This window comes from Nostoc sp. (assembly GCF_036918015.1).
In the GTDB taxonomy this organism is placed as follows: domain Bacteria; phylum Cyanobacteriota; class Cyanobacteriia; order Cyanobacteriales; family Nostocaceae; genus Nostoc.
Window position 1 is genome coordinate 1 of sequence record NZ_JBALEO010000060.1, and the last position, 57,671, is coordinate 57,671.

46 protein-coding genes (1 of these 46 running past the window's edge) are annotated in these 57,671 nt (G+C 42.6%); 28 read left to right on the top strand and 18 right to left on the bottom strand.

Annotated features, from left to right (window positions below; all coding sequences use genetic code 11):
* Positions 1 to 116: 116 nt before the first annotated feature.
* Entirely contained in the window at positions 117 to 251 is a 135-nt protein-coding gene (locus tag V7K61_RS13780) for a hypothetical protein (RefSeq protein ID WP_334900288.1), read from the bottom strand.
* Positions 252 to 322: 71 nt separating this feature from the next.
* Here V7K61_RS13780 and V7K61_RS13785 point away from each other — a divergent pair, with 71 nt between their 5' ends.
* The 5 genes from V7K61_RS13785 to V7K61_RS13805 all read left to right on the top strand — a co-directional run bounded on the left by V7K61_RS13785 (position 323) and on the right by V7K61_RS13805 (position 6,609).
* Entirely contained in the window at positions 323 to 820 is a 498-nt protein-coding gene (locus V7K61_RS13785) for a PAAR domain-containing protein (RefSeq protein WP_335053834.1), read from the top strand.
* A gap of 504 nt (positions 821 to 1,324) precedes the next feature.
* Positions 1,325 to 1,738, top strand: a complete 414-nt coding sequence (locus tag V7K61_RS13790) for a GPW/gp25 family protein (RefSeq protein WP_292723217.1) — start codon at positions 1,325 to 1,327, stop codon at positions 1,736 to 1,738.
* A 93-nt stretch (positions 1,739 to 1,831) separates the two neighbouring features.
* Positions 1,832 to 4,027, top strand: coding sequence for a putative baseplate assembly protein (locus tag V7K61_RS13795; protein WP_335053835.1), 2,196 nt, complete (start codon positions 1,832 to 1,834; stop codon positions 4,025 to 4,027).
* Between the two features lie 140 nt (positions 4,028 to 4,167).
* A complete protein-coding gene (locus V7K61_RS13800; protein WP_335053836.1) occupies positions 4,168 to 5,199 on the top strand; it encodes a phage tail protein in 1,032 nt (343 codons plus the stop codon).
* Between the two features lie 210 nt (positions 5,200 to 5,409).
* Positions 5,410 to 6,609 carry a DUF4159 domain-containing protein gene (locus tag V7K61_RS13805; protein WP_322638422.1) on the top strand — a complete coding sequence of 400 codons (1,200 nt, stop codon included), beginning with the start codon at positions 5,410 to 5,412 and terminating at the stop codon, positions 6,607 to 6,609.
* Positions 6,610 to 6,625: 16 nt separating this feature from the next.
* On the opposite strand, the gene V7K61_RS13810 is transcribed toward V7K61_RS13805, so the two are convergent.
* The 4 genes from V7K61_RS13810 to serA form a co-directional block, all read right to left on the bottom strand.
* Positions 6,626 to 6,940, bottom strand: coding sequence for a hypothetical protein (locus V7K61_RS13810; RefSeq protein WP_335053837.1), 315 nt, complete (start codon positions 6,938 to 6,940; stop codon positions 6,626 to 6,628).
* 79 nt (positions 6,941 to 7,019) lie between these two features.
* Entirely contained in the window at positions 7,020 to 8,294 is a 1,275-nt protein-coding gene (locus tag V7K61_RS13815; protein WP_335053838.1) for a hypothetical protein, read from the bottom strand.
* A gap of 314 nt (positions 8,295 to 8,608) precedes the next feature.
* Positions 8,609 to 9,529, bottom strand: coding sequence for a 50S ribosomal protein L11 methyltransferase (prmA, locus tag V7K61_RS13820; protein WP_335053839.1), 921 nt, complete (start codon positions 9,527 to 9,529; stop codon positions 8,609 to 8,611).
* 140 nt (positions 9,530 to 9,669) lie between these two features.
* Positions 9,670 to 11,250, bottom strand: coding sequence for a phosphoglycerate dehydrogenase (gene serA, locus V7K61_RS13825; protein ID WP_335053840.1), 1,581 nt, complete (start codon positions 11,248 to 11,250; stop codon positions 9,670 to 9,672).
* 885 nt (positions 11,251 to 12,135) lie between these two features.
* Between serA and V7K61_RS13830 the strand changes: the two genes are divergently transcribed.
* The 3 genes from V7K61_RS13830 (at position 12,136) to V7K61_RS13840 (ending at position 15,114) form a co-directional block, all read left to right on the top strand.
* A complete protein-coding gene (locus V7K61_RS13830; RefSeq protein ID WP_335053841.1) occupies positions 12,136 to 12,333 on the top strand; it encodes a hypothetical protein in 198 nt (65 codons plus the stop codon).
* 20 nt (positions 12,334 to 12,353) lie between these two features.
* Positions 12,354 to 14,003, top strand: coding sequence for a PRC-barrel domain-containing protein (locus V7K61_RS13835; RefSeq protein WP_335053842.1), 1,650 nt, complete (start codon positions 12,354 to 12,356; stop codon positions 14,001 to 14,003).
* Positions 14,004 to 14,310: 307 nt separating this feature from the next.
* The gene (locus tag V7K61_RS13840; RefSeq protein ID WP_335053843.1) at positions 14,311 to 15,114 is read left to right on the top strand and encodes a Uma2 family endonuclease; all 804 of its coding nucleotides are present in this window, start codon (positions 14,311 to 14,313) and stop codon (positions 15,112 to 15,114) included.
* A gap of 108 nt (positions 15,115 to 15,222) precedes the next feature.
* Here V7K61_RS13840 and V7K61_RS13845 read toward each other — a convergent pair whose 3' ends face one another.
* Both V7K61_RS13845 and V7K61_RS13850 read right to left on the bottom strand, forming a co-directional pair.
* The gene (locus V7K61_RS13845; protein ID WP_335053844.1) at positions 15,223 to 16,077 is read right to left on the bottom strand and encodes an HIT family protein; all 855 of its coding nucleotides are present in this window, start codon (positions 16,075 to 16,077) and stop codon (positions 15,223 to 15,225) included.
* Positions 16,078 to 16,158: 81 nt separating this feature from the next.
* Entirely contained in the window at positions 16,159 to 17,004 is an 846-nt protein-coding gene (locus V7K61_RS13850) for a Uma2 family endonuclease (protein WP_335053845.1), read from the bottom strand.
* Positions 17,005 to 17,217: 213 nt separating this feature from the next.
* On the opposite strand from V7K61_RS13850, the gene V7K61_RS13855 reads away from it, so the two are divergent.
* From V7K61_RS13855 to V7K61_RS13865, 3 genes are read left to right on the top strand one after another with little or no spacing between them, the layout of a single operon-like run.
* On the top strand, positions 17,218 to 19,407 hold the full coding sequence (locus V7K61_RS13855) for an NACHT domain-containing protein (protein WP_335053846.1): 2,190 nt from the start codon (positions 17,218 to 17,220) through the stop codon (positions 19,405 to 19,407).
* Positions 19,408 to 19,438: 31 nt separating this feature from the next.
* Entirely contained in the window at positions 19,439 to 23,365 is a 3,927-nt protein-coding gene (locus V7K61_RS13860) for a HEAT repeat domain-containing protein (protein WP_335053847.1), read from the top strand.
* A gap of 18 nt (positions 23,366 to 23,383) precedes the next feature.
* Complete coding sequence (locus tag V7K61_RS13865) at positions 23,384 to 23,593, top strand: type II toxin-antitoxin system HicB family antitoxin (protein ID WP_335053848.1); 210 nt, start codon at positions 23,384 to 23,386, stop codon at positions 23,591 to 23,593.
* A 95-nt stretch (positions 23,594 to 23,688) separates the two neighbouring features.
* On the opposite strand, the gene V7K61_RS13870 is transcribed toward V7K61_RS13865, so the two are convergent.
* Both V7K61_RS13870 and V7K61_RS13875 read right to left on the bottom strand, forming a co-directional pair.
* Positions 23,689 to 25,845, bottom strand: coding sequence for a polyribonucleotide nucleotidyltransferase (locus V7K61_RS13870; protein ID WP_335053849.1), 2,157 nt, complete (start codon positions 25,843 to 25,845; stop codon positions 23,689 to 23,691).
* Between the two features lie 101 nt (positions 25,846 to 25,946).
* Positions 25,947 to 26,492 (bottom strand): GNAT family N-acetyltransferase, encoded by a 546-nt coding sequence (locus V7K61_RS13875; protein WP_335053850.1) that lies wholly within the window; start codon positions 26,490 to 26,492, stop codon positions 25,947 to 25,949.
* Positions 26,493 to 26,635: 143 nt separating this feature from the next.
* Between V7K61_RS13875 and V7K61_RS13880 the strand changes: the two genes are divergently transcribed.
* Positions 26,636 to 29,857, top strand: coding sequence for a DEAD/DEAH box helicase (locus V7K61_RS13880; protein ID WP_335053851.1), 3,222 nt, complete (start codon positions 26,636 to 26,638; stop codon positions 29,855 to 29,857).
* 99 nt (positions 29,858 to 29,956) lie between these two features.
* Positions 29,957 to 30,793, top strand: a complete 837-nt coding sequence (locus V7K61_RS13885; protein ID WP_335053852.1) for an SWIM zinc finger family protein — start codon at positions 29,957 to 29,959, stop codon at positions 30,791 to 30,793.
* Positions 30,794 to 30,931: 138 nt separating this feature from the next.
* On the opposite strand, the gene V7K61_RS13890 is transcribed toward V7K61_RS13885, so the two are convergent.
* The 4 genes from V7K61_RS13890 to psbD form a co-directional block, all read right to left on the bottom strand.
* On the bottom strand, positions 30,932 to 31,576 hold the full coding sequence (locus tag V7K61_RS13890) for a Uma2 family endonuclease (protein WP_335053853.1): 645 nt from the start codon (positions 31,574 to 31,576) through the stop codon (positions 30,932 to 30,934).
* A 21-nt stretch (positions 31,577 to 31,597) separates the two neighbouring features.
* Positions 31,598 to 31,783: a PCP reductase family protein gene (locus V7K61_RS13895; protein WP_334720569.1), complete on the bottom strand. Its 186-nt coding sequence runs from the start codon at positions 31,781 to 31,783 to the stop codon at positions 31,598 to 31,600.
* 125 nt (positions 31,784 to 31,908) lie between these two features.
* Positions 31,909 to 33,300 carry a photosystem II reaction center protein CP43 gene (gene psbC, locus V7K61_RS13900; protein WP_292777554.1) on the bottom strand — a complete coding sequence of 464 codons (1,392 nt, stop codon included), beginning with the start codon at positions 33,298 to 33,300 and terminating at the stop codon, positions 31,909 to 31,911.
* The gene (psbD, locus tag V7K61_RS13905; RefSeq protein ID WP_012409998.1) at positions 33,284 to 34,339 is read right to left on the bottom strand and encodes a photosystem II D2 protein (photosystem q(a) protein); all 1,056 of its coding nucleotides are present in this window, start codon (positions 34,337 to 34,339) and stop codon (positions 33,284 to 33,286) included. The genes psbC and psbD overlap by 17 nt, the downstream gene beginning before the upstream one ends.
* Before the next feature lie 1,120 nt (positions 34,340 to 35,459).
* On the opposite strand from psbD, the gene V7K61_RS13910 reads away from it, so the two are divergent.
* The 12 genes from V7K61_RS13910 to minE all read left to right on the top strand — a co-directional run bounded on the left by V7K61_RS13910 (position 35,460) and on the right by minE (position 47,832).
* Positions 35,460 to 36,029, top strand: coding sequence for a photosystem I assembly protein Ycf4 (locus V7K61_RS13910; RefSeq protein ID WP_335053854.1), 570 nt, complete (start codon positions 35,460 to 35,462; stop codon positions 36,027 to 36,029).
* A gap of 162 nt (positions 36,030 to 36,191) precedes the next feature.
* On the top strand, positions 36,192 to 36,992 hold the full coding sequence (locus tag V7K61_RS13915; protein ID WP_335053855.1) for a peptidylprolyl isomerase: 801 nt from the start codon (positions 36,192 to 36,194) through the stop codon (positions 36,990 to 36,992).
* A 105-nt stretch (positions 36,993 to 37,097) separates the two neighbouring features.
* Positions 37,098 to 38,243: a beta-ketoacyl-ACP synthase gene (locus tag V7K61_RS13920; RefSeq protein ID WP_335053856.1), complete on the top strand. Its 1,146-nt coding sequence runs from the start codon at positions 37,098 to 37,100 to the stop codon at positions 38,241 to 38,243.
* A gap of 229 nt (positions 38,244 to 38,472) precedes the next feature.
* Positions 38,473 to 39,762: a Glu/Leu/Phe/Val family dehydrogenase gene (locus V7K61_RS13925; RefSeq protein ID WP_335053857.1), complete on the top strand. Its 1,290-nt coding sequence runs from the start codon at positions 38,473 to 38,475 to the stop codon at positions 39,760 to 39,762.
* Positions 39,763 to 40,398: 636 nt separating this feature from the next.
* Positions 40,399 to 42,132 (top strand): tetratricopeptide repeat protein, encoded by a 1,734-nt coding sequence (locus V7K61_RS13930; protein WP_335053858.1) that lies wholly within the window; start codon positions 40,399 to 40,401, stop codon positions 42,130 to 42,132.
* Between the two features lie 239 nt (positions 42,133 to 42,371).
* Positions 42,372 to 42,494: a hypothetical protein gene (locus V7K61_RS13935; RefSeq protein WP_335053859.1), complete on the top strand. Its 123-nt coding sequence runs from the start codon at positions 42,372 to 42,374 to the stop codon at positions 42,492 to 42,494.
* A 46-nt stretch (positions 42,495 to 42,540) separates the two neighbouring features.
* Entirely contained in the window at positions 42,541 to 43,038 is a 498-nt protein-coding gene (locus V7K61_RS13940; protein ID WP_335053860.1) for a DUF29 domain-containing protein, read from the top strand.
* Positions 43,039 to 43,078: 40 nt separating this feature from the next.
* Positions 43,079 to 43,741 (top strand): hypothetical protein, encoded by a 663-nt coding sequence (locus V7K61_RS13945; protein ID WP_335053861.1) that lies wholly within the window; start codon positions 43,079 to 43,081, stop codon positions 43,739 to 43,741.
* A gap of 158 nt (positions 43,742 to 43,899) precedes the next feature.
* A complete protein-coding gene (locus tag V7K61_RS13950) occupies positions 43,900 to 45,222 on the top strand; it encodes a four-carbon acid sugar kinase family protein (protein ID WP_335053862.1) in 1,323 nt (440 codons plus the stop codon).
* 254 nt (positions 45,223 to 45,476) lie between these two features.
* Positions 45,477 to 46,520 carry a septum site-determining protein MinC gene (minC, locus tag V7K61_RS13955; protein ID WP_335053863.1) on the top strand — a complete coding sequence of 348 codons (1,044 nt, stop codon included), beginning with the start codon at positions 45,477 to 45,479 and terminating at the stop codon, positions 46,518 to 46,520.
* A gap of 172 nt (positions 46,521 to 46,692) precedes the next feature.
* Positions 46,693 to 47,499 carry a septum site-determining protein MinD gene (gene minD, locus V7K61_RS13960; protein ID WP_012410009.1) on the top strand — a complete coding sequence of 269 codons (807 nt, stop codon included), beginning with the start codon at positions 46,693 to 46,695 and terminating at the stop codon, positions 47,497 to 47,499.
* Between the two features lie 36 nt (positions 47,500 to 47,535).
* A complete protein-coding gene (gene minE / locus V7K61_RS13965) occupies positions 47,536 to 47,832 on the top strand; it encodes a cell division topological specificity factor MinE (RefSeq protein WP_094350996.1) in 297 nt (98 codons plus the stop codon).
* 270 nt (positions 47,833 to 48,102) lie between these two features.
* Here minE and V7K61_RS13970 read toward each other — a convergent pair whose 3' ends face one another.
* On the bottom strand, positions 48,103 to 49,437 hold the full coding sequence (locus V7K61_RS13970) for a hypothetical protein (RefSeq protein ID WP_335053864.1): 1,335 nt from the start codon (positions 49,435 to 49,437) through the stop codon (positions 48,103 to 48,105).
* Positions 49,438 to 50,415: 978 nt separating this feature from the next.
* On the opposite strand from V7K61_RS13970, the gene fmt reads away from it, so the two are divergent.
* Positions 50,416 to 51,447 carry a methionyl-tRNA formyltransferase gene (gene fmt, locus V7K61_RS13975; protein WP_335053865.1) on the top strand — a complete coding sequence of 344 codons (1,032 nt, stop codon included), beginning with the start codon at positions 50,416 to 50,418 and terminating at the stop codon, positions 51,445 to 51,447.
* 94 nt (positions 51,448 to 51,541) lie between these two features.
* On the opposite strand, the gene V7K61_RS13980 is transcribed toward fmt, so the two are convergent.
* Both V7K61_RS13980 and V7K61_RS13985 read right to left on the bottom strand, forming a co-directional pair.
* On the bottom strand, positions 51,542 to 51,907 hold the full coding sequence (locus V7K61_RS13980) for a DUF6464 family protein (RefSeq protein ID WP_335053866.1): 366 nt from the start codon (positions 51,905 to 51,907) through the stop codon (positions 51,542 to 51,544).
* Positions 51,908 to 52,034: 127 nt separating this feature from the next.
* A complete protein-coding gene (locus tag V7K61_RS13985) occupies positions 52,035 to 53,543 on the bottom strand; it encodes a hydroxysqualene dehydroxylase (protein WP_335054107.1) in 1,509 nt (502 codons plus the stop codon).
* A 251-nt stretch (positions 53,544 to 53,794) separates the two neighbouring features.
* Here V7K61_RS13985 and V7K61_RS13990 point away from each other — a divergent pair, with 251 nt between their 5' ends.
* Positions 53,795 to 54,697 (top strand): class I SAM-dependent methyltransferase, encoded by a 903-nt coding sequence (locus V7K61_RS13990; RefSeq protein WP_335053867.1) that lies wholly within the window; start codon positions 53,795 to 53,797, stop codon positions 54,695 to 54,697.
* A gap of 76 nt (positions 54,698 to 54,773) precedes the next feature.
* On the opposite strand, the gene V7K61_RS13995 is transcribed toward V7K61_RS13990, so the two are convergent.
* Together V7K61_RS13995 and V7K61_RS14000 are read right to left on the bottom strand one after the other, a co-directional pair.
* Positions 54,774 to 54,914, bottom strand: a complete 141-nt coding sequence (locus V7K61_RS13995) for a hypothetical protein (protein ID WP_334895171.1) — start codon at positions 54,912 to 54,914, stop codon at positions 54,774 to 54,776.
* A 54-nt stretch (positions 54,915 to 54,968) separates the two neighbouring features.
* A complete protein-coding gene (locus V7K61_RS14000; protein WP_335053868.1) occupies positions 54,969 to 57,017 on the bottom strand; it encodes a potassium channel family protein in 2,049 nt (682 codons plus the stop codon).
* Between the two features lie 294 nt (positions 57,018 to 57,311).
* Between V7K61_RS14000 and modB the strand changes: the two genes are divergently transcribed.
* On the top strand, positions 57,312 to 57,671 hold the start of the coding sequence (modB, locus tag V7K61_RS14005) for a molybdate ABC transporter permease subunit (RefSeq protein WP_335053869.1). Its footprint extends 1,473 nt past the window's final position; only the first 360 of its 1,833 coding nucleotides appear in the window; it begins with the start codon at positions 57,312 to 57,314; its stop codon lies off the right edge, out of view.

The window sequence follows — 57,671 nt, forward strand, 5'->3', positions numbered from 1 at the left end:
GCCAACTTCGTTTCCGAACTATTCCTCAAGCACAACGCGCCCTCTCCAATCAACTGCACAAAGTTTTTTCTTTCTTTGTATGAAACCACCCTGCCTCCCCGCAAGCGAAGAAGGGGCTAACCCGGATTTCTCACGCATAGTGTAGGCTTCAGGGGAAGAGGAGTGTGGGGAGTGTGGGGAGTGTGGGGGGTAAGACTTCTTCCCCATCCTCCCACACCTCCCACACCTCCCACACCCCTTGGATTTCTCACTTGTGAGAAATCCAGGGCTAAGATGTACCTCATGTGATTAGGAAACGCTATAAACACAATAGGAGATTGTGATGGGTAGACCAGCAGCAAGAATTACCGACAATGTGGCACACCCCTTCCCCCCAGTTTTGACAGGAGGGCCGGGTAGTCCCAATGTGTTGATTGGGTCTTTACCTGCATGGCGGGGCGTACTTGCCGCCGCAGTACCAGGTTTGCAGTCTGCCAAAACATCTTCTGATATAGCTATCAAAGCGGCTGAGGCTGCTACTTTAGCGGCGGCTGGTACACCAGGGGCACCTGCTGCCTTAGCTGCTGAACAAACTACAAAGACAACATCAGCAGCTACTATGGGTAGTGCAATTAGTGCTGCTGCTGCTGGTGCTGATATTCATAATTGCGCGACACTTTTGCCCGTCCCTCCTCACGGCCCTGGGGTTGTGATTGACGGTAGTCAGACAGTGCTGATTAACAATTTGCCTGCTTCTCGCATGGGCGACACTGTTTTAGAAGCATTGGGGCCACCGAATAAAATTATCAAAGGTAATCCCACTGTTTTGATTGGCGGCTGATTGAAGAGGCAGGGGGCAGGGGGCAGGGGGCAGGGGGAATACTGCGCCCGTGAGTATCAAAGACTCGTCCGCGAGTATCAAAGACTCGTCCGCGAGTATCAAAGACTCGTTCGCGAGTATCAAAGACTCGTCCGCGAGTATCAAAGACTCGTCCACGAGTATTAAAGACTCGTCCGCGAGTATCAAAGACTCGTCCGCGAGTATCAAAGACTCGTTCACGAGTATCAAAGACTCGTTCACGGAGTTCAAAGACTCGCTCACCTCGTTCCCAGCCTCCAGGCTGGGAATGTATTCCGAGAGGTTCTGCCTCTTGTCAAGAAAGAGGAGGCGGAGCCTCAAATTAGGCATTCCCAGTCGGAGACTGGGAACGAGATACCAGATAATCCACCTCGGAACCTCAAACCCCTACCTGCCTCTTCATCTTCGACCTTTGGCGAATAGGCTTAAACCCTTTGTGCCGATATCTTTGAAGATATCCATGTAACAGCTGTCTAAGTGCCAGATATGGTTTATGGTCGCGATCGAGCCTATTTGGGAACAGGTTGGGCTTATCCACTGCATTTAAGTGTGCAAGGTGGGATACAACTTAGCCGTGAAGATCAAAAAGTTAAAGAATCTATTTGGATTATCCTCCGCACGGGTGTAGGTGAACGGGTTTATCGACCTACCTTTGGTTCGCGCTTGTCGGAACTGGCGTTTGCACCTTTAAATAGCGATACCCTACTGCGAATCCGTCTTTATGTTTTGGAAGCTTTAGAAGTTTGGGAACCACGCATTACTATCGATGAAGTTGTTACCGATCCCGATCCAGTTCGTGGCAGAGTAGACATCATCATCAATTATCGACTTAAAGACGGCCCCGATATTTATAGTTTTGTTTATCCTTATTATTTGGTGTCAGCTGGGGAGGAATCGTGATACGAATTAAAAATTAAAAATTGAAAATTAAGAAAGCTCAATTTCATCTGGGTTTCTAGGCTTGTATCTGTCACATTCTTTTTTAAAATTGGTATGAACTTTGATTTTTTACCGAAATTACCTTCTTCCAACTTAGACGATCGCGCCTTTGATGATTTGGTGCAAGAATGTATCATGCGTATTCCTCGCTACTGTCCAGAATGGACTGACCACAATCTCAGCGACCCAGGAATTACGCTCATTGAGTTATTTGCTTGGTTAACTGACCAGATGTTGCTCAGATTCAACCAAGTACCCCGAAAAAATTATGTTGCTTTTTTAGAATTACTAGGTATTCGTCTTCAACCACCCGCCCCAGCCCGTACAGAATTAACTTTTTATTTAAGCGCTGCACTACCTGAAGCCTACACAATTCCCGCAGGATTAGAAGCTTCAACTATCCGCACTGAAACTACAGAAGCGATTACCTTCAGCACAGATTCTCCTCTAATTATCGGCAAACCCCGCATCCAACATTTCTTAACTGCCCAAACTACCGAAGATATTCCCCAATCTCTGCGCGAAAGAGTCACAACTTCCTGGACTCGTCAATCTAACGGTTACTGGACAGGTAATGAACAACCGATTTTTGAAGAAGAACCCCAACCTGGTAACTGCTTTTATTTAGCAATTAATTCTGACGATCCAATAGATGCTAATGTTTTAGAAATTATTTTCCAAGGGGCTGCGGCTACTCCTGCTGGGATTAACCCCAATCAACCACCCCGGAGATGGGAAGCCTGGGATGGGGAAAATTGGCAATCAGTTTTATTGCAAGAATCAGATGATAAAACTCGCGGCTTCAGTTTTTATGAAATCGCCCAGCAGGGTGAAAACCCCTCTCAAGGTGCAGAAGTACGTCTGCATTTACCTCAAATTTGGCCTGTGGCTAATTTTACCTCTTATCGAGGTCGCTGGTTACGCTGTAGCTTTATTTCTACAGAAGCGAATGAATCTGGTTACAATCGTCCACCACGAATTATTGGTTTAGCAGTGCGTTCAATTGGCGGTACTGTTAGGGCTAGCCATAGTACGCTGATTCAAGATGAGCGATTGGGAATTAGTGATGGTACACCCGGTCAAAGTTTCCAGTTACAAACAGCACCAATTTTAGAACGCCGAGAAAATGAGTATATTTTAGTTACTCCTGCTGGCGGTTTACCTCAAAAGTGGACTGAGGTGAGAGATTTTGCTGATTCTGGGCCGCATAATTTTCATTACACCATCGATTCGATCACTGGTACAATCCAGTTTGGACCGCTGATTCGAGAACCTAGCCAACTTAAACAGCAAACTCAGGTGCGATCGCGAATCCAGCAACCATCGCTGGATGACACATCTGTACAAGTTCTGGAAAATAACCAGTCGGAACACCAATATGGGGCGATTCCTCCCCGTGGATCAGAAATTAGGATGGTTAGTTATCGTACAGGCGGCGGTAGAGAAGGCAATGTTCAAACTGGGGCAATTCAGTTTTTGAAGTCTGCGTATCCTTATATTGCTAGTGTGGTCAATCGTGTACCAGCAATCAATGGAGCAGATGCCGAGTCGCTGGAACAGGCTGTGATGAAGGCTCCCCGCATTCTCCGCACACGCGATCGCGCCGTCACTGCTGAAGATTTTGAAGTTTTAACTCAACAGGCGGGTGCTGGTGCGATCGCTCGCGTCCGGTGTTTGCCAGCGAATTCTCGTAGACAAGCTGGTATAGTTAGTTTACTGGTAGTTCCATTCGCAAACACAGATGCGATCGCTCAAGGCAATGGCATGACACCAGAAGATTTTGCCCTCAGTAATGCCCTGCAAGAGCAAATTTTGACTTATTTAGATGAAAGACGGTTATTGGGGGTACAAGTAGAGTTACAAGAACCGAATTACGTAGGCGTTTCGGTACAAACAGAAGTTGCTTTAGAGCCAGCATACAATAATCCTTTTGCCAGCGAAGAAATTCGTCGGAATTTAAGGCGATCGCTGTATAAATATTTAAATCCCTTAACTGGAGGAATCGACGGCAAAGGTTGGCCATTTGGGCGACCAGTTTATACATCAGATATTGTCGCATTACTGCAACAAACCCCAGGCGTGCGTCATTTAGGCCCCGTCTTGCTGTTTCCCATCCGCAAGCAAGGAGAAAATTGGCGACGACAACCATCCCCAGAACAATTGATCGATCCGGGATCAGAAGGTTTGATATGTTCCTGGGCTGATACAAATCTGCGTTCCAATCACGACATCCAAATCATTAATCGCTGATTTGTCATTTGTCATTTGTCATTTGTCATTGGTCATTGGGGATTGGGAACTGGCTATGTAATTCTTCTCCCCTGCTCCTCTGCTCCCCTGCTCCCCTGCCCCCTGCCCCCTGCCTCTTCTTACCCCTAATCCCCAATCCTATGGTTCAAAGTCGCTCTAGTCCAGCTGTAAGCATTCAATTAACGCCAATGCAAATTCCCGAAGCTTTACCTGTGGCAGGTTTAGCATTTGCAAATGCAGAAAACATCGATGTAGCTGGACGTAGTTTGCTCTTGCATCCTGGGCATCCCAGCGAGATGATTGTGCAAGTGCAAAACTTAGAACAGCGTCCTTTGCGGGTAAGCTTAAGCGTTGAAGGAAACTTCCCAACTCAATGGTGTCAGATTGGCACAGAAGGCAGTGAGATACCGCCTCGTGGACAAATGGATGCTGTTCTCTACTTCTCAATTCCCGATACATTTTTTGAAGACCAAGAGGCAATTTCCCCTGGGAAAAAAGACAAACTAACACTCAATTTTCGCAGCCTAATTACTCTACATATAGACTCAGGCACGGACAACGAACAAATCGAGAGAAGCGAGTATTTCGATTTATACATTCGTCCCTACACTGCCTACATGGAATTCTTGCCAATTTTGTATCGGGAAGTAGACTTTATTGGTCGCTTCATGAAGATATTTGAGCAAGCTTTTCAACCAATAGTTAATAGTTACAACGTCATGTGGGCAAACCTCGATCCCTTGACAGCACCACAAGCATTACTACCCTTTATGGCTCATTGGGTTGCTTGGCAAGTAGATTCTGTTTGGGATCTCCAGCAACAACGGCGTTTAATTCGCCGAGCCGTAGAACTTTATCGCTGGCGAGGAACTCGTAAAGGATTGCGTCTCTACTTACATCTTTATACTGGTTTACCGCTAGACGAACATTTACCAAATGAAGCTGATAAACATATTAGTATTACAGAACCTTTTGGCCCAAGTTTCATTATAGGAGACGCACAATTAGGAAATGCAGTTTTAGCCGGTGGACAACCATATCATTTTATAGTGCGTTTGCGTTCAAATATTTCTACTGGCATCATCAACGAAGAACTTATCCAAAGAATCATAGAACAGGAAAAACCAGCTTTTTGCACCTATGAATTATCTATCGAAAATCCTTCTAATTAAATAATTCGTAATTAATACCATTTTTTGTGAGTTTACACCAAACCCTTTTAGCTTTCTTTCTTTACTTTGTGTCCTTTGTGTCCTTTGCGGTTCGTTTTTCTTTCTTGTACTTAAACATGATTTAGCGCATCTTCATACAGACTTGATACAAGTAAGTAAAATTAAACAGACTTTTAATCCAAAATCTAAAATCCGAAATCCAAAATTCCTATGTCCCATCCTTTCCCACCACCACCAATTAAATCCTTTGAACGCTTGCAAGCCGCAGACGGCTTACTAATCAATGCGGAACGTTGGCGCACAGCCCATGAATATCACCGTAATCGGCAAAATGCTCAATATCAAAGTTTAAATCAACCAGGAATTGTCTGCGGTTTAGGCGTGCGAGATGTGACCGCCCCAAGCCAAGTAGAAGCTAGATATCGAGATGGACGTTGGGTACAAATTCAACCTGGGATTGCAATTGATTTAGCAGGTAATCTAATTGTTGTACCGACTTCTTATGACTTTCCCATTGATTTAGAAGTAGTAAGTTCTGAACCGCTCATGATTTACTTAGTAGTTAGCTATGTAGATCCCGATGAATTGCGGCGCGGACAGCAAAGAGATATTGTTCAAGAGACTTATCGAATTGACCAAATAAACTCTACACCAGCTAGTTCAGAAATAGAAATATGTCGAATACTCCTACAACCAGGACATACTGACATTACCCAACCTGCGGATGCTTTTTTCCCTGGATATAATAATATTGATTTGCGTTATCGTCGTCAGGCACAAATGCGTCCTCAAGCACTGGTATGTATGGCACAGGCGACTCATAGCGATCCTGAATGTGCGCGTAATTTTTTCAGCCTTTCATATTTGTTACAAGCAGTAGAACCCCTATACCCAAGTTTGCGAGGGGCTGATGAACCAGGTCAGGTTTCTTTAGCAGAAAATATCCAAGATTATGACATCCTTTATCTCACAGGTGGACAGGCTATATCTTTAAATAGTCTCGAATTTGAATCCCTCAGAAATTACTTAAATTTAGGCGGTGTGCTTCTAGTTGATGCGCCAACAAATGCTAATCCTTTGATTGAGAGTACTCAAGCTTTGGCACAACAATTAGAGAGTCCTTTAAGACCTTTAGAAGAATTGCAACGGAGTCATCCTTTAAGGACAAAACCTTTCTTATTTGCCGCCTTGCCAATGGTTAATCAGCAACAGATTAAACTGTTAATTGGTGGAGGAATTATTTTAGCAATTGGAGATTTAGCAACGGCTTGGGGACTGGATAGAGATTTGAGTTTACCGAGATTGACCATTCGGACAGCTCAGGAATTAGGCATTAATATTCTTCACTATGCTTGGAAGCGGCGACAGTTAATTGGGTTGCAACAAGAGGATAATTCCGGGCAGTGGTGAAAGCCAAGCAGATACATCAGAATTCACCATCGGAACGCGTGTTGCAAACAAACTGGAGACATTTTTCAAAGTCATCGCCTTGCCAGTTGTTAGCAAATTTCAGCAAATCTTTAGCTTTGGAGTGGCGCAGCGTTGCTTCCCCATCTTGGATAGAGGCATCTGCTAGCTTAATACCAGAGGCATTTTTTCTAATTTTGAGGTATTCGAGATAGTTGAGGGTTTCCTCTAAAATCGATTCTGGAGCGGTTTCGAGCGCAGTAAGAAGCTGTTCCTTAATGGTATTCATGGGGGCACTGGAGGATTGATTGTGGATATCTTGATTCTTCATCATTTCCTACCGTTGTTTCTGAAACCGAAGATAGCGATCGCACTAAGTTAACGATACCATCAAGGTCTGAAAATGATTGACTTTATTTGTTTGCGATCGCAGTATTATTTTTGTCGTGTTCAAGTTCTCTCATGAGAGAATCAAAACCACTGGTATTGTTTCCGCTTTGGGCAAATAAAGACCGAATTTTATTGATTATCCCACTCATGCTGTTGGAGAAAAACTGACCGAGATTATTAACAAAGTTTTTCAGTTTTTCAAAAATCGAAACCTCTACAGTGGAGTATTTATTGACAATGGGATATACAATTTTTCCTTTTTCTGTTTCATAGTACTCTTGTTCAGGCATCAACATTGATGTGAGTGGTTGCATCTGTTTTGCCATATCAGCTTCGGTTCGTTTATTGCTGAGGAATAAAACATCATAAATTTTTCCATTCCAGCTAGCCCAATAATGGTTTTGGAAGAACCATCGTTTCCCGTCATCACAGTTAGGCTTTTTCCCTTGGTATGGCGTTACTCCAGCTTCACTCAAAAAAGGTTTAGCGATACTTTCAATTGTTATTTTTTCAATCCCAAAATATTCTTCTGCAACTTTTTTAAAACTACGAGCTAATGTCTGACAATCTCCTTCGGGAGAGCCTTTTAATAGAGTTTCTGGACTCTTACTCACCATTGTGTATTGAAATTGGATATTTACAAAGTTTTTGAAAAGTTGTTCCAGTATTTTATCTTGTGGCAATGTGTCATCTATACCATTGACTAGTGTTTTGGCTAGCGAATATTCTTGTAAAAATTTTTGTTTTTTATCTGCTGAGTTATTTGCTGCTAATATTTCTTCAGACTTTCCTTGTTCGTTTTTAACGCCTGCGTCTTGGTTTTCCAAAGCAGCTCTATTAATTTGGTTGACTACAGAAGTAGCGACTCTATCCGCCTCTTGCTCATATCGATCTCCTGATTGACCAATAGTCAGTTTTGGCTGTATTTCTCCTATTGACACGCTATCAGAACGTTTTATCGCCATTTTGCTCAGGCTATGACCAAACTGCGAAGAGTGTTCCTTACCTTGCTGCAACGACTGACTCATCTTTGTTTGCAAGACAGTGAGTCGCTCTTGTCCCTCTGGCGCGATCGTGCCATGCTTGGCTTGTATTTGGAGTTTCGTTACCTCAAACTGATATTGTTGAAATTTCTGATTTTCTACCTTTGCCTGTAGTATAGGCTTGCTGGAGGCAAGTTTAGAGTGAGTATTTAATAAATGCGTAGGCGTAGCCCGTCGTAGACATTGCAACTGACTTTGCTTTGACGAATAAGCGGATGAGTCAGCTTTTTTGTGAATTTGTAGCCGTTCTTTCATCGCTAGTTTTAAAAGTCAATAGTGGGTAATCTATATATTATGTCACTTAAAAATTGCTTGATTATTTATACTTAAGTCGAATACTGTTAAATTTCATCATCCACTTTGTCTAGTTGCGTCTGATATCATGTCCGCTTGATTACTTACTAAACCCCAAGAACCCCACCCCGGTTTTGTCTAAAGGCAAAACCTCCCCTCTCCGCAAGCGGGGAGGGGATTGAGGGGTGGGGTAAAATTCCTGTGGGATAATCGTTTGAACTTAAGTTGACACCAATGCGCAAGGCCTTGCGCCCCTACTACTCGTATCTACTGGGTTAAGAACGCCGTACATTTAAGCAACACCATTCTTTGCGTTTCCATAGGGTAGCGACAACCCAACCATTTTCTTCTAAAGCGTCAGCAACAGCTTTAGATTGTTCTAGTAAAATTCCACTGAAGATCGCCCAAGTTTCAGGTTTAGCGATCGCACTCATTTCTGGAATTAATTCAATAATTACATGAGCCAAAATATTGCAAACAATACCATCCACTGGATTTTCAAGCAGTTTTTTCAAAACGTCTACACTTCCCAGTGCTGGTAGTAAACGTTCTGGGCTAATATCATTCAGCGCACCATTACTGATAGTTGATTGCACCGCCAAAGGGTCATTATCTACTGCATAGACTTTCTCTGCTCCCAGTAGCAGCGCCCCAATGGAAAGGATACCTGAACCACAGCCAATATCCGCAATTACCAGATGTTCGTGTTTGCCACTATTACCCACAAACGACTGCGAAACTCCACTCAGCCGCATTTCCAGCGATTCCAAACATAGCTGAGTGGTGGCATGGTTGCCCGTACCAAATGCTACACCAGGATCGAGGCGAATTACTAACCGTTCTGTTGTTTCTGGTAATGGTAGCCAAGCGGGGTTAATTAAGAAGCGATCGCCTATTTCTTGCGGATGCCAATATTGTTTCCAGCTAGTCGCCCAATCTTCCTCATCAATTAACTGCCATTGCAAAGAAGGAGATGGAACTCCTACACAGAGGGCATCTTGACGCAGCCATAGCGACAGCGCTGCCAAATCTAGCAGCTGTGTTTGAATTGTCGGCAGATAAGCCTTTACTAAAGATGAATTTCCTTTGTTTTCACTAGCTGTACCACGACAGCCAAAATCTTCCAGTCGCCAAAAGATCGATTCTTCTAGGTCTGGCTCACATAAAATCTGTAGTTCCCACCAGGTGTTTGCCATTTTTGAGTGCTGAGTGCTGAGTGGTGAGTGCTGAGTTTTAAGGAGTTAGGAGTTAGGAGTTAGGAGTTAGGAGTTAGGAGTTTTTAACTTTTAACTCCTAACTATTCACTCCTAACTTTTCTTGACTCAGCACTCAGCACTCATAGTGTTACTGTATATGCGTCTCGGATACCAGGGACTTTAATAATTTCATTCAAAATGCCCTCTGGTAAAGGGTCATCTATACTCAGAGCCATGACGGCATCACCACGGACGATTTTACGACCTACTTGCATACTGGCAATATTCACGTTAAAACTGCCGAGTAGGGAACCAAGTTTGCCGATAATCCCTGGCATATCGCGGTGCAGGGTAAACAGCATATATTTGCTGGGTGGGACGTTAATCGGGAAACCGTCAACATCGGTGAGGTGGATTTCCCGTTCACCCAACAAAGCGCCTGTGACAGAGTGAGTACCTAAAGTACCCGTGGCTTCTAGATGCAGTGTGCCGGCATAGTCTCGAATCGAAGCATCGCGGGTTTCAATTACCCGAATTCCGCGTTCTTTGGCTTCTATGCTAGCATTTACGTAATTTACTCGTTCCCGCAAAGCTTGGTAAAGTAAACCTTTCAGGGCAGCGACGATTAAAGGCTGACTTTTGTTAGTCGCGAGTTCCCCTTGCAGTCGAATATTCAGTACTTCTACCCGTCCGCCAGCTAGCTGTCCCACCAGATTACCAAGCGTTTCTGCTAGCTGCATATAGGGTTTGAGTTCTTCCAACACGTCGGGGCCGAGTCCGGGAATGTTGACGGCTGAACGTGCTGGTAGTCCTAAAAGTACATCGCGAATTTGTTCGGCAACATCAATAGCCACATTCACTTGAGCTTCTGCGGTTGAGGCTCCCAAGTGGGGGGTGAGGATAACTTCTTTGCCTAGCGATCGCAATTCCGATTCACCCAGTGGTTCTGACTCGAACACATCCAAGGCTGCACCACCGATTTTACCCGCTTTCAGAGCAGCTGCTAAAGCTACTTCATCAATGATTCCACCACGAGCGCAGTTGATAATCCGAGCTGTGGGTTTCATCTTTGCCAAGGTTGTGGCATTGATTAAGTGGGTAGTTTCTGGGGTTTTCGGGATGTGGAGGGTGATATAGTCTGCTTGCTGGAAAAGTAAATCTAGTTCCACTAACTGACAGCCAAGTTGTTCGGCTCGTTCTGTAGAAATAAATGGGTCATAAGCTAGGAGTTTCATCCCCATTGTCCTAGCTACAGCGGCAACATGGGAGCCAATTTTACCCAAACCGACAACGCCGAGAGTTTTTTTGTAGACTTCCGCGCCAACAAAGCTATTGCGATCCCACGCACCGCGTTTCACCGAAGCGTTAGCATCGGGGATGTGGCGAGATAAAGCCAAAATCATTGCTAGCGCGTGTTCGGCGGCGGCAATTGTATTTCCCTCTGGAGAATTGACTACCACAATTCCCCGACGGGTGGCAGCGGGAACATCCACATTATCCACACCCACACCAGCACGACCGATGATTTTTAGCTGGGTACCAGCTTCAATAACTTCTTGGGTGACGCGCGTACTAGAGCGAATCATCAGCGCGTCATACTCACCAATAATTGCGATCAGTTCCGCTGGTTTTAGACCTAGTTTGACATCAACGGTAGCAACTTGCGAAAGAATGTCAATTCCAGCTTGGTCAATCGAATCGGAGACAAGAACCTTAGACATGATTACTTCATTTAAAGCTACAGGTTTTGCTGCACAAGACTTTTTAGTTTAGTCTTTATCTGTCGCAATTCAGCAAAAATTATTCGTTTGAATATCGACTTAACCTTAACTTACACTATCTGGTGGTGGTATCAAAGCATTAGTTGCTTCCAGTGGATACTACCTCCTAAGTATTTGAAGGTGAGTGGCTATTTGCATCATCCTGTCGCTAAATATAAAGCATGAATAGCACTAAGCACCGATATATTTATTAATAGTTAAGAGTTACCAAAATTTTATCGGCTGAAGCAACTTTCTGAGTGGGGTAAAAATGCCTGCATTCTTGACTGGGCTGTAACTTTAGATCGGGCAATGCTATGCACAACCAGGAAACAAGCTACTAACTATTGTATCTATCAAATCTAGGATATTTCTAGATACCACAGGTGGTATCCCTTAGTCAAAGCAAGATATTGCAACTTTTATCCCAAACAGGCGTTTAAATTCACCAACCGATCGGCTTTTGATTTGTTCGTATCGGATATTACCAGAGTCAGCTTTATGCTAAAACCTCTATCCTACCATAAAATCTTTGTGCAAGAGTCTAAGGAAGTCGTGAAAGCTTTCTGGGAACTTTGATGTTCTCTTGAAGATGAATAAAGCTCAATTAACTAACATCATCTTTTAAGTCATTCAATAATATTGAAGATAAAAATAAAAATATTTACTTCCAAAAGCTTGAAAGCAAACAGGAGCGTATCTATCTTTGGAAATAGTCATTTTGTTTTTTTTATTCCTAAAGATTAAGCTTAATCAAGGCAGATTGCAGATAAAAATATGTCAATAATTTTGTATGATTTTTTCAGTAAGGTTAGCCATTAAAAACAACAACAAATAAAATAACAAATGCCTAGACTCGTAGGACAACGCTCTAATACTGGAGCAAATATCACCAGCTTAATCATTCTGCTCGCCATATTTGGGGCACTTTCCGAATACTTTGGTGTGATTGATATAGTTCCCGGTTTTGGACGAGAGGGACGATATTTTCAGCTGAAGTTTCAGGCGACTAACGAAGAAATGATTCAACAACCAAATCAATAAAAATACCAGGGATATATATAATGCTTAAAGGTAGTGATGTTATCGATAAAGTGGTCGTCACCTACGACACAGGTAAAAAAATTGTCCGAATTATAGATTTAATTTTTGATCGGGAACGCAATCAACTTTTGGGTTTTCTAGTTGCAGAGAAGGGACTGTTTCGAGACGCAAAAGTGATTCCTTTACAAGAGGTACAAGCCATCGGGTCAGATGCGATCGTAGTTAACTCGAAAGAATCTGTTGTGAAGGCACATCGTGTCCCTGTAATTAAAGAGATTCTGCACCAGAATATCGTGCTGAGAAAAAAGAGAATTCTGACTACAGAGGGACTCGACCTCGGTGGATTAGTCGATTTGTTCTTTGATGAGCATAGTGGACTGGTGGAAGGATACGAAGTTTCTGGCGGTGTATTTGCAGATGCTTATTCGGGGCGATCGTTCGTTCCTGCTAGCGAAGCACTGAAAATTGGTGATGATGTTGCTTTTGTACCTCCAGAAACTGCTCAACTGATGGAAGAACAGGTTGGTGGTATCCGAGGAGCCGTTCAGGCAACTGGAGATAAATTGCAGGACTCGGCCCAGACTACCAACCGCAGATTACAAACAGCAGCTCAAACTGTGAATGAGCAACTGCAAAGCTCGGTAGAGAAAGTGAACCGCGGGCTACAGTCAGCAAGCCAGAATGCAGGCGAGCAATTCCTTGCCGCAACTGATGCTACTGGCAGCAAACTACAAGACTTCAATCGAGATGCAACTGCCTCCCTAACAAACAATTTGGTTGATCCTGCCGAACAAAAGGTATATGTGATTGGCAAGTGTGTCGAGCGGGATGTGCTGGCTCCAGATGGGAATGTACTGTTACTAAAGGGTCAAGAAGTCACCCTAGTCAATGCAGAAGCGGCCGATCGCCTAGGTATCCTTGATGAACTCTATCGAGCCACGGGTGGCAGTCTGACTGCCAACATCAGCCGCAATTTACAAGCAGCAACAGCATCTGTTGGCAATCGAATTGGGAGCGTAACTCAGAGCAGCGCCGCTAGTCTGCGTCACTCAGTTGATTCCTTGGCAGCAAATGTAGCGATCCAGCAGGCAAGAGGGCGCAGAGTCCTGCGAACAGTGCGTACTGACGATGGCTTAATTATTGCGGCATCTGGGCAGATTGTGACGGAATCCCTTGTCGATCGCGCTCAGATTTACGCTAAAGAAGCAGAATTGCTGAACGCTGTCGGTCTGAATCTGACAACCGCAGTCCGTTCTACCGCAAGTGACAGATGGTTAGAAAACAAAGTTCAACTGGACGATCGAGTAAGCATTGTTCAAGAGAATCTCAACACTTTCTGGCAAGCCTTGAAAGCCAAGGCAGAAAAGTTACAAGGACGCAGCAGACGGGCAATGAAAAATCAACGGATTGAACAAGCATTGGGTCGTCCAGTTACCCGTGTCATTCTTGACCCAGAAGACAACGTGATACTGAATGTAGGTGAATTGATTACACATCGCGCCGTCAGTCAAGCTGAAACAAGTGGAGTTCTGAATATCTTACTAAGTTCGGTCTATAACAAGGAGCCACAAATCTCTGACAAAGAGTTACGTGCTTCAGAACATGGAACGGCAGCCTTAGTACATCATGGTAATGGGCGATCGCAACTTGAATCCAAATCGCTCTTATAACTTTGTCCATAAAATAACCAAAAAGGTCAAGATGGTTATTTATCGTGTGCAAGTAAATTAGGTAGGGGACTTCCAACAAATAAATTACCCAATCTTGTGGGGTGGACGACACGAGTACCCTTGTATATCGGCGCTGATGTTGCCCACCCCACAAGAAGTAGTTGAGTATTTTTTTATTTGTCAGTCCCTAGAACAAAAATATGCACTAACGACTGATTTCTGCGAAGACATCGCTAGCAGATAAATCGCTATAATTCTGGTGAGCCAAATAGAGCCAAATATCCTTTGAGTTTTGGGGAAACCAGCCATGTTAGAGTACAACTTACCAAGGTACTTGCCTTCAGCCGAGGAACTACCAGACTCTGATGAAATGCCTGTGGATAATGAACTGCAAGAATTAATACCAGGCTTACTGAAGGCGATCCTGCTGATACTTTGGGCAGACCGCTTAGACTGGTTGTTTGCCATAGATATGGGTGTTTATTATCACCCCGATAAACCGCCAGTTGTGCCAGATGGGTTTTTGAGCTTAGGGGTAGAGCGGTTTTATGACGAGGAACTGCGTCCCAGTTATGTGCTGTGGGATGAAAATGTTGTACCGATTTTCGTGCTAGAAGTAGTTTCCCAAAATTATCGCAAGGAATACACTACTAAGTTGGATGAATACGAGGCTTTGGGTGTACTTTATTACGTAATTTATTCCTCTCGTCGCCGCCGCAAACCGCATCTGGAAGTACATAAGTTAGTTAATGGTAAATATGAATTGCAAGAGGGAAACCCCGTTTGGCTACCAGAGATTGGCTTAGGAATTGGTTGCGAAAGGGGAAATTATTGCGGTGTAACGCGGGAATGGATGTATTGGTATGATGAGCAAGGACAACGGTATCTCACGCCCGCAGAACAAGTAAAACAAGAGACACTGCGCGCTCAACAAGAAGCACAACGCGCTCAACAAGAAGCACAACGCGCTCAACAAGAAGCACAACGCGCTCAACAAGAGACACAACGCGCTCAACAAGAAGCACAACGCGCCCAAGTTGCAGAACAACGGGTGCAACAATTGACGGAACAATTAAGATCGCTGGGAATAGATCCAGATAATCTGGGTTAACTGAAATATTTTATTTTGCAATATTTTCAACAAGACTGAAAATCAGGTTTTCAGATTTATGCATTTTCCATAAATCAAGATTTGCTACTGGAAGCTATCAGTAAAAAACTATTGCTTTTTAGGAATAACGTTCCTGATTCCACTTTTAGAGCCAACAGTATCACCTTTGTAACGAGGGATAATATGAATACTGGCGTGCATAATATTTTGACCTGCGGCTCGATTGATGTTCATTCCTATATTAAAGCCATCAGGTTCAAATTCTGCTTTGAGAATTTCTTGTACTTTGTTAACCATGAACCAGCAAGCAGATTGTTCTTTAAATGGTAGTTCAAAATAACTGCCAACATGACGTTTGGGAATAATCAAAATATGTCCTTTACTTATAGGATAGCCATCAAAAATAGCATAAGCAGTTGCTGATTCAGTTAATAGTTTGAGACTTTTATGGGGATTACAGAATATACAATAATTAGATGAATTACGCTGATGATTGTAGTGAACGTACTCATATAACTCACGATGCTCATCTAAACAAAGTGAAGTAAAGGGCAGTTTTACCATACACTGATAAGTAGGTTTTTTGTGAATATAATGTTCTCTAAATCCTTCTTTTTTGATATCCCTTCTTACAGCATAATAAGCTTTACCTCCTGGTTTTAATAAATGTGATACTTCCATAAGAACATTAGTTTGTTCTTCGGTAAATAAAACATTTAAAACATAAAAGCAAATTATTGTATCGAATTTATTCTCAGGATATTCTGGAAAATAATAAGGGTCATAGCCTGTAATATCACAACCTTTTTGGCGCAATATTTTAACATCATTACCAAAGCCACAACCAAAGTCTAGTATTTTGCCTTGTAGAAGGTTTTGATTTAATAAAAACTGTGCCGGAAATGATAGATAATTTCTTTCGATCGCAGTAAGATGGCTGAACTGATTTTTTTGCTGTTTCATGGAATGAATTTTGGTGCTGATGTCCCAAAATTATTATTCCCAGCATTTGTTAGGTTATGCGATGTCTACAACGGGCTACGCCTACGCATCAGGGTCAATACCTAGCTCACGTAACTTAGCTGCTAATATATCAGCACGCTGGCGTTCCTGTTCAGCGCGTTGGCTTTCCTGTTCAGCGCGTTGGCTTTCCTGTTCAGCGCGTTGACGTTCTTGTTCAGCGCGTTGACGTTCTTGTTCAGCACGTTGGCTTTCCTGTTCAGCGCGTTGGCGTTCTTGTTGGGCTTGTTCGCTACTCCACAACAGTAAATTTCCTTCTGTATCCCACCACCGCAGCCAATTCATGGTTTGGCATAATCTTTCACCTTGCCAAATTCCGAGAAATAACTCTAACTCAGGAATCCAGTAACGTCCATTAGCGTCTGCTTGCTGCAAATTATATTGTCCATTTTGCAAGCATCGTATTTCTATGCTGGGTTCGTAAGGGTCGTAGGTTACGTAGGTTGGAACTTGGAGAATCTTTTCGTAATAATAGAGTTTACCGTAGGGTGGAGTTGAACGGACTGATAATTCTCCACCTTCTGTGTCTGAGAGAAATTCCATCACTACAGCCACAGCAGCGCCTTCTAAATTTGGGGTATAGCTGCGACGAACTACATTTGTTCCTACAGACTGCACTTGAGGGACATAAAACCAGTCTGGGGCTTTAACGACAATTTTTTTGTTGACTGTGGCTACAAGCCCAAAATTAGAGCCAATCAGCATTTGAGGTTGGATGCGTGCTGTGCTTCCCAAAGCATCGGTAAGCGCAGCAGCGATCGCAGGTTGTTGAATATTTTCCACTGGATCGTCTGGTAAAATAAAGTCGGCTGGAAGTGCTTCCCAAGTAACAATTGGTTCTTTTTGGATGGGGTTAACTTGTAGAACCATAAAATTATTCCTAATATCCATGCACAGTATATTAGTTATTTTTAACAAATCTTCAGCTAGCATCGCTTTTAACCTTGAAGATAAAAACAATTTTGGTGTTGACTACAGTTTTTAGCGATCGCTGGCATTAAAAAAATATAAAATTTTATCCATAATATTAGCAATGTATTATACTCCTCATATTATTTTGTTAAATTTAGCTCAAAAAATGATATGGAGTTTTTAATTGCTTGGGGCGTTGCTAACGCTGTAGGTTTTATTTTTAAACCGATTCTAGAGAAACTTGCAACTTTAGCTACTGATGTTTTAGAAGACTACGTTAAAGATTTTTTTGGTGTCTGGATTAAAGATAAATTGGATTTAGCTAAAGAAATATCTTTAAAAAATGCTTTTGGGAAAGCTCAGAAAGAATTTTTAGGCTTGGTGCAGCAAGAATTAGAAGATCAAGACATCGAAGTAAATGAATTTGAGAATTATCTACCTGATTTAGAAACTTTTATTTTGAACGCACAAGTTCTTGAACAACTGGGCAAACCTTTTCAAAAATCCTTGGGAGTTTCTACATCGGAAGCTGAGAATTCAATTATTGATACTGGAATATTAATAAAGGCTTGGAATAATCTTAATTTAAAAACTTTACCAGCAGATTTTAATTGGCAGCAGCTTATCAAACGATATGTTAAAAAAATCGATTATATCTTACAAGATTCTGACGAATTAAGGAAACTATTAGATTCACAAAATCTGTCAAGAATGCGAGAAAGTTTAGAACAACTTACTCCCATTTTACCAGATTTTGATTTCCGTCGTTATAAATTGGGGTTGCTTACTGCTTATAGCAAACTCAAGCTGGAGAGTTTGGACACTAGCGGATGTAATTACAGCCTCGATTTATGGAATATATTTGTACCGCAAAATGTATGTGAGCAGTTAGCGACACCAGCAACTAACGTTTCAGTTTTGGATATACTTAATGACCCACAAAATTACAAGCACACAGTTATATTAGGAAATCCGGGTTCTGGTAAATCTACTCTAGCTCAATATAGGGCATTGGAATGGGCAAGAATTACAAACAATTATTTAGACTTACAAGAATTACCCTTATTGATTGAATTACGCAACTATATTGAAAATCGGAAAAATTTGCAATGCCACAATTTTTTTGAGTATTTCGAGAAAGCAAGTGGTGTACTTGGCGGAACTCTTAATCAAAAAGAATTAGAACAATGGCTGAAAACTCAGCAAACAATGGTGATATTTGATGGCTTGGATGAGGTACTCGATCCAGGAGAAAGGGAAAATGTGGTTATTGATATTATTAACTTTATTACAACCTATGACAAAGCACGAGTTTTAGTTACATCTAGGGTAGTTGGTTACGAACAGCAGCGTCATCAATTTAGAGATGCAAATTTTCGTCACTTCATGTTGCAAGACTTAGAACAGGAGCAAATTGAGGGATTTATTACTCAATGGCATAAATTAGCTTTTGCAGATCAACATGAAGGAAATACAAAACGCGATCGCTTGTTAAAGTGTATTGAAAATTCTCGCACATTTAGAGAATTAGCGGGTAATCCTCTGCTGCTGACAATGATGGCAATTTTGAATCGACATGAGGAATTACCAAGAGATAGAGCAACTCTTTATGAACACGCATCAGAGGTGTTATTGCACAAGTGGGATGCAGAGAGAAAATATCTACCAGACCAGACCAGATTAGAATATTACGACAAAAAAGAAATGTTGCGTCAAATTGCTTACAAAATGCAATCAGATGCAAGTTTTATCGGCAATAGTTTAGTTATCAGTAAAAAGGCGTTAGAAACAATTCTGACTGAATATTTAAAAGCTAAAGAAATCAATGAACCTTATTTGCAGGCTAAGTCATTACGCGAACAGCTAACCAATCGTAGTTTTATATTGTGTTTTCTCGGAGGAGATACTTATGGCTTTGTGCATCGAACTTTTTTAGAATATTTTTGTGCTTCGCATTTTATTTGCGAGTATGAACATGAACGTACTATATCTTTGGATGAACTGAAACAAAAAGTTTTTGTTCAACGATGGACAGATGCGGCTTGGCGTGAGGTGCTCATTTTAATTACTGGCAAAATTCATCAAAAGTTTGCTGCGGAACTTATAGATTGTTTAGCAGAACAAAATGGACAAGAACATGGTTTTGAGAATTTATTGCTTGCAGCAGAATGTCTGCAAAATCTGAGAACTCGTTCTTTGATTAGAGAAACAGACAAAAGACTGCTTGACAAAATTAAAAATTTGGTTGAAACTCAACCAGAGGTTACAGATGAAGTGCGTAAAAGGGCTGTTGGGGTTATTAAAGATACTTGGAAAGATGACTCGGAAACATTACTGTGGCTTGAAGCCTTAGCTCAGTAAAATAGAGTCAGAGATATGGAGTTAGGCATTGATGCTAGACTGGCTAGCTATTTGGGGAGTGAAGAATGCATTCGGGTTTGTCTTTAAGACTCTCCTGGAAGAACTGGCGCGAGAAGACTTAAAAAAATATATCCAAAAATTTTTCGCTCAAATTCTGCAAAATTTTCCCTCTAGTGTAGGAATTCGACAGAAAGAAAGGTTAGAAATTGTCTTTGGTCAAGCTTTGAAGGAATTTTTGTTGCAGGTGCAGCAGCAATTAGAAGATGCAGAATTGTCTGAAGCAGAACTCAAGCAGTACATTAATTCGTTGCAGCAGTTTATTCATCAAGAAACTGTACTCTTAGAATTAGGAAAGCCATTTCTACCAGATGCGGTACCCGATGCCGATACTTTAGCTGCAATTTGGGATGAATTAAAATTACGTCCGCTACCTGCTGATTTTAACTGGCAAAGTTTAACCAGACGATATGCTAAAAAAGTTAAGGCTATTCTTAGAGAATCAGATGAATTAGATTTCATCCTAGATGCTCAAAATATCGCAGTCATGCAGCAAAATATTCAAGCAATTGCTGGGATTGTACCTAATTTTGACTTGATACGTTATCGCACAGAAATTCAAAAAACCTATGGTCATTTGAGACTCGATTCCTTTGATACTTCAGGTTACAGTTATAGCTTGAAGTTATGGAATATGTTTGTAGCTCAAAATGTGCGTGAGGTGAATGAGGCTTTACCACAAGTTTATGAGTTACCCAAAGAACATCTGGAACGGCTTCAAAGAAGTGGACAACTCGAAGAAGATTTTGATATTCAGCCAGAAATTTTAGAACAATACAAAAGGTCTTACGCTCAACAATCTAGCCGCTCTGTATTAGAAGTAATTGACGAACTACAGACTGGCAAATATTTAGTAATTTTAGGCGACCCTGGTTCTGGTAAGTCCAGTTTATTGCAATATTTAACACTACAATGGGCAGAAACTCCAATTCAGGATATATCATCATTACCAATTCCCTTGTTGATTGAACTCCGCACTTATGTACGAAGTCGAGATAATCAAGAATGCCGGAATTTTTTGGAGTTTTTTCAGCAAGGAAGCGGGTTTATTTGTTCTCTGAACCAATATCAACTTGATACTTTGCTCAAAACTGGCAAGGCATTTGTAATGTTTGATGGGTTAGATGAGGTATTTGAATCCAGTAAACGAGAAGAAGCTATTACAGATATTATTAATTTCACTCATAACTATCCCTTAGTACGAGTGCTAGTTACTTCTCGCGTCATTGGTTATCAGCCTCAAAGATTGCGAGATATTAGCTTTCGGCATTTTATGCTGCAAGATTTAGAACTAGAACAGATTCAGGAGTTTATTAACCGTTGGCACAATTTTGCTTTTAGTAATTCCCTAGAAAAGCAAAGAAAAAAAGAACGCTTAGAAAGAGCAATTCAGGATTATCCAGCAATTCGCCAACTTGCTGTTAATCCTTTGCTGCTAACAATGATGGCAATCCTCAATCGCAATCAAGAACTACCAAGAGATAGAGCAGAACTCTATAGCCAAGCGTCACGAGTGCTGTTGCAGCAATGGGATTTAGAAAAACTTTTGATTCAGGTAGAATCGGCGACTATTGATTATAAAGATAAACAAGGGATGTTACGTCAAGTTGCTTACAGGATGCAAACCAGTGAAAAAGGTTTAGCAGGCAACTTGATTAATAAGGATGATTTAGAAAAGATTTTAATTGAGTATTTATATAGTATAGAAGTTCATCAAGGAGAAAAAATAGCGCAGTTGATCATTGAGCAACTCCGAGAGCGCAATTTTATTTTATGTTTCTTGGGGGCAGATTACTATGCCTTTGTGCATCGGACTTTTTTAGAATATTTCTGTGCTTGGGAGTTTGTCTGGCAGTTTGAGAAAGAACGCAGTATTACAATTGAGTCTCTGAAAAATGAAGTTTTTGGTAAACACTGGCAAGATGAAACTTGGCATGAAGTATTGCGGCTAATTGCCGGAATGATTGATGCGAAATTTGTTGGTGAAATTATTCATTACTTGATGGCGCAAGATGGTGAAGAGGAAAAATTTATCAACTTGTTTTTAGCTGCTAAGTGTCTTGCAGAAGTGAGAAATCGCTCGGTGATTGCATTGGTAGCTAATAAATTGCTTAACAAACTCAAAGACTTAACTAAATATGATCTCTGGTACTATTACTCCTTTTTTGATGACAAAGAAACTAAGTTAGTTAAGGAAGTTTGCACTCAAGCAGTTGCAACAGTCGCCGCAATTTGGAAAGATAACAGCGATACCTTATACTGGCTCAAAGACCGCGCCACTGCTGATGATAGTTGGAATGTGCGACGTGCAGCCATCCAAGCATTAGCCAGCAATTTCAAAGATGACCCAGACACCCGCTCGGTTCTCAAAGACCGCGCCATTGCTGATAAGAATGGGGATGTGCGAGGTGCAGCCATCCAAGCATTAGCCAGCAATTTCAAAGATAACCCAGACACCCGCTCGTTTCTCAAAGACCGCGCTACTACTGATTATGAAGAGGATGTGCGAGGTGCAGCCATCGAAGCATTAGCCAGCAATTTCAAAGATGACCCGGACACCCTCTCGATTCTCAAAGACCGCGCTAATGCTGATTATGAAGAGGATGTGCGACGTGCAGCCATCGAAGCATTAGCCAGCAATTTCAAAGATGACCCGGATACCCACTCGATTCTCAAAGACCGCGCTACTGCTGATTATGAAGAGGATGTGCGACGTGCAGCCATCGAAGCATTAGCCAGCAATTTCAAAGATGACCCAGACACCCGCTCGGTTCTTAAAGACCGCGCCACTGCTGATAAGAATGGGGATGTGCGAAGTGCAGCCATCCAAGCATTAGCCAGCAATTTCAAAGATGACCCGGACACCTGCTCGATTCTCAAAGACCGCGCTAATGCTGATTATGAAGAGGATGTGCGACGTGCAGCCATCGAAGCATTAGCCAACAATTTCAAAGATGACCCGGACACCCACTCATTTCTCAAAGACCGCGCTACTGCTGATGATAATGGGGATGTGCGACGTGCAGCCATCGAAGCATTAGCCAGCAATTTCAAAGATGACCCGGACACCCTCTCGATTCTCAAAAACCGCGCTACTGCTGATGATAATGGGGATGTGCGACGTGCAGCCATCGAAGCATTAGCCAGCAATTTCAAAGATGACCCAGACACCCGCTCGTTTCTCAAAGACCGCGCTAATGCTGATTATGAAGAGGATGTGCGACGTGCAGCCATCGAAGCATTAGCCAGCAATTTCAAAGATGACCCGGACACCCACTCGATTCTCAAAGACCGCGCCACTACTGATAAGAATTGGGATGTGCGACGTGCAGCCATCGAAGCATTAACCAGTAATTTCAAAGATAACCCGGACACCCGCTCGTTTCTCAAAGACCGCGCCACTACTGATAAGAATTGGGATGTGCGACGTGCAGCCATCGAAGCATTAACCAGCAATTTCAAAGATGACCCAGACACCTCCTCGTTTCTCAAAGGCCGTGCCACTGCTGATGAGAATGAGAATGTGCGACGTGCAGCCATCAAAGCATTAGCCAGTAATTTCAAAGATGACCCGGACACCCGCTCGTTTCTCAAAGACCGCGCTACTGCTGATGATGATGAGGATGTGCGATGTGCAGTTATCCAAGCATTAGCCAAACACTTCAGAAATCAGCCTAAGTTGTTTGAAATTTACTACAACTGTGCTGTAAATGACTCCTTTGAGGGTAGACATAATTTCCCGTTTAATTCCAATCCTCGGCGCGTTGCACTGGAGATAATTATCAAGCAATTTCCTCAACATCCCCAGACTTTACGACTGTTGCGCGACAAAGTAGAGAATGACCCAGATGAGCAAGTGCGAAACTTTGCTCAACAGAAGTTGGCAGAATTAGAGAAGTAAAACAGTGTATGAGTAAATATGAAATATACAATAATTATTCAGTGGTCTGATGAAGATGAGTGTTTTGTTGTGAGTCTTCCTGAATGGGGATTTTGTCATACTCACGGAGATACTTACGAAGAAGCTTTCAAAAATGCTCAAGAAGTTTTGGAAATGCTGATTGAATCATCTTTAGCAGAGGGTCAACTTTTACCAGAGCCAAAAACACTAGAAAAGTCATTAAAATAATTCGTAATTTGTCAAATTAGAGAAGCATACGGCGATGCCTTCACGATAGGCATCGCGGATTTTAGATTTAATCTAATCTAAAATCCCAAATCGAGTTACCGATTCACCGCCGCTGCTTCTCTTGCTGCTGCTGCTTGATCTGGGTGGATACCCAAACGGGTGAGATTAATGCGACCTTTGTTATCAATTTCGCGCACTTTGATAATCACTTCATCGCCCACCGCTACTTCATCCTCAACTTTGCCAACGCGGTAGTCAGCTAGTTGAGATATGTGAATCATGCCTTCTTTTCCTGGCAAGAATTCCACAAATGCACCTATCGGTATAATCCGAGTAATGCGTCCTGCATAGACATCCCCTTCGTGCAACTTGCGGGTCATGCCTTGGATGATATTTCTGGCTCTCTTCGCCTTATTCTCATCCACAGCCGAAATTGTCACGGTGCCATCATCTTCGATGTCAATTTTTGCACCAGTTTCCTCTGTGATCCCCTTAATAGTCTTGCCTCCAGGCCCAATGACCAAACCAATCATGTCTGAATCAATCTTGATTGTTAACAGACGTGGGGCATAGGGTGAGGTTTCAGTTCGCGGCGTGTCAATGCAGGCAAGCATTTTCTCTAGAATGTGCAACCGGGCTGCTTTGGCTTGGTGGACGGCTTGGGCTATCACCTCCAAAGACAAACCGGAGATTTTCATATCCATTTGCAAGGCAGTAATCCCGGTATCCGTGCCGGCAACTTTGAAGTCCATGTCACCCAAAAAGTCTTCAATACCTTGGATGTCGGTCAGGACTCGCACTTCGTCCCCTTCCTTAATCAGACCCATTGCCGCGCCACTGACGGGTTTGAGAATTGGTACACCAGCATCCATCAGGGCGAGGGTGGAACCGCAGACTGAACCCATTGAGGTGGAACCGTTGGAAGAAAGTACTTCCGATACGATGCGAATGACGTAGGGAAATTCTTCTTTTGACGGTAGCACAGGTATTAGCGCTCGTTCTGCTAATGCCCCGTGACCAATTTCCCGCCTTCCTGGGGCCCGCATTGGCTTGGTTTCACCGACTGAGAAGGGCGGGAAGTTGTAATGATGCAGATAACGCTTGTGCTGATCTAGCTGCATGTCATCGTTGAGGTTTTGAGCATCCCCAGGTGTACCCAAAGTACAAGTGGATAATACCTGAGTTAGTTCCCGGTTAAATAAACCGCTGCCGTGGACTCGCTTTGGTAAGACATCAACTAAACAAGAAACCGGACGCACTTGATCGAGTTTACGACCATCAACGCGGACGTTATCTTCGATGATTTGTCGCCGCATGAAGTGTTTGGTAATATCTTTAAAAGTGTTACCAAGTGCCTTCTTATTTGCAGTTGCGGCAACTCGAATTGGGTCTTCTTCTGACAGTTCGCTAATCGTCGCGGCAATTTCATCCTTGACGACATCTAAAGCGGCATCGCGTTCCGGTTTGGTGAAACTAAATTGAGACAGGATTTTCTTAATCTGACCGTTGGCGCGATCGCGGATATAATTTTCTAGGGTTTGGTCTACTGCTGGTGGTGCTTCTTGCACTATTACTAGACCCAATTCGGCGATTAAATCTTGCTGCGCTTTGATTAAATCCCGCACCGCTTCATAACCAAAGTCAATCGCCTCAAGAATATCTCGCTCTGGCAACTGATTGGCTCCCGCTTCCACCATGATTACGCCATGTGGTGAACCTGCTACTATCAGATCCAAATCTCCCGCTTCAGTTTCTGCATAAGTCGGGTTAATAATGAAATCATCTCCCACTAAACCAACCCGCACTGCTGCCATTGGCCCATTAAAAGGAATCTGGGCAATCAGGGTAGCAATGGAAGCGCCCGTAACTGCTAACACATCGGGTGGAACTAACTCGTCCATCGACAGCGTTAAGGCAATAATTTGCAGGTCATCCCTTAGCCATGAAGGGAACAAGGGACGCATGGGACGGTCTATAAGACGGCTGGTGAGAATTGTTTTTTCTGGTGGACGACCTTCGCGCCGCATGATCCCGCCGGGAATCCTACCAGCGGCATATAGCCTTTCTTCATAATCTACAGTAAGGGGAAGAAAATCTATGCCTTCTCTGGCTTGCGATCGCGTAGCCGTTACTAAAACGGATGTGTCCCCTGATTCTATCAAAACCGACCCACCTGCCTGGGGAGCTAGTAGGCCTACTTTCAGTCGAATATCCCTTCCATCGAAGGATATTGACTTATCAACTTCTGCCATTCAGTTTTTTTTCCTTCTCTTTCGCTATTCTCTTTCTGTGGCAATCCTAACATTTATGCCCTATGGCTGACTTCTAATACATACAAAGATAGACAAGTCGTTTAACGCAAAGTGTGATACAGGATTAGCGCCTCTACCACTTGCCCATTCTCTAGCTTCGCCGCACCCGGAATTCGCCCAATAATCTTAAATCCTAACGACTGCCAAAGTGTAATTGAAGGTATATTAGTCTCAAAGACCAAATTAAACATCACTGCTTCGTAGCCCAGGTTTGCTGCGATCGCAAGCATAGCCTCTCCCATGAACCGTCCTAAACCCTGACCGCGTAACTCAGGTTGTACAATAAAACCAGCGTTGCAAATATGGCTACACCGACCGGGAAAGTTTGGCTTTAAATAAAACGCCCCTAATATTTCTTTTGGCTTGTGTGTAGGATCTACAACAGATGTCCTGACAACAAAGGCATCCTTGCTTAACCAGTAAGCTGAAAATTCTGTAGGAGATAGAGGTTGCTTTTGGGGATAAGTTTTACCTTCAACAATTACAACATTGAGCAATGCTCTGACAACCTCTTGTTCTTGAGGATGCATATAATCCAGTTCCACTAACATCCCGTTTTTTAAGACTTTAATGAGGGGAAAATTCATTATTAACAATGTTTATGTGGAATATTTACTTAAATATTTATTATATGAGAAACTTGTCCAATAAATCTTCTTGAGAAGATGCAAAAAGTAGAATAGTTGCGATTTTAATTCTTGAGTTTTGGGAAAATCTGAGTAGTTAGCAAATGGCGATTTTACACTGTAATTGGTTACTAAAAAATCAAAATGGTAGTTTATTTATTTGGGGGGAAACTTGGCGATCGCCACGAGTAAATTCCGAGTCTAATGGATCTGGAGAGATAGCACTACATCCATTGGCAATGACATCAGTTGAGTTGAGTGAGTGGTTGCGTTCCCAGAATATGGCAATTACCAACTTCATCCAGCAACCACAAATTGCATTCGCAACTACTGGGCGAACGCGTAAAGCCGCCACTGCCACTGAGATCAGTTTGCCAACGCACTCTCAAATCATTGCCCTACCAACTTATATTCCAGAAGGCAGTGATAAAGGAACAACAGCGATTTTCCCTGTACATTCTGCCAGCTTGGGGGAAAATACAGACTCCCCGCAATATTTACAACCGTGGCGAGTTGAGGGTTTTTGTCTCAACCCCAGCGAAGCAGTAAAATTTCTCGCTGCTGTTCCCTTAAATGCTGCGAAAGGGGGAGATGCCTTTTTAGGTGGAGATTTACGCTTTTGGTCGCAAGTTGCCCGTTGGAGTTTAGATTTAATCTCACGATGTAAGTTTTTACCAACAATTGACCAAGAATCAGATGGTGCATTTGTTGCCAAATGGCAAGTACTCGTAGATAGTGCTGTAGATGGAACCCGCCTAGAAAAATTTTCTGCAACCATGCCGTTGGTTTGTCGCACTTATCAAGAGGGACTGGGGACTGGAGAAGAGTTTTCCCAATCCCTACTCTATGTAAACTTCCCCACCGAACCTCAAGAATTACTTTTGGGATTTCTTAACAGTACAATAGATGCCCAAGTGCGAGAAATGGTAGGTTCTCAACCTGCATCTTTACCATCTGGGGTGCGACAGTGGTTGCAAGCGTTAACTAGTGCATCTCATACAGTTAATGCAGATGCCATCGAAGTGGAAAGACTAGAAGCGGCACTGAAGGCTTGGACTATGCCGCTACAATCCCAATTAACTCTTAAAACTCTATTTCGTACCTGTTTTCAACTGCGTTCTCCAGAGTCTGGCGAAACAGAGTGGACATTGGCGTATTTTTTACAAGCGGCTGACGATCCTGAGTTTGTGGTGGATGCGGCAACTATTTGGAACAATCCAGTTGAACGATTGGTTTATGAAAATCGGACAATTGACCAACCACAAGAAACATTTTTGCGAGGTTTGGGGGTAGCTTCCCGCTTATATCCAACAATAGTAGCCAGTTTTGAAACCGAATATCCCCAATCTTCTCGTATCACCCCCATCCAAGCTTATGAGTTTATCAAGGCTGTAGCTTGGAGGTTAGAAGACAGTGGTTTAGGGGTAATTTTGCCTCCCAGTTTAGCGAACCGCGAAGGATGGGCGAACCGTTTGGGTTTGAAAATTACTGCCGAAACCCCAAAGGGAAAGCAGGGACGTTTAGGATTGCAGAGTCTGCTGAATTTCCAATGGCAATTGGCAATTGGTGGACAAACTATTTCCAAAGCCGAGTTTGATAAACTTGTGGCTTTAAATAGTCCGCTAGTGGAAATTAACGGTGAGTGGGTAGAATTGCGGCCCCAAGATATCAAGACAGCCCAAACATTTTTTACCACTCGCAAAGACCAAATGGCGCTTTCCCTGGAAGATGCTTTGCGTCTGAGTACAGGGGATACTCAGGCAATTGAAAAGTTACCAGTGGTTAGTTTTGACGCATCTGGCGCATTGCAAGAGTTGATTGGGGCGCTAAACAATAATCAGGCGATCGCACCTTTGCCCACACCAACAGGCTTTAAAGGACAGTTGCGACCTTATCAAGAACGCGGTGCTGCTTGGTTATCCTTCTTAGAACGTTGGGGTTTGGGTGCGTGTCTCGCCGACGATATGGGACTTGGAAAAACCGTGCAGTTCATTGCTTTTCTACTGCACTTGAAAGAACAGGATGCGCTAGAAAATCCAACACTATTAGTTTGTCCAACTTCTGTTTTAGGAAACTGGGAAAGGGAAGTCAATAAATTTGCACCCAGCCTGAAAATTTTGCAATATCACGGTGACAAACGCCCAAAAGGTAAAGCGTTTTTAGAAGCTGTAAAAAAACACGATTTAATCGTTACCAGCTACTCACTTCTTCATCGAGATATTAAGTCATTGCAAAGTGTCTCTTGGCAGATAATAGTTTTAGATGAAGCCCAGAATGTGAAAAATCCAGAGGCGAAGCAGTCAAAAGCAGTGCGGCAATTAGAAGCTACATTTCGTATTGCATTGACGGGGACACCTGTAGAAAATAGACTACAAGAATTATGGTCTATTTTAGATTTTCTCAATCCCGGATATTTAGGCAACAAGCAATTTTTCCAGCGGCGGTTTGCCATGCCAATTGAAAAGTATGGTGATACGGCTTCTTTGACTCAGTTACGTTCATTAGTGCAGCCATTTATACTGCGGCGATTGAAAAGCGATCGCGACATCATTCAAGACTTACCAGATAAGCAAGAAATGACCGTATTTTGCGGTCTAACTGGTGAACAAGCGGCACTTTATCAACAAGTTGTAGAACAATCTTTAGTAGAGATAGAATCTGCTGAAGGATTGCAACGTCGGGGAATGATTTTGGCTTTACTAATCAAACTCAAACAAATCTGCAATCACCCAGCCCAATATTTGAAACAGGCGACATTAGACCAACATAATTCAGCAAAACTTCTGCGGCTAGAAGAGATGTTAGAAGAAGTTTTAGCAGAAGGCGATAGAGCTTTAATCTTCACACAATTTGCTGAGTGGGGTAAATTACTTAAACCCTATTTAGAAAAACAACTAGGGCGAGAAATATTCTTTTTATATGGCAGTACTAGTAAAAAGCAAAGGGAGGAAATGATCGACCGTTTCCAACACGATCCTCAAGGGCCACCGATTATGATTCTTTCTCTGAAAGCGGGTGGAGTAGGACTGAATTTAACACGAGCAAATCATGTATTCCACTTTGATAGATGGTGGAATCCAGCCGTGGAAAATCAAGCCACAGACCGAGTATTTCGGATTGGTCAAACCCGGAATGTGCAAGTACATAAATTTGTTTGCACTGGCACTTTAGAAGAAAAAATTCATGACATGATTGAAAGTAAAAAACAACTGGCTGAACAAGTTGTAGGTGCTGGTGAAGAGTGGTTGACTGAAATGGATACAGACCAACTTCGCAACTTATTACTACTTGACCACAGTGCAGTAATTGACGATGATGCAGAATAAGTTCGTAGTAAGGACTTTAGTCCTTGATTTGATCGCTAAAGCGCTCACTACGAACCCGTCAAAATTGACATAGAACATTACTAAGCTTTTGAATTAATTATGACTAATTACACATTACAAGCAAGTCGAGAATGGTGGTCACAACAATGGCTCGATTTGCTAGATTCCTATCGCTTTAAAAAGCGTTTAGAACGTGCAAGAAATTATGCTCGTCAAGGAAACGTTTTGAGTATCGAATTTAAAGGTGCAAAAGTATTGGCTAGGGTGCAAGGTAGTGAAGTAGAACCTTATAAAGTTTCCCTTTCCCTTGAACCATTTACCGATGAACAGTGGGGTTATGTAATTGAAACCATGTCTCAAAGGGCAATTTTTGCTGCAAAGCTACTAGCAGGAGAAATGCCACAAAATATAGAAGAAGTGTTCACGGCTAATGGTCTTTCGATATTTCCATTTACCCTTGGTGATGTCCAGAGTAAATGCTCTTGTCCTGATAAAGCAAATCCCTGTAAACATATTGGTGCGATATACTATCAGTTAGGCGATCGCTTCAGTGAAGACCCCTTTGTACTATTTCAATTGCGCGGACGTTCCAAAGAGCAAATTATCAGCGATTTGCGTAAATTACGTAGTGCCAAGATTGAACCCAATGCTACAGAAACGCCCGATATTCAACAGTCAATTCCTAATAATAAATACTCGGTAAAAATTGATTCTTTCTGGCAATACAATGAGCCACTAGAGTCATCATTGGTAGTGATTGCGCCGTCCACTAATGAGATGGTATTAGATGTATTAGGAGCAATCCCCCTTGCGAAGGAAGAGGAAAATGCAGTAAATTCAACTTCGAGTGATGTGGTAATGAAGTATTTGAATACAGTTTACAGAGATGTGAGCCAGAAGGCTTTTTTAACAGCAATGAATGTGGGAGGAAGCTGATCGTAATTCGTAATTCGTAATTCGTAATTCGTAATTCGTAATTCGTAATTCGTAATACTTCGGCTACGCCCTTCTCTACGAGAGGCTGCGCCAACGACTACGCTCAGGACAAGCTCAGTACAAGTTCGTAATTCGTAATTATGAATTAGGTTGATTGGGTAGTTTAATCTTCACCCACTTCCGCACTGCCCGACGAATTGCCCGTCTGCCATCTGCCCGATTTTGCTCAATTAGTTTCGGCAGATCCCGGATTGCTAAAGTAGGAAATATTAAACTGTTCTCTGATTCGATATACTCCCCATCTTGCAGGTGGTAAATCTTTAGTTCACCAGAATCATAACACCAGAGTTCTGGTACTCCCAGGCGGGCATAAATGGGAAAACGATTTAAAGACTTACTGGTAACATCAATTTCCAGTGCCAAATCAGGCGGTGGGTCTTGTCTCAAGTCCAGATCCAATCTACCCCGAACCGTAGCTTCATTCTGGAAATAGAAGCAGTTATCTGACTCTAACCCTGCCATTCGGCTTTCTCGTTTCCAAGTAGTCGAGCCATAACTTTCATAGTCTAAATCCAGCACATCAGCGATTTCTTTGACTAAATCACTAATTACCTCTTTGTAATGTTCGTGTTCAGGTAAAGGTGTCATAATTTCCAAAGTAGTGCGATCGTAAGCTAACCTTGCTACCCGATGCTCTCCCAAGTCTTTTAGAAGATTTTCAAACTGTTCCCAGCTAATGTCATAAAGCATTACTCGGTCTGCTCGATTTTTGGCGACTGTCATTGTTACGACCTCCAGAATGTTTTATTGTCCAAACTCAAGCCTAGCCTCTTCTACCAAATCAGCAGTCACAACATCTTGTCCTGCTTCACGAGCTAGCTGTTCAATTCTGGCTTTAGCTTGAGAGCGGACAAAAAAGGGAATATTTTGTAACTTTTCTTTAGCTTCGGATGTCCATCGCAAAGCATCAATAAAATTGGCATCATTCATAGATTAGTTACCTTGGCAAGTCGCTCACTTTAATTAATAGATTACTAATTTTCCTATAAAAAAAGCCCTTGCTTTTATGCAAGAGCCTTTAAATTAATAGTCCGTGATGAAATAAACTTTACAACCTAATCTAGGTCGTCCATAAACATCACTGGCTCAGTATCACGGTTAATTCCTTTCTCAAAACCACCAGCCGCAGCCCGTGCGCGACCAGCGTGCCACAAGTGACCAACTAGGAAGAAGAATCCTAGTACGAAGTGAGAAGTCGACAACCAAGCGCGAGGAGATACGTAGTTGAAAGAGTTAATTTCGGTAGCCACACCACCCACGGAGTTCAAAGAACCCAGAGGAGCGTGTGTCATATATTCAGCGGCGCGACGAGCTTGCCAAGGCTGAATATCATTCTTGATTTTCTCCAAATCAAGACCATTGGGACCACGTAGAGGCTCCAACCAAGGGCCGCGGAAATCCCAGAAGCGCATGGTTTCACCACCGAAGATGATTTCACCAGTTGGAGAGCGCATCAGGTATTTACCTAGACCAGTAGGACCTTGGGCAGAACCGACGTTAGCACCCAAACGTTGGTCACGAATCAAGAAGGTCAAAGCCTGAGCTTGAGAAGCTTCTGGACCAGTAGGACCGAAGAATTCGCTTGGATAAACGGTGTTGTTAAACCAAACAAAGATTGAGGCAATGAAGCCCATCAACGACAGAGCGCCCAAGCTGTAGGAGAGATAAGCCTCACCAGACCAGATGGATGCACGACGCGACCAAGCAAAAGGCTTGGTGAGAATGTGGAAAATACCACCAGAAATTAAGATAAAGGCAATCCAAATGTGACCACCGACCACATCTTCCAAGTTATCGACGCTGACAATCCAGCCTTCGCCACCAAAGGGAGACTTGATTACATAACCGAAGATAACTGCTGGGTTCAATGTCGGATTGGTAATAATCCGAACATCACCACCACCTGGTGCCCAGGTGTCATACAACCCACCAAAGAACATTGCCTTTGCTACCAATAGCAATGCACCGAATCCCAAAATAATCAGGTGGAACCCGATGATGTTGGTCATCTTGTTCTTGTCTTTCCAGTCGTAACCAAAGAAAGAAGAATATTCTTCTAAGGTTTCTGGGCCACGAACGGCATGATAGATACCGCCAAAGCCAAGGACGGCTGAGGAAATTAGGTGGAGTACACCAACAACAAAGTAGGGGAAGGTATCGATAACTTCACCACCAGCACCAACACCCCAGCCCTGAGTGGCGAGGTGAGGTAACAGGATCAAGCCCTGCTCGTACATGGGCTTTTCAGGAATGAAGTGAGCGACTTCAAACAAAGTCATCGCTCCAGCCCAGAATACAATCAAACCAGCGTGGGCAACGTGAGCACCCAGCAGTTTACCAGATAGGTTGATTAAACGTGCGTTACCAGACCACCAAGCAAATCCAGTGGATTCTTGGTCGCGTCCAGCACCGCCTAAAATATTTGGTCTATTAGAGAGCGTTACCACGTGGTAATACCTCCTCAGGGAATACAAATTGTTCGTGGGGTTGATCTTGAGGAGCCATCCAAGCGCGGATACCCTCGTTCAGCAAAATGTTTTTGGTATAGAAGGTTTCAAACTCAGGGTCTTCCGCCGCCCGCAATTCTTGGGAGACGAAATCATAAGCCCGCAGGTTGAGTGCTAAACCGACGATGCCGACGGCGCTCATCCACAAGCCTGTGACTGGCACGAACAACATAAAGAAGTGTAACCAGCGCTTGTTAGAGAAAGCAATACCGAAAATCTGTGACCAGAAACGGTTTGCCGTCACCATTGAGTAGGTTTCTTCCGACTGGGTAGGATTGAAGGCGCGGAAGGTGTTAGCACCATCACCGTCTTCAAACAAGGTATTCTCAACTGTCGCACCATGAATGGCGCACAATAAAGCACCACCCAATACACCCGCAACACCCATCATGTGGAAGGGGTTGAGTGTCCAGTTGTGGAACCCTTGCAGGAATAGTAGGAATCGGAAAATTGCTGCTACGCCAAAGCTGGGTGCAAAGAACCAGCTTGATTGTCCCAAGGGGTACATCAGGAATACGCTGACGAATACTGCAATGGGAGCTGAGAAGGCGAGGGCGTTGTAAGGACGGATACCTACTAGACGCGCAATTTCAAATTGCCGCAACATGAAGCCAATCAAACCGAAGGCTCCGTGTAGGGCAACGAATGGCCACAAGCCACCCAGTTGGAACCAACGGGTGAGGTCGCCTTGAGCTTCTGGGCCCCATAACAGCAATAGGGAGTGTCCCATGCTGTCGGCGGGGGTGGATACTGCCACTGTCAGGAAGTTAGCACCTTCTAAGTAGGAGGAGGCTAATCCGTGGGTGTACCAAGAGGTGACGAAGGTGGTGCCGGTCAGCCAACCGCCTAGTGCTAGGAAGGCGCAGGGGAATAATAGTATCCCTGACCAACCTACGAATACGAAGCGATCGCGCTTGAGCCAGTCGTCTAGAACGTCAAACCACCCTCTACTGGGGGCACGTCCAACTGCGATGGTCATCGGACTAAAATCCTCTTTTTTTACTAAAATTGCAACGTTTCTAAGGCATTACGGAAAGCCAATGTAACCGACTGCCATGAGGAATTAACGTTTTTTTTGACAATCTCAACTGCTTTTAAGTAACTGAGATTCTGAGAGCTTACTGACTAGTTAAGTCATTATTTCTCAGGGTTATGACATTACACGTACCATCGGCTAGCAATCTAGCTTGTGGTAACTTAATGATTCTTAACTTATCACACTACTCAGGGTTTTTGCCTGATACACAGAAGCAAATTAGGCATGAAACACGAACCTTATAAATAATATGAATATCAGAAATTTTACAATTTGACACAACTTTTCTCAGAAATCTGAAAAAATTTAATGTAGATAGACGTAGGTAGGTAACTCATTTCAAGAGGTCAAAAAGAGGCAGGGAGAGGGTAGCAGGGAATAAGGGGGGTACAAGGGCAGGGAGAAAGAATTTTTATCGAAACAGAATTCAGGAGTCAGAATTCAGAATGAATTTTGTGCGACTGGTGAATGAATCCAGGGGTTTAAGACCCCCACTAAATCTGCATATTTAGTGGTGCAACAAAACAGTTGCGGGTCTGAATCCCCCACTGATTCATTCTGACCGGAGGCGGAGCGTCTCCGGCTCCGCTCCTGAATTCTGACTCCTGAATTCTTCTTCATCAGCCATTGAGTGAAAAAATAGTACAACATTCCCTCAAAAATTATATCGGTAGCAGGAACATGGAAGGGCGCAGTTGAGTTTTTGTCAACGATGTTTGGTAAAATGCGGATAGTCACTTCGCCGCCACGGTCGTTGATACACCTCTGGAAAACCTATGTGAAACGTTAGACAAGGAGAAAGGAAGTTGACACATCTTGACTAAATACAAATAGCCTAAGTGGTTTGTCCCGTAGTACAAGTAAGCCAGCATTATCCGGGACAGTAAAATTTGTAGGGTGCAAAGTGAAAAATTTATAGTCTGCGGCAGGGTTCCCGTGGACTTCAAACATAGCTCTCCGTGCCTCCTAAGAGCCGGATTGGCACAAGAACCCACCACTCTATGCAAAAGCATTCAGTGTGCGAGTATGTGACAGCGAGTATCTCACGGGCAATGGTAGTTCAATGACGACATCAACAACGATTAACAAAGGCGATCGCCTCCTGCACCAAAATGTTCTCGGTTCTCGTCGGTTCAGTAACTACTGGTGGGCAACTATCGTTACCTTGGGAGCAAGCGGCTTTTTATTGGCTGGTATATCTAGTTATTTAAAAGTTAATTTACTCATAGTTTCCGATCCAACCCAACTGGTATTCGTTCCTCAAGGATTGGTAATGGGGTTATATGGTACTGCTGGCTTGCTATTAGCCACATACCTGTGGTTAGTGATTTTATTGGATGTTGGAGGCGGTTACAACGAATTTAATCAGGAAACTGGCGCAATCAAAATCTTCCGTTGGGGGTTTCCTGGCAAAAACCGCCGAATTGAGATTGATAGCCGCATAGAAAATGTCCAATCTGTACTAATAGACGTAAAAGAAGGTCTTAATCCCCGTCGCGCCCTCTATCTACGCATTAAGGGACGGCGAGATATACCCTTAACACGGGTTGGACAACCGTTATCTTTAACAGAGTTGGAAACAGAAGGCGCGAAGTTAGCCCGCTTTTTGGGAGTGTCGTTAGAAGGATTGTAAAGGAATGGGGTAAGAAGCCTGGGAGCAGGGAGCAGGGAGCAGGGGGCAAGGGGGAGAATAAAAATTAAATTACCTCTTTCGCCTCTGCTCCCTGCCCCTCTGTCTCTTATGCCCAATGCCCCTCAAAACGATAAGATACTCTGGTTAAATCGGTAACAGGCAATGCGGTTAAAAATTTCACAATTTTTGCTTTCTCTTGTGATTATCAGCGCCTTGATGTTGGGAGGATGTTCAACACAGCAAGTCGCTTCTAATAGCTCTTCTCCAAACTCGACTGCTACCTCGGCCACAAGCGAGGCAAGCACCAAGGCAACTACTGAAGCAACTTCTGTATCTCAAACTATTAGTGAGAGTATTCCTGGAATAACAGATTTACCGCGCCTCGAAGGCAAGGCTACTGTGGTAATGACGGTTAAAGGTTCGCCGATTACTATTGAACTAGACGGCACTGATGCCCCCATTACAGCTGGCAACTTCGTAGATTTAGTGCAAAAGGGTGTTTACGATGGTTTAGCTTTCCATCGAGTTGTACGCGAACCCCAACCGTTTGTAGTTCAAGGGGGCGATCCCAAAAGCAAAGACCCGAAAGTTCCAGCAGATCAACTAGGAACTGGTAGCTATATTGACCCAAAAACGGGAAATGCTCGCTATATACCTTTAGAAGTTAAGGCTAAAGGTTCAGATACTCCGATTTACAATAAACCATTTGATGCAACTGCTCAAGCTGTCGTATTGCCCCATAAACAGGGTGCGGTAGCGATGGCGCGATCGCAATCACCAGATTCAGCTTCTGCCCAGTTTTACTTTGCTTTAGCTGATCTAGCGTTTTTGGATGGTAACTACGCCGTGTTTGGCAATGTCACTCAAGGTTTTGATGTCGTAAACAAAATTCAGCAAGGCGATCGCATTGACTCCGCTAAAGTTACTCAAGGTGCTGAAAATCTGAAAACACCAGGGAAGTAGGAGGAAGGGGGCAGGGGAGCAGGGGAGCAGGGGAGCGAGGAAGGTAGTAAAAAAACTCTTAACTCTTAACTCCTAACTCCTCACTTTTAACTCCTAACTCCTAAATTGGTCAAAATTGTTGTCACTGGTATTGGTTTAGTTTCCGCTTTGGGTGGAAGCTTAGAGGATAGTTGGCAAAATTTAATCGCAGTTAAATCTGGAATCCGGTTACATCAACCATTTCCAGAACTTAAACCACTTCCTCTAGGTTTGATTGGTGAACAACCATCTGAGTTGACAATGTTAGCTCGGATGGTTGTTGCTTCTGCTTTACAAGATTCTGGGTTAGTTGCACCTTTAGCTGATTGTGCTGTAGTTATTGGATCGAGTCGCTCTTATCAAGCGTCTTGGGAAATGCTGGCGCGGCAAATGTATAGTGACGCGGAAAATTGTCCCGTTTCCTCTTTTGGAAATTGGCTAGATACATTACCTCATTTCAATGCGATCGCAGCTGCAAGGCAAATCGGTGCATCGGGGATAGTTTTAGCACCTATGGCAGCTTGTGCAACTGGAATTTGGTCTATTGCCCAAGCAGCTATGCTTATCCAAACTGGGCAATGTCAACAAGCGATCGCAGGTGCAGTGGAAGCGCCAATTACACCCTTAACTTTAGCTGGGTTTCAGCAGATGGGTGCTTTAGCGAAAACTGGGGCTTATCCCTTTGATTTGCATCGGGAAGGCTTAGTGTTAGGTGAAGGTGCGGCTGTGTTTGTCTTAGAATCAGCAGAGTTTGCCAAGCAGCGTCAAGCAAAAGTGTATGGTGAAATTCTCGGTTTCGGCTTGACTAACGACGCATATCATAGTAACTCACCAGAACCTGAAGGGAAAAGTGCGATCGCTGCCATCAAACAATGTCTAGAACGTAGTTGTCTGACACCAAGCGATATCGATTACATTCATGCTCATGGCACAGCTACCCAGCTAAACGATCAAATGGAGAGCATGGTAATCCAGCGTTTGTTTCCCCAAGGCGTGGCAGTTAGTTCCACCAAGGGAAGCACAGGTCATACATTAGGAGCATCTGGAGCTTTAGGTGTAGCTTTTTCTCTGATGGCATTAAAGCATCAAATATTACCGCCTTGTGTAGGATCGAAACAGCCAGAGTTTGATTTAGATATTGTTACAGCCGCACGTCTAAGTAAAATTCAGCATGTATTATGTTTGAGTTTTGGCTTTGGGGGACAGAATGCTGCGATCGCTTTAGCAAGGTAAAAACTTGTGGGTTTAACTATCTGACCAACAGAATATATTAATTTTTATTAAGGCACACACAGCTGCGCGTCTTTAGGAAAGGTGATTTTGAAATAATTTTCACATATCAGAATATAAAACATAAAACTGTAACAAAAACTACAAAAGACTTGTTTTTCTAAAAAAAAAGGATAAGCTTAGGTACAGATGAGATCCGGTTCGCAAAGATACCGTGATTAGGAGAAAATTTATGATTTCAAAATCCTCGCTGCTGTCAGAACCTGCTTCTCCAGCGCATATATGCCCCTTTGACCAAGCCTGTAGTTACTTAGAAGCGGCAGCTAAAGAATTAAATTTAAATCAGGGTTTGCTAGAAATTCTCAGCCACCCGCGTAAGGTTGTCACGGTTTCCATTCCCGTGAAGCTAGATGATGGGGAAATACAAGTTCTCGCTGGACACCGGGTGCAGCACTCTGATGTTTTAGGGCCATACAAGGGTGGAATTCGTTTCCATCCGGCTGTGACATTGCGCGAAGTATCCGCTCTAGCAATGTTGATGACCTGGAAATGTGCCTTGTTAGGTATTCCTTACGGTGGTGGCAAGGGTGGCATTGCTATAGATCCCAAACGTTACAGTGTTGGCGAATTAGAGCGAATCAGCCGCCGTTATATCAGCGAGTTGATTAAAGATATTGGGCCTTCCGTAGATATTCCTGCGCCAGATATGGGTACTTCTGCCCGTGAGATGGCTTGGATGATGGACACTTACTCTGTAAATGTCGGTCATGCTGTACCAGGAGTTGTAACTGGGAAACCCCTTTCGATTGGTGGTTCTCTGGGAAGAGAAATGGCAACCGGACGTGGCACGATGATTATTGTCCGTGAGGCGTTAGCAGATCGAGGTAAATCTTTGGTAGGAGTGCGAGTAGCGATTCAGGGTTTCGGTAATGTTGGCTGTGCCGCAGCAGAATTACTATATGAAGCAGGCGCGAAAATTATCGCCGTTTCAACTGGTGCTGGGGGAATATTCTCCGAAGTTGGTCTTGATATTCCCAAGTTAAAAGTCTACGCCGCTGAAAATCGTAAGAGTATTGCGGGTTTCCCACAATCTGTACCAATTAGCAATGCAGATTTATTAACTCTACCCTGCGATGTCTTAATACCAGCGGCTTTGGAGAACCAAATCACTGAAAAAAATGTGAATCAGGTACAGGCGCAGATTGTGGCAGAGGCAGCTAACGGCCCGGTTACTCTTGAGGCTAACTTGGCATTAGAGGCGCGGGGTGTGACAGTGCTACCCGATATTTTGGCGAATGCTGGCGGTGTAGTAGTCAGTTATTTGGAGTGGGTGCAAGGTCTTTCTTACGTATTTTGGGATGAGGAGCGCGTCAACCGCGAAATGGAACATTTGATGGTGCAAGCGTACCGTAAGGTGATTTATCAATCGGAGGTGCGCCAAATTTCTTTAAGGTTAGCAGCTTACACGCTGGGGGTAGGTAGAGTGGCTCAGGCACTGACTGACAGGGGTCTTTATCCTTAATTGTTGATAGCGACAATTGAATTTATGAGGGAGAATAAATCATCAGTGGGCAAAAGTTTAAGCGATCGCTCACTGATGATTTCTCTATTACAGCAGTTTTCATGTATTTGAACCACATCTGTCGTCAGGGCACAGCATTGTTCATAGGTGTCAACTTAAGCTGGAAATAGTTTATCTGTTGGCTTCCATGCCCGCCCGGAAATAAACGAGTAATGAGTAATGAGTAATAAGTAATACTCATTACTCATTACTTCAAAAATAAATTTTGGGGCTAATAGCTTAAGTCTACTGAAATAGACTGGAGATTTTTGGCGATATTTAGTCATCTTCAGATGACTTTAGCTATGAGACGGGAATTTCAATTCCCGGCGGACAAGCGGTTTCGCGTTAAGTTGACACCAATGAGCATTGCTGTAACCCTACCGCATGGTCTAAGCTAAAAAACATCTAATTTGCATAATCGAATTAGAGATAACTCTTGTGGGGTGGGCAACATGAGCGCCCAGCTTATGCAATTTAAATATGGAACCTCAAAATAGCTGTAAGTCAGTATTATTTACGCCGCTATACTTAAATTTGTTGTGAAAGCCAATACGAGCAAAAATTAACCAGGATTTTTACGAGATATCTATAAATATGAATATGTGGCTAGTAGTAGCTTTTATCTGTTTTGGTTGGATATTGTCTTTATGTTTGCATGAGTTTGGTCATGCAATAGCAGCATATTGGGGTGGTGATACTTCTGTCAAAGATAAGGGGTATTTGACATTGAACCCACTCAAATATACCGAACCGAGTTTGAGTTTGATGATGCCGTTATTTTTTCTCCTCATTGGCGGTATTGCTCTACCTGGGGGAGCAGTTTATATTAATCAAAGTCGATTACGCGATCGCAAATGGAAAAGTGCGGTTTCGGCTGCTGGCCCAATTGCCAATTTGATTCTAGCTTACCTGCTATCACTGCCTTTTCAATTGGGTTGGGATTCTTTAGTTCTCGAAAATCCAAATTCAGTTTTATTTGCTTTGATTACTGCCCTAACTTATATAATTTCCCTAAATATCTATGTCGTTTTGATTAATTTATTACCTATTCCTGGATTAGATGGTTATGGAATTATCGAACCGTGGCTAGCACAACCGATTCAACAGCAAATAAATAAGGTTGCTAAATATGGAATTTGGATATTGATTGGTTTGTTATGGTTTGCCAGACCTTTTAATCAATTTTTATGGAATTTCACTCATACAATTAGCGAATATCTTCATCTCCCAGAAAATTTAACTGTTTTCGCGAATGCAATATTTAGAGAGAATTCGCGGTATTTAGTTATCGGATTAGTTTTAGTTCTATGGATATTTAGAGATAAAAACCAAGAGTTACAGAGACAAGGTGATAAATTAGTCTCATCGCAACAATATGAGCAGGCGATCGCTTGCTATGACAAAATAATTAAAAATAAACCCAAAAATGCTGATGCTTGGTATTGGCGAGGTTATGCGCTTTATTCTTTAAACAAACATGATGAAGCGATCGCCTCCTACGATCGAGTAATTAAAATTCAACCAGACTACGTTAATGCTTGGTATTTACGCGGTTATTCCCTTTATTTTTTGCAAAGATATGTAGAAGCAGTTGATTCCTATAAAAAAGCTTTGGAAATCAAATCTGATGATTCAAAAACTTGGTACTATCAAGGCATTGCTCTTACAGATTTAGGACGCGATGAAGAAGCTTTAGCAGCATATAAACAAGCGATCGGAATTCAGTTAGATTTTTATCAAGCTTGGTATAAACAAGGCGAAACATTGGCAAAATTACAGCGTTATGAAGAAGCGATCGCAGCCTACGATAAAGTAATAGAAATTAGACCAGAAGATAGTAATACTTGGTGGTTACGAGGACAAGCTTTAGCAGCACAGAAAAATTATCAAGCAGCTCTAGACTCATACAATCAAGCAATTACAATCTATTCTGACTTTTATGTTTTCTGGTCGGATCGTGGCAATGCATTATATTATTTACAACAATACGAAGAAGCGATCGCCTCTTATGAAAAAGTTATTGAATTAAAGCCAGATAACATCCATGCTTGGAATAATCAAGGTGGCAGTTTGATAAAATTGCAACGTTATGAAGAGGCATTAATTGTCTACGACCAAGCAATTGAAATTAAATCTGACAGTGCTGATTGCTGGTATAATAAAGCCTGTTGTTACGCACTACAAAATAATGTCACTCTAGCAATAGAAAACCTCCAACAATCAATCAAACTTGAATCAAATAGATTAGAACTTGCTAAAACCGATCCTGATTTTGATGCTATTAGAGAACATGAAATGTTCCAAATTTTAGTTGACGAATATAGTTAGTAGAAAATAGACACTACAAAATAGCGCTAGATATAATCAGAACGATAATAGTTTTTTCTGAATTGCTGTCATATAAAGGGCAATGCGAGAATTGATATCTTTTTGCTCAACTTCATCGATACCCAATTTTACTTTCAGGTGTTGGATATGATTTTGAACAGCCCTGAGCGATCGCCAACAATACCTCAATTATCAAACCTACCACCTGTGGACGCTCAAAAGGTGGCTATGGCAGTAAGATGATGAGTGCGATGCCTGCGGCGGGCTACGCCTACACATCTGAACTTCCAGATGGTGTATGGGAAATGTCAGCATTGCCTGATGGACAATTGCAAGTCACACTGAGTTGGCGTTTACCCTAAGTCGATCTGGCTAAATTAAAAAAAATACTAGGAATGCGGCTAGTGTATGGTTAAACCAATAATCCAATCAGTAACTCAAACCTTATACGACGAAGATTATTACCTGTGGCTGAGGACAACCATAAACCAACTTCGTACTGGACAGTTTTCTGCTGTTGATTTGGAGAATTTGTTAGAAGAGTTAGAAACTATGGGTAGAAGGGAGAAGCGAACAATTGAAAGTTTATTAATTAAGCTTCTTGAACATCTACTAAAACTCAAGTGTTGGGATAAAGAACGAGAACGTAATCAAGGACATTGGAAAGGAGAAGTCAGGACTTTTCGCAGAGAGATTAAAAAAGCTCTGAAAGATAGTCCTAGCTTAAAACCTTACATTTTAGAAATATTTGATGAATGTTATCAAGATGCAAGAACAGAAGCAAGCGATCGCTCTCAACTTACCATTGACATATTTCCTGCTATACCCATTGGCTCTTTAGAACAAATCTTAGATGAAAACTGGTTTCCTGAATATAACCACAATCATCATGGTAAACCCGATTAAAATGAATACGCAACTTGGGTTTCCATAGGAGTATGCAGACGTGCAGCCGGACTTAATAGGCTTGGAAATTAGTAAGGGAGAACTAAGACGTTTGACTGGGTTCGATCCAGAAGACGTTTTTCGTCCCTCGGTTTTGCGAGATGGCAAAAAGCGATTAGGGTTTTTTATCAGTGAAATGCTGGTGACGCTGGCGCTAACGCCCATAATTGTGGGCTTTGTTTACGCGTTTATTATTCTGCCAACAATTGGTTCTTCAATTAGACTAGGAATTCTTTTACTAATTTTAGTGCCAATGCCGATATTAGTGGGGCGATGGCTATGGCGACAATTAACCTGTCCTGAAGGACTGACAATACTTTTAGATGAAGTTGATAAATATCATGACCTAGTTGCTGCTATAGATATTAATGACCAATTAGCAGCATCAGGAAACGTAGAAAGCAGTATCCATGACCGAGATAAAGTAACCTCCGCCTTGCAACTGATTCGAGAAGATTTAGTCCGCGCTTTGAAAACGGAACGAATTTTGCGAGATAATAAAAAATTGCTTGCTAATAACCAAGAGTTATTTGTGAATAATTTAGCCAGTCTGCGAGCTTTAGAAGTTAGTAGTCAAGCAGGCGAATATGCTCAACTGCTAAATCAATCATTGCAAATTGCGATCGATGTGCAAGCAGAAATTAGAAAATTGCAGAAAGGCTAAGAGAATGTTTGTAAAAGTGGCTACACGAGACTTTACCTGCCTCCACAGGTTAGAAAACCCTTGATTTTGATAGTCCACCTCCGTGAATTAAGCTTTGTGTAATAGTGACTTCTACTCGCCCAATACCTTCCCAGAAAACAATCGCCCCGTTGACTTAAATGAGCAACAAACCCAAAATAATTGTCCTGGATGATGACCCTACAGGTTCTCAAACAGTCCACAGCTGCTTGCTGCTAATGCACTGGGATGTGGAGACTTTACGCCGTGGGTTGCAGGATGATTCGCCGATTTTCTTTGTGCTGACTAATACTAGATCGCTAACGCCAGAGTCAGCTGCATCTGTCACCAAAGAAGTTTGCCAGAACCTGAAAATCGCTTTGAATGCTGAAGGAATTGACGATTTTCTAATTGTCAGCCGTTCTGATTCTACTTTGCGGGGACATTATCCGATTGAAACAGATGCGATCGCACAAGAACTTGGCCCCTTTGATGCTCATTTTCTCGTACCAGCATTTTTTGAGGGCGGACGCATCACCCGCGATAGCGTGCATTACTTAATTATTGGCGGTGTAACCACCCCAGTCCATGAAACCGAATTTGCCCGTGATTCCGTCTTCAGCTACCATCACAGTTACTTACCCAAGTATGTCGAAGAAAAGACTCAAGGACGAATTAGTGCCGAAGTTGTAGAAAGGTTTCTCCTAGCCGATATTCGCGCTGGTAGTTTGGAACGATTGTTACAACTTCATGGTAATCAGTGCGCTGTCGTCGATGGTGAAACTCAAGCCGATCTCAACCGCTTTGCAGTGGATATATTAGCAGCCGCCAGTCAAGGCAAACGCTTTCTATTTCGCAGTGCAGCAAGTATTTTAACGGCTTTAGCTGCTTTACCACCCCAACCCATTGCCGCCGAAAAGATGGCGCAGTATGTGCGCCAAGGCAAACCAGGTGCGGTGATTGTTGGTTCCCATGTGAAAAAGACTACCCAGCAATTAGAGGCGCTGTTGCAACTAGAAGGAACTGTGGGCATCGAAGTGAATGTGGTGCGATTACTTGATGATACAAATCAATCTGCGGCATTACTTACTGAAATCCAAGAAAGTACACGGGCGGCACACGAAGCTGGCAAAACACCAGTGGTTTATACTAGCCGTCAGGAACTAAATTTTCAAGATGTCAAGACACGATTGGAATTTGGTGAAAAAGTTTCAAGTTTATTGATGGATATTGTGCGCGGTTTACCATCTGATATAGGATTCTTAATCAGCAAGGGTGGCATTACTTCAAACGATGTCTTGAGTACTGGACTAGCTTTAACTTCAGCCCGTTTACTCGGTCAAATTTTAGCTGGTTGTTCAATGGTGTTAACGTCATCCGATCATCCCCAGTTTCCTGATTTGCCTGTGGTGCTGTTTCCAGGTAATGTCGGCGATGCTGATGCCTTGGGGACAGTTTATCAGAGGTTGACGGTGCCAATTTGAGATTTTAGACTTTCCTGCGGAACGCTACGCATAGCTTGCAACTCCTGCGGGGTACGGCTACGCTCAGTCGAACGATTTGAGATTAAAGAGTCTTTTGGTTAATGTCGGACTAATATCCCGCTACGCCAACACCCCTTGTGGTCACTGAGCCTGTCGAAGTGTGAGTGACACAAATCCAAAATCCAAGTTGCGCTGTCAGCGCACCAAAGGTGCGACCCAAAATTGAAAATCTGTTGTCTTTTGGCTAGTACTGCATGACTTCTGATTCTGCGATTCCCAATCTAAAGTCAAATTCTGCACTTCCTAATGCAGAATCAAACTCTATCCTTTCTGAGGTAGAGGCAAATCCTACTGTTTCTGATGTAGAGTCAGATTCTATCCTCCCGGATGCTGAGTTAAAATCTGTCCTCCTTTATTTAAAATCAAATACTGTTCTTGGAGATGTAGAGTCAAATCCTGCTGATCCAGATGTAGAGTCAACAAATACTGATGCCGGATCGGATTTTATCCTGACTGATTTAAATCCCGATGAGTTAGCATTACCAGGGCATCGTGTAAATGACAATAGTCAAGTCCAGTTAAAAAGTAAGGAGGGACGACTGTTATTAATTTTGCCCCCGGAATCTCAAGCATCTGCCTCAGAACTCACTTGGTCTGATATTTGGCAACAAATCAGGCAACGTCTGAGTGCAGGCGATCGCTTCCGGGTATCTAATACACCTGTGCATTTAATGGCACAAGACCGTTTGGTAGATACCAGACAACTCCAAGAACTCGCCGAAGCTTTGAGTGAAGTCCAACTCCGACTGATATCTGTCTCGACGAGTCGGCGGCAAACTGCGATCGCTGCTGTAACTTCCGGGTATTCAGTAGAACAATTACAGCCCGTAACTTCCCTGAGTACCGAGCCAACAGCTACAGCGATCCCCCAAGAAGATGCCCTCTATTTAGAAATGACAGTCCGCTCTGGAGTAGAAATTCGTCATCCTGGGACAGTAATTCTCTTGGGAGATTTAAATCCAGGTGGTATTGTAATTGCAGATGGAGATATTATTATCTGGGGTCGTTTGCGTGGAATTGCTCATGCTGGGGCTGGAGGCAATAGTGAGTGTCTGATTATGGCCTTGCAAATGGAACCAACTCAACTGCGGATTGCAGATGCTGTAGCTAGAGCGCCAGAAAAACCGCCAATGCAGTTTTCTCCAGAGGTGGCACATATTACGCCCCAAGGAATTCGTATCGCTAGGGCGACTGATTTTTCCAGAAACCAATTCACCAAGAGCAATCAAGAACCATAAATATTTACTTAAAGAATGAAGTATATAAGTAAAGATGAAATAAAACAAATATTCATGCCTCACCCTCATCAGGGAGAACAGATATTTCTTCATACTTGATACGATACTTCATACTTTATACTGCAATTTACTGTTTTATATTTCCTGAACCCTCATTGACCGCATTTCTATCATGACTCGCATTATTGTGATTACCTCCGGTAAAGGAGGAGTGGGTAAAACCACAGTTTCAGCAAATTTGGGTATGGCTTTAGCCAAAATGGGGCGTCAAGTTGCTTTGGTTGATGCGGATTTTGGTCTGAGAAATTTGGATTTGCTCTTAGGGCTGGAAAACCGCATCGTTTATACTGCGGTAGAAGTTCTAGCCAGAGAGTGCCGGTTAGAACAAGCCTTGGTGAAAGATAAGCGCCAACCCAATCTCGTACTCCTGCCGGCAGCCCAAAATCGCTCTAAAGATGCAGTCACACCCGAACAGATGAAGTTATTGGTGAATGCACTAGCACAAAAATATCAGTATGTGATTATTGATAGTCCTGCCGGGATTGAAAATGGATTTAAAAATGCGATCGGCCCGGCCAAAGAAGCGCTAGTTGTCAGCACACCAGAAATTTCCTCAGTTCGCGATGCCGATCGGGTAGTAGGGTTACTAGAAGCACAAGGTATCAAGCGTGTTCATTTAATAATTAACCGCATCAGACCCGCAATGGTGCAGGCAAATGATATGATGTCAGTGCAAGATGTTCAGGAACTTCTCGCCATTCCCCTGATCGGGGTAATCCCTGACGACGAGCGTGTTATTGTATCTACCAATCGCGGCGAACCCTTAGTGTTAGCAGAAAATCCCTCTTTAGCTGCCACAGCCTTTGAGAACATTGCTCGTAGATTAGAAGGGGAAAGTGTCGAATTTCTGGAGATCGACTCGTCCCAAGACAGCATCTTCGCCCGCCTACGAAGGTTGTTGTGGACAAAGATTGTTTAACTTACTTTTCCAGTCTCCGCGCCAGACCTATTCGTAATGATTGAACTTCTAGAAAAACTTTTTTTTCGCGGCCCTGATAGCAGTCGAACTCAAGTTAAACGTCGCCTGCAATTGGTGATTGCTCACGATCGCGCTGACTTAGATCCTCAAACGTTGGAAAAAATGCGGAAGGAAATCCTAGATGTAGTCTGTCGCTATGTAGAAATTGAGACAGAGGGCTTGGAGTTCTCCTTAGAAAGCAACCAACGAACCACAGCTTTAATCGCCAATTTGCCCATCCGCCGGGTGAAGGGTGCTATACCTGAGTGGGAAAGAGGTGATAAGCCTCTCTAGCTTTAATTTTAAGTATTTTTATTTATGATCTAGTTAAATTGTTCGTTCGTAGTGGGGACTTTAGTCCTCACCAGGACTTTAGTCCTGACTACAAACTACTTTTTATAGATGGTTTGGCAAATATTATATTGCTGATTGAAAATATGAATTTGTCTCAGCAAAACAGTAAAAATTCAAAATATCCAACCTCTGTCACTCTCCGAAAACAGGGATAAAAAAATCCCGTTGTCGTCACTGCTGACAACGGGAGTATGTAGAGTTTTTTATAATCTATCGGTAGGCAACTTGTGGCCCTGCCCAAATTTCTGTCACCTTTTTACCAAAAGTAATCGGACGATCGTTGTCTGTTGTAGTGATAGTCTTGCCATCATTAGCAACTTGCATTAATGGCCAGTTTTCCTCGCCCAATTCCCCCGCACGGAATAATACATGATCTGGTTGGCTTTTACTCCAGCCTAGCAATACGGCAATTTTTTCATGTTCTTCCTCACTCACAGGAGCGACTGTGTTAGTGTGATTTTTTTGCCGATCCCAAATCACTGCACTATCTGTAGAATCACCTGTGTTAAATATACCTTCAAACTTGCGTGCTAAGAAGCGATCGCCTTTTTCTGACCAGCTAACTGGAACTAATACCCCAATCTTTCCACTCGGATCATTTTCTTCTGAAAACTCCCCCTTTACAGCCTTTACCTTTAATAAAGGATCGCTAACTGGAGTCGTTGAAGCCATCACCCACAATTTCTTAGTGTGCATATCTTGGACAAACATGACGCTGGTGACACGGCTGTTGTACATTTGAGGTTTTACTTCCAGTTGCACCCGGCTATAAACAGCATATTTACCATCTGGAGAAATCACCGGTACGCTACGATAGTGACGCACTCCAGAACCACCATTAGAAGCAATAGCTTCTTGAGTTGCTGTAATCCATTTCCAAGGAATCGGATGAGGACTACCGATGGGATCTATTTGTTCTGCTTGGGACTCATTAGCTGTTTCCACAACAGGTATTTCCGTTGTTGTGGTTGATTGAGATTCTTTAATAGCTGGTGCTACTTGAGTTGCTGTCAATGATTCAGTAAAAGACTTTTCTCTAGAGAGATAATTTTCTTGTCCCCTCAAAGACTTGACATTAGCAGCTTTAAGTTTGCGTATTAAATTAAGTTGACTAACAGGAACATCTGTTGATGGTGCGAGTTCAACTGCTGCCAAAGAATCGGGAACAGTTACATCACTTACATCTAAATCGCTGCTTGAGAGATAATTATCTACTTCAGTTGAAGACTCAATTTTATTTTCTGGTAATACTTGCGGTTCCTGAACAGTAGTACTTTGTGTTGGCACAGAGTCAAATTCTTCTGTTATCGATTCGATTTGATCTGTTTTTAATGTTTCAGCTATCTCAGGTTCCCCAACTAAAGCTATTTCCTTTGATACAGAGTCAGATTCTCCAGGCATCGAAGTTAGTTTATGTACTTCGGATCTTACTGGGATCGAGTGAGCCGATGCTCCTAATAAAGGTGCAATTAGGATCGCAACGACAACATAATTGAGAAATGGTTGGGTGCGGAACCATCCTGACAGCAAAAGGGGTTTAAGCATTTGTAGACTCTCTAGAGGGGGCAATTGCTATGTAAGAAGCAATACATCAACAGCAATGGGGCAGGTGGTAGTTATATGTATAACAAGAAACTAAAACTAATGACGAAATAATCTCTTCAAAGTTTGCAGAGGTTTACAAAAATTAAGTATCATTGTCTACACCTTTTCTTAATTAGGTACGGAATATTTTTTTGCAAAAATATGCGAGTATAGTAAATATGCTGAGAACTCAGTAATTACTACACGATATATAATGTTCCTATACCCAAACACACCAAAAATAAGTCTTGGTTAAGGAATATTTAGGGATATAGTTTGGGGAATGACGCTGGCGAACAAGAGTTAGATAACTCAGCTATCGGGGATCGTACTAGCGATCGCTAGTACACAGCAAATAAGCTAGGTTACACACTAAATATAACAGCGCAAACCCTCATGATCGTAAACGTGAGGCGTTAATTAAAAACCTGGGAAAGCGGACGCATAATACATCATACTCAGAAGATATTGCTATCAGCAACCCAAAGTTATAAATTGCTATCTAAAACTACAGAAGTAGTTAGAAGACGCAATAGTTTTTCGGGAATTTAACTACATTTAAAGTTAATTTCGGGCAGACGATCGGGAACACAACAAAATTCACTCGGTAGATGCTCTAGCGACTCGCAAAGAAAAACCACTAAGTGATTAGTTTCACTAGAGGCAAATGCGTTTAATACTAGCTGTTACCCTTGTCAACTTAACCCGGCAAGTTAATCAAGCAGCCTTTGGTTTCATGAATACGAAAATATTGTACCACCAAACAGCCAATATTATTTACAGCTAACAACTGTATTTTGCAACTGCGTCCCGAATACAGGAACCTGCTAGATGCTGACTTAGTAAATTCTGTTTCAACATACAACTTAAATGTTGTCAGTTATGAGGGGCGCACTTACGATTAACTAATGACTCACGACTAAAAACTACTAATTATTAATGAAAATTGTATTTTTTGGTACACCTCAATTTGCTGTACCCACCTTGGAAAAATTATTGAATCATTCAGAATTTGAGGTGCTAGCAGTTGTCACCCAACCAGATAAACGCCGGGAACGCGGAAATAAACTTACGCCAACACCCGTAAAAGCGATCGCTACTGCTCACAACTTACCAGTATGGCAACCCGAACGGGTGAAAAAAGACACTGAAACTTTAAGCAAACTCAAACAATTAGATGCAGATGTGTTTGTTGTTGTAGCTTATGGACAGATTTTATCGGCAAAAATCTTGAATATGCCAAAATTAGCTTGCATTAATGTGCATGGCTCGATTTTACCCAAATATCGCGGTGCAGCACCGATTCAATGGTGTTTGTATAACGGAGAGAGAGAAACGGGGATCACCACCATGTTGATGGATGTGGGGATGGATACCGGCGCAATGCTCCAAATAGCCACTACACCGATTGGATTACTGGAGAACGCTCAAGATTTAGCCGACAGACTAGCAGAAATAGGTGGGGATTTGTTGGTGGAAACTCTATTGAAGTTGGAACGTAAAGAAATTCAACCAATTCCCCAAGATAATTTAGCAGCAACTTATGCGCCTCTGATTCAAAAACCAGATTATGCTTTGGATTGGTCAAAAAGTGCGATCCAATTACACAATCAAATTAGAGGCTTTTACCCTAACTGCACGGCTACCTTTCGTGACAACTTGTTGAAAATCACCGCTTCTGCTCCTCTTGGTTCTGTAAGCGATGTCTGGCGACAAGCCGCTCCGCGTCTACGCGATCTCCCACCAGAACTGCAAGAATTAATTCATAAGTTGCCTGATTTGTCAAGCATATCAGATAAACCGGGAATTGTAGTGAGCATTGTCAAAGGACTTGGCGCGATTGTCCAAACTGGGGAAGGATTGTTGCTGTTGCGAGAAGTTCAGTTAGCCGGTAAACGTCCCCAGTCGGGATGGGATTTTGTTAATGGTAGCCGCTTAACTGTGGGAGAAGTTTTTGGTGCAGGAAACTGACGGGCATGGAAGAGATGAGGGAAAATAACTTTTAACTCCTCACTCTTAACTCCTAACTTTTAACTCCTAACTCCTCACTCCTAACTCCTAACTCCTAACTCCTAACTTCTAACTTTTCATAAAAGCGGCAAGATTCACAAGGGCCATCTGGGTTTACTGCACAGCGAATGAGTTCTGAATGAGCATTGTAGCAGCAGGTGGCATCACCGATTACCCAACGTCCCGCTACCAAACTTTTCTCAGATGGTCGTTTAGCAGATTGGACATAAATGACAATATTATGCAAACGGTAGCGCCCAGCTTGAAGTTTGTATCTATGACGGCGCTCTAAAACCGCGTAGGTTTTACCTTCAAAATCGAGATAGTTTCCGGGTTGGGGTGTCCAATCAAGTTGCACCCTACCGAGGGACTCACGTGGGTGAGTCAGAATCACCTCGGTTGGTAAAGAGTCTGGCTCCATAAGCTGATGTTATTTGATTTACATTATAAGGATAGTATGGCGATCGCTTTCTTTAGCTTACCGAATTTAAATTACAATTGATGATTAACTAGATTTGCGAGAAATATACATACACTAGGGATGCAAATTACGGTAGCCAAAAGTTAGGCAGGATAGATTTGCTCAAGTTACCCAAAGTTTGGTTGAGCGATCGCGCCACTTGGATATGAACTTCATCCTCTTCTACAGCTAAAATCTCAGATGGCTGACCTTCTCCCAAATAAGACACCACCAAATTTGCCGCCTCCAAACCAGTAACATAAGCCTTTTCCTGCGACCAGGAACCATGACGGTTCACAATCCAATCCCCACTCATAAACACATTCTCAAAACTTGTCTTCGCGGGCAACATATAACGATAGCTGCCAGGTGCAAAGTGAGTCACCGCTTGAGGTAGCCGAATTACACTACTATCAATAATCTTTGCCTCCCGAAAGGCTGGCACACAAGTTGCTAAATAACCCTGAACTATTGATAAAATCTCCTCATCGCTCAAACTGAGGAACTGATTCGCATGATAAAAATCAGCTTCAATCACTGTTCCCGGCTCATCCCGATATTCATCATGTAGAGCATTCAAATCAAAAAACGTCCAACCTGTACTTGCGTCGAATCCAAAACAAGCATTAGAAGGACGAGGAATATCAATTTTGCGGTCAAACCATAGTCGCGTTGCTAAAACATCAATTGCTCCTAGATTGCTTAAATTACGGAATTCTTCACGGCTTTGTAAACTAGGGCTAGTTGAGACAATTTTCTTCATCCCCGTGATTCCAACCGCAAAAATTACGGCATCTGCTTCAATTACTTCATCACCACAAACCACACCCTTGACTTGATTACTATCAACAATTAAATCTGTAACCCGACGCTTGGGCAACACTCGCGCACCAGCTTTCTCGATACGTTCCACCCAAGGACGAAATATCTTTTCTCCAACAGTTCCCCGACACCAAACCACATCAAAATCGGGTTGATGAGCCAGAATAAAAAAGTAAAGCATCCCTAAAGTTGCGGCGGCTGAACACTGTTCGCCAGGGGCAAATAAGCCCACTAATAACATCGGTTCAAAAGCCTCGCGGTAAAGTCGTGCAGAAACGTTAAAGTCTTTGAACAATTCACGGGCAGTTACAAAGTCGTAACGCCGCCAAGCTGCATCAGAATTGTCAAAATCAACGACAGCATAAAGTAAAGGCAGGGCGCTGAGTCGGTCAATTAGTGGCAGCCGCTTAAACTTAGTGTAGAGAAAAGTTCCCAGTGGCGAGGGGAGTCGCGGTAAGTCTTGAAAAATTGGTGATTCAACTTCTAAACCTGCTGGCGAATATTGCGAAGAACGAGTCCAAGTAGTAAAAGGATTAATTTCTAATTCATTGATTAGGGAAAAAATATTTTTGTAAGGATACCAGAACCCATGAATGCCAGCTTCCACAGATTTTCCGGCTGCTGTTTGCCAACCTGCCACCAATCCACCGGGGTAGGGGCCGGCTTCGAGAAGTGTCACATCATAACCTTGTTTTGCTAAATGGTAGGTTGCTCCTAAACCAGCCCAACCAGCACCTACAACTACCACCCGTTTTTGTTGTAACCCTCCTACCATCGCAGCCTCCAATTGTTGCAGTCCATCAACTAATGTATACGAACTTGTGTTTTGATCGAGCAAGGCTTGTCATTATAGCGGTTTTCACTTGGATGCAATAGGCGCTTTGCTAGCACATTCCATCGAATTTAAAATAGTTATAAACTTTAAAAAAGGCTTAGGGAAAGCCGTTCAGTAAAAATCACTTGCGGTTAATGCTGAGTTAAGAGTATAACAGAAAACAGACTTGACTATTGATGAGGATAATCATAATGTCTCAATTAGCAAATGTAAAATCCAGTCTAAATGACTTTGAATTACGAGATGGAATTTATTTTCCTAGCGACTATGAACAATTAACTAATACTCAACATAAAAAAACATGGGATGCAATTGGTAAAACATACTATGGTTCCCAAAAAATTGAAAAAATTGCCGCGACATCACCCATTAAACAAGATTACACTCTGCTAACTGGTACGCCTGGAGGTACTTGGAATAAATTTCCGTTGAATAAATCTGTCGGTTCTATTCTAGAAATTGGTTCTGGTTATGGTCGCGCACCTTTACATCTCTCTAAAGCGAAAAATCTGAGATGTGAGAAATATTATGGTATTGATATTTCCGAACCTTTATTGCGGCGGCTAATCAAAGTTAAACAAGAATACAATTTTTTCCCAGAAGCGGAATTTAACTTGATTTGCACTTCTGCTGAAACATTGCCTTTAGAAGATAATTCTATAGATTTGGTAATTTCCAACTGCGTCTTTATGCATATCCCAGATGCCCAATTAAGAAATTTATTGGCTGATATCTGTCGGGTGCTAAAACCTGGTGGAATTTTTGTTTTTAATCATTCCTTTCACAATAAGTCTTGTCCTTCTCATATTATCCATAATTTTATCAGAAGGCTGAACCCATTTGTGAGAAATCCAGTTTATCTCAAGCAATATTCATCTGCTGAAATAGAAGAAATGTTAGCTACTGCTGGGATGAAAGCGAAGTGTCCACAATACATTGTGGAACCAACAGCAGAGTATGCAATTTTGCCGGAAACCATCAAAGGAATTCCAGTACCGTTTGCTAATGCTATCAACAGAAGTCTCAAGCCATCAGATAGCTTAAAAGAAACTTTGGCTTACGGTTTTAGTGCTTACAGTACTCAACTGGACTGATTAATAAACTTCTGCTTGTCACAATGAACTGAATAAAAATAATCTACAAAAGCACAACAATGTTGTGCTTTTACTTTTACAATAAATGCCTATGAACTTTATTTGCTAAGGTTTTTGATGAAAATTCTAGATCGCTAAAGATGCGATAAATCATCACAAAGACGCGATAAATCGCCGTCTCTACAAAAGACTGATTATTGTAGAGACGGCGATTCATCGCGTCTCTTGCTTTAACCGAACAGTATTGATATGACTTATAATTATGTGAGGATTAAGGTTGCCCAATGAAGATTAAATTTGCCAAAACTTGTACTTTTGTTAACTCGCGCACAAGACGTTGAGCTTGATATTTATAAAGTGGTATTGGCAACACTCTAGGCAAATTATTCATCCATTGCCTAGCATCAGTGGAACTACATCCTGTAATTAAAACTATCTCTTCAGCACCATAGATAATGGCATTTGTAGTCAGAGCTTTTTCTATCTGCACGCTCCATTGGCGAGGCAGCATTTCACCCCATTCAATTCGCTGCAAACTACTGCTTGTGGCTAAAACAATCAAGCGATCGCCAGCATCAAGCTTAACATCATACCAGGGCATTAAGGAGTAATTGTCTCGCTGATATTTTTGGTAGAGAATCGGTACAACACTGTAGCCAGATGCTATTTCAGATAAAAGCAACCCATTCAAGGTATCGCCATCTTCAATCTTGTATTCCGTCACCATGACTATTTGCTCATTCAAGTGAAACAAGCTCAGAACATTTTCTCCAAAAGCAGCACAAGCAAAGACTTCTGCCGCCAAAGCCGCGCCACATATAACTTGAGCATAAGGGAACAGAGGGGCGACATTATCACTAAATTGGCGGTCTTGAGAGCGGATAATCAAGGTAGTGGCGGGGTTGATTGCATGAGCCATCAAACCAATTTCCAGATTTTCCATATTATCGTCCCCAACTAAAATGATGCTTTTGGCATGGGGGAGATTCGCCTTAGTGAGTGCTTCGGTAGCATTACCAACGATAAGGGGCATATCGCGTAAAGTTTCTTGGTCGAGAATGGTAGGATGAATTCCTACTAACGGCTGGTTGAGTTCTTGCAAAAGAGCAGCTACTTGCTGTCCCAAACGATTTAAGCCAATAATTATCAGATGGTTGCGTTGTGGTATTGGAGGGCGGGAATTGAAAAAATGAAATCTTGAAGTGACCAGAGCATCAGTCAGCAGCGCATATAATACTCCTACGAAAGCTTGACCTGTCAACGTCATTCCCAGGCTAAAAAACCGCAACCACCAAGGGATAGCATCTGAGGGCTTTGATTGCGATGCAAACTCAACACCACCAAATAAATCTCCGTATCCTCCCAAAAGCAAAACTGCTGTTGCATAGAAAGCTTCTTGGATGGTGATGTCAGGATAATATAAGCGGTAAAGAACTATTCCAACAAGCCACAGGATGAGTACAGTAATCGCATAGATTGTTGCAATTCGCCGGATTTGATTTTGGCTTTGGTAGTAAGATTGCCAAAATTGCACTATTTTATCCTTGAGATTTTTCGCTGTGATGCCTTGAATAAACTTTTGCCACTGCCACTTTTGGCTATGAGATTGTCGATGTTGCTCAGATAAAGCCAGTTCGTATGCCACATCAATATAAACTAGCGTGTCTCCTACCTGCACTTCTGCCTCTGGATTCCAGCCAAACAATTCTTTGAGTGGTTTAGATGAAGCAGGTTTGTGACTCAAGATGCGGCGAGTTGTCAGATTGAGTCTATGTACTGGCTTGCCATTACACCAGCTATCCTTCGCTTGTACCTGATGCTTTATCACTTGCAACAGTTGCCCTTCTAAGGTGAAATATCCAATAGCTTCAGAACCAAGGGCTGTCAGAGCGAAGGCGTGAGCTGAAAGATGAGTGGGTTCAAAGGCAACAAAATTGCCGAGATTTTCCCACAAGAGTTTGTTGAAATTTTGTTTGTCTGAACGTACAATCAAGCGAACGTGGGGATTAAGACGGCGTGCTGCAAAGGCAGCTTCTATATTTATCCGCTCATTTCTGGTTACTAAAAGTATTGAACGACATTGGGATATACCTGCCCGCTCTAAAACACTTGGCTGGCGGCAGTCTCCTATGATTAACTTTTCTAGTAAGTTAGGTACTTCTGCAACTTCCCAATGTTCGGGCTGCACATCCTCAATGGCGCTGACTTTAACATCGTATTCCTTGAGGATTGCTACGCAATGTTGCCCTAAACTTTTGAGTCCGCATACTAAGAAAAGGTGTTGGGGTTTTTTGGGATTGCTGGTAGGAGGGGGATGCACTTTCTGTTGACGGTAGCATTCGATACTGCTAACAGGATGTGTTTGCTAAGGTTTTTACGCTTCGGTAATTCCCAACAATTTTACCAGTTGGTTTCAAGATGACTATCAAATAATAATAAACCGTATCGAATTCTGATATTTGATACCTAACTGAACGCGAATTTTGTTTACAGTTTGGATAGTTTTTGGGATTTCCCTGATTGATTGTGATGTAATTTACCAACTTTTTCCAACATCTTCAAGCTAAAGTTGGTAAATTAGGGATTAGTTGAGCTAATTTTTCCCCACGCAACTATGCCATTGGATTTATCGCCTCTTTGGATATCACTCAAAACTTCATTACTTGCCACATTTATCACCTTCTTCTTGGGTATAGCTGCTGCCTACTGGATGCTGGGATATCGTGGCAAAGGTAAATCGTTGATTGAGGGTATCTTTATTGCGCCCCTGATTTTACCGCCCACAGTTGTTGGGTTCTTGTTGCTGCTATTTTTTGGCAAAAATGGCCCTGTAGGGAAATTCATGGGGACTTTTGACTTCAGCATCGTTTTTACTTGGTATGGTGCGGCGATCGCAGCCACAGTAGTTTCTTTCCCATTAATGTATAAAACTGCACTGGGAGCCTTTGAACAAATAGATGGCAACTTACTGCGA

Excerpts from the sequence above, each read along its gene's own strand:
- V7K61_RS13930 (WP_335053858.1), top strand. The coding sequence starts at position 40,399 with ATGAATATGTGGCTAGTAGTAGCTTTTATCTGTTTTGGTTGGATATTG.
- minC (WP_335053863.1), top strand. The coding sequence starts at position 45,477 with ATGACTTCTGATTCTGCGATTCCCAATCTAAAGTCAAATTCTGCACTT.
- V7K61_RS13830 (WP_335053841.1), top strand. The coding sequence starts at position 12,136 with ATGCCTAGACTCGTAGGACAACGCTCTAATACTGGAGCAAATATCACC.
- V7K61_RS13915 (WP_335053855.1), top strand. The coding sequence starts at position 36,192 with ATGCGGTTAAAAATTTCACAATTTTTGCTTTCTCTTGTGATTATCAGC.
- V7K61_RS13910 (WP_335053854.1), top strand. The coding sequence starts at position 35,460 with ATGACGACATCAACAACGATTAACAAAGGCGATCGCCTCCTGCACCAA.
- V7K61_RS13860 (WP_335053847.1), top strand. The coding sequence starts at position 19,439 with ATGCTAGACTGGCTAGCTATTTGGGGAGTGAAGAATGCATTCGGGTTT.
- V7K61_RS13805 (WP_322638422.1), top strand. The coding sequence starts at position 5,410 with ATGTCCCATCCTTTCCCACCACCACCAATTAAATCCTTTGAACGCTTG.
- minE (WP_094350996.1), top strand. The coding sequence starts at position 47,536 with ATGATTGAACTTCTAGAAAAACTTTTTTTTCGCGGCCCTGATAGCAGT.
- V7K61_RS13890 (WP_335053853.1), bottom strand. The coding sequence starts at position 31,576 with ATGACAGTCGCCAAAAATCGAGCAGACCGAGTAATGCTTTATGACATT.
- V7K61_RS13790 (WP_292723217.1), top strand. The coding sequence starts at position 1,325 with ATGGTTTATGGTCGCGATCGAGCCTATTTGGGAACAGGTTGGGCTTAT.
- V7K61_RS13845 (WP_335053844.1), bottom strand. The coding sequence starts at position 16,077 with ATGAAACAGCAAAAAAATCAGTTCAGCCATCTTACTGCGATCGAAAGA.
- V7K61_RS13850 (WP_335053845.1), bottom strand. The coding sequence starts at position 17,004 with ATGGTTCTACAAGTTAACCCCATCCAAAAAGAACCAATTGTTACTTGG.
- V7K61_RS13940 (WP_335053860.1), top strand. The coding sequence starts at position 42,541 with ATGGTTAAACCAATAATCCAATCAGTAACTCAAACCTTATACGACGAA.
- V7K61_RS13815 (WP_335053838.1), bottom strand. The coding sequence starts at position 8,294 with ATGAAAGAACGGCTACAAATTCACAAAAAAGCTGACTCATCCGCTTAT.
- V7K61_RS13990 (WP_335053867.1), top strand. The coding sequence starts at position 53,795 with ATGTCTCAATTAGCAAATGTAAAATCCAGTCTAAATGACTTTGAATTA.
- V7K61_RS13885 (WP_335053852.1), top strand. The coding sequence starts at position 29,957 with ATGACTAATTACACATTACAAGCAAGTCGAGAATGGTGGTCACAACAA.
- V7K61_RS13795 (WP_335053835.1), top strand. The coding sequence starts at position 1,832 with ATGAACTTTGATTTTTTACCGAAATTACCTTCTTCCAACTTAGACGAT.
- V7K61_RS13855 (WP_335053846.1), top strand. The coding sequence starts at position 17,218 with ATGGAGTTTTTAATTGCTTGGGGCGTTGCTAACGCTGTAGGTTTTATT.
- V7K61_RS13810 (WP_335053837.1), bottom strand. The coding sequence starts at position 6,940 with ATGATGAAGAATCAAGATATCCACAATCAATCCTCCAGTGCCCCCATG.
- fmt (WP_335053865.1), top strand. The coding sequence starts at position 50,416 with ATGAAAATTGTATTTTTTGGTACACCTCAATTTGCTGTACCCACCTTG.
- V7K61_RS13895 (WP_334720569.1), bottom strand. The coding sequence starts at position 31,783 with ATGAATGATGCCAATTTTATTGATGCTTTGCGATGGACATCCGAAGCT.
- V7K61_RS13970 (WP_335053864.1), bottom strand. The coding sequence starts at position 49,437 with ATGCTTAAACCCCTTTTGCTGTCAGGATGGTTCCGCACCCAACCATTT.
- V7K61_RS13800 (WP_335053836.1), top strand. The coding sequence starts at position 4,168 with ATGGTTCAAAGTCGCTCTAGTCCAGCTGTAAGCATTCAATTAACGCCA.
- psbD (WP_012409998.1), bottom strand. The coding sequence starts at position 34,339 with ATGACCATCGCAGTTGGACGTGCCCCCAGTAGAGGGTGGTTTGACGTT.
- serA (WP_335053840.1), bottom strand. The coding sequence starts at position 11,250 with ATGTCTAAGGTTCTTGTCTCCGATTCGATTGACCAAGCTGGAATTGAC.
- V7K61_RS13875 (WP_335053850.1), bottom strand. The coding sequence starts at position 26,492 with ATGAATTTTCCCCTCATTAAAGTCTTAAAAAACGGGATGTTAGTGGAA.
- V7K61_RS13935 (WP_335053859.1), top strand. The coding sequence starts at position 42,372 with ATGATGAGTGCGATGCCTGCGGCGGGCTACGCCTACACATCTGAACTT.
- V7K61_RS13950 (WP_335053862.1), top strand. The coding sequence starts at position 43,900 with ATGAGCAACAAACCCAAAATAATTGTCCTGGATGATGACCCTACAGGT.
- minD (WP_012410009.1), top strand. The coding sequence starts at position 46,693 with ATGACTCGCATTATTGTGATTACCTCCGGTAAAGGAGGAGTGGGTAAA.
- V7K61_RS13880 (WP_335053851.1), top strand. The coding sequence starts at position 26,636 with ATGGCGATTTTACACTGTAATTGGTTACTAAAAAATCAAAATGGTAGT.
- V7K61_RS13865 (WP_335053848.1), top strand. The coding sequence starts at position 23,384 with ATGAAATATACAATAATTATTCAGTGGTCTGATGAAGATGAGTGTTTT.
- V7K61_RS13835 (WP_335053842.1), top strand. The coding sequence starts at position 12,354 with ATGCTTAAAGGTAGTGATGTTATCGATAAAGTGGTCGTCACCTACGAC.
- V7K61_RS13995 (WP_334895171.1), bottom strand. The coding sequence starts at position 54,914 with ATGAATCGCCGTCTCTACAATAATCAGTCTTTTGTAGAGACGGCGATT.
- V7K61_RS13980 (WP_335053866.1), bottom strand. The coding sequence starts at position 51,907 with ATGGAGCCAGACTCTTTACCAACCGAGGTGATTCTGACTCACCCACGT.
- prmA (WP_335053839.1), bottom strand. The coding sequence starts at position 9,529 with ATGGCAAACACCTGGTGGGAACTACAGATTTTATGTGAGCCAGACCTA.
- V7K61_RS13840 (WP_335053843.1), top strand. The coding sequence starts at position 14,311 with ATGTTAGAGTACAACTTACCAAGGTACTTGCCTTCAGCCGAGGAACTA.
- V7K61_RS13870 (WP_335053849.1), bottom strand. The coding sequence starts at position 25,845 with ATGGCAGAAGTTGATAAGTCAATATCCTTCGATGGAAGGGATATTCGA.
- V7K61_RS13925 (WP_335053857.1), top strand. The coding sequence starts at position 38,473 with ATGATTTCAAAATCCTCGCTGCTGTCAGAACCTGCTTCTCCAGCGCAT.
- V7K61_RS13985 (WP_335054107.1), bottom strand. The coding sequence starts at position 53,543 with ATGGTAGGAGGGTTACAACAAAAACGGGTGGTAGTTGTAGGTGCTGGT.
- V7K61_RS13785 (WP_335053834.1), top strand. The coding sequence starts at position 323 with ATGGGTAGACCAGCAGCAAGAATTACCGACAATGTGGCACACCCCTTC.